This is a genomic window from Coleofasciculus sp. FACHB-1120 (assembly GCF_014698845.1).
Classification (GTDB): Bacteria; Cyanobacteriota; Cyanobacteriia; order Cyanobacteriales; family FACHB-T130; genus FACHB-T130.
Window position 1 is genome coordinate 1 of record NZ_JACJTV010000020.1, and the last position, 57,671, is coordinate 57,671.

Below are 57,671 nucleotides of genomic sequence, written 5' to 3' on the forward strand. Positions count from 1 at the left end.
GGCTCTACGATGCATGATTGCTCAGTCAGTGTAGACACTACTTCTGACTCTGAAGCATATCGCTTCACACCTCAACCCCCTTAAACTTTTTTTTATAAACAGTCTCTAAGCAGTTCGGTCTAGAGATTTAGGAACCATGATCGAGTGTCACAAAATGACAAAGGAGTTGTTGGGCGATGCCTTTGCATTATTGAGGGAATTCCTCAGTCAAGACGAATATTATCTTGACAGTAGCCAAACGTATGGTGATGGTGGAAGCATGGCTCTACAAAATGCTCTTGAGCTATTTTTGCTGCGATCGGAGCTTGGACTTGTATGGATGGCTTATGACGGCAACAAACCCGTTGGCATTTGTGTAGTTTGCTTCGCTATTTCTACTTCGATAGGAGCAGTAGTTGCCAAGCTAGATGACGTATTTGTCGCAACTGGTAGGCAAAATCAGGGAATTGGCTCCATACTGCTTGCTTCCCTCAAGAAGGAATTACGCCAGTTGGGTGTTCGGCGCATTGATACCAGCGTTCATTTTCAAAACAACCAAGCACGTCATTTCTACAGTAAACACAATTTCTGTTCTTTAAGCGAGGAACGCTTGTCGTGTTTACTGTATTCAAAGGGCGTCTGGAGCTTTTTGAATAATCCGCTGCTGATATTCCTGTTCGGTCATCATATCCTGCGTACTTTGTAACCGATCTACAAACACGATGCCATCCAGGTGATCGGATTCGTGTTGAAAAATCCGGGCGACAAAATCCGTGAATTGTTGGCGATGCAATTTACCATCCCGACTGGTGTATTCAACTTCAATCGCCTGATACCTGGGAACCAACCCTCGAATCCCTGGAATACTGAGGCACCCTTCCCAACCCTTGACCACTTCATCGGAGTAGGCAATGATGCGAGGATTTATTATGGCGGTTGGTTCCATCTCAGGGGCGCTAGGATACCGGGGATTAGGACGAGCTGCCACGATGAACAAGCGATAAGATTGAGCTACCTGGGGTGCGGCAATGCCAACACCGCTTGCTTGAGCAACGGTTGTAATTAGGTCATCAATCAGCTTTTGGATCTGTCCAGAGTGAACATTTTCGATAATTTGAGCTGGTTGGCGCAGGATGGGATTCCCCAGTTGAGTAATTGGTAGGATTTCAGTCATAGTTGGGACTGGTTTAAAAGAGCGATCGCTCTTTACAAGACAAGAATGGATAATACTATTCTGCACAAAGCCGTAGAGGTGAGGCGTGGATATTTCTCTTGAACAGCTCTGGACTCAGGTGCTGGAGCGTCTACAGCTACAACTGAGCCGTCCCACCTTTGAAACGTGGATCAAAACTGCCAGCGCCCAAGAGCTGGAAAATAACTGCTTGGTGATTTGCACACCTAACCCGTTTGCCCGGAATTGGTTGCAGAAATATTACATCAAAACAATTGCTGATGTTGTACAAGATATTCTGGGACAGCCGGTAGAAATTCACATTACGGTTGCCAAAGGAAATGAAGTCTCTAACGCTGGCGATCCCGAAATCTCCTGGTCACTACCGATAGAAACCAGTATTCCAGAAATTCTCCCTAACCAGCGCCCCAGACCGACCGAATTAAATCCTAAATACGTTTTTTCACGCTTTGTTGTTGGTTCTAATAATCGGATGGCTCATGCAGCTTCCTTAGCTGTGGCAGAATCTCCAGGACGTGAGTTCAATCCATTGTTTTTGTGTGGGGGTGTTGGGTTAGGAAAAACTCACTTAATGCAAGCCATCGGGCATTATCGTTTAGAAATTCACCCCGACTCTAAAATATTTTATGTTTCTACTGAACAATTTACAAATGACTTAATTGCAGCGATTCGGAAAGACAGTATGCAACGGTTTCGAGAGCATTATCGAGCTGCTGATGTACTGTTAGTGGATGATATTCAATTTCTAGAAGGAAAAGAATATACTCAAGAAGAGTTTTTTCATACTTTTAACACTTTACATGAAGCTGGAAAGCAAGTAGTAATTGCTTCTGACCGCCCTCCTAATCAAATTCCCCGGCTGCAAGAACGCCTTTGTTCCCGCTTTTCTATGGGTTTAATCGCTGATATCCAGCGCCCAGACTTAGAAACACGGATGGCAATTTTGCAAAAAAAGGCAGAATATGAAAATATGCGATTACCGCGAGATGTTATTGAATATATAGCGACTAACTATACTTCAAATATTCGAGAATTGGAAGGTGCTTTAATTCGCGCTGTGGCTTATATTTCAATTTCTGGTTTACAGATGACTGTCGAGAATATTGCCCCAGTTTTGAATCCGCCTGCGGAAAAAGTAGCGGTTTCTCCAGAGGCGGTAATGATAGCGATCGCAGAGACCTTTGATGTTCCCATTGAAGATTTAAAAAGTAATTCTCGCCGCCGAGAAATTAGCTGGGCGCGACAAATGGGTATGTATTTAATGCGGCATCACACGGATCTGAGTTTACCCAGAATTGGTGAGGAATTTGGGGGTAAAGATCACACCACAGTCATGTATAGCTGCGAGAAAATTACTCAATTGAAAGATAGCGATCCCGATGTGGCTAGAATATTACGCCAACTCAGCGATCGCATCAATATGTTGTGCAGAAGCCAAAATAAATCCTAAGACTTCTCTGACAGCCAGCCAGTACCCGTGATTTCAGTTTTCTGAAACTAATTGTAAAGAATAATTAAGCTCTGGAAGGTTGTGGAAAACTCCTGCTTTTCTGTGGAAAAGCTTGTGGTAAAACCGTGAAAAACTTTGTACTTTCAGTGGAAAACAATGACAAGTATAAATACCTTGTGGAAAACTGGCTCTTTTTTCCACAAGGTTTCCACAATTCCTGAAGCTCTAAAACACATATGGGAAATTCATTTGACAGGTTTTTCCACATTTTCCACAGCCCTTACTACGATTCTTTTAAAATTAATTAAAACAGTAGTGGCAAGGGTGCTAGGATCATCCATCTGTGCCAAAAGTACCGCCCTATGAGCGTCGGTTGGCTGAACAACTCCAAGGTTGAACTTCTATGAAACTGGTTTGCACCCAAAACGATCTCAGTACCAACCTTTCTCTGGTCAGCCGAGCAGTGCCATCGCGCCCGACACATCCTGTCCTCGCAAATGTCAAGCTGGAAGCAAACAAAAAAACTCAGCAAGTCAGTTTGACGGCATTCGATCTCAGCCTTGGCATTCAGACCAGCTTTCCAGCACAAGTGGAAGAGGAAGGGCTTCTCACGTTACCCGCTAAACTGCTCAACGATATTGTTTCCCGTCTAGCAGAGGGAGAAATTACTTTAGAGGATAAAGGAGAGGAAGGAACGAGCGAAGGAATTATTGTCATGCTAACTTCTGCCTCTGGGCGTTATAAAGTCCGGGGTATGGGAGCAGAAGAATTTCCAGAACTGCCAGTAATAGAAAATGGCGAAGCGGCTCAATTGCCTGCTGCCGCTTTAATTGATGGTTTGCGGGGTTCCTTATTTGCCACCAGTCCTGACGAAACTAAGCAGGTTCTCACGGGCATTCATTTAACAGTCAAGCCAGAATACTTAGAATTTGCTGCGACAGATGGTCATCGTTTATCGGTTGTCGAAACGACTAACCAAAGTCAAACGGATGAAGAAGTCTCTGAGGCGATGAGTCAGATAGCTCCGTTAGAAGTCACGATTCCGGCACGGGCACTGCGCGAACTAGAACGAATTTTAGGAATGCGCCAGTCGGCGGAAGCGAACCGACAGGTCAGCGAAGCTATCGCTCTCCATCTTGACCAAGGGCAGGTCGTATTTGAGTTGCTCGATCAACGTTTGACTAGCCGCACCCTAGAAGGGCAATATCCCGCCTATCGTCAGTTGATTCCGCAACAATTTGAGCGGCAGGTGACAATCGATCGGCGTCAGTTGCTCAATGCATTAGAACGAATTGCTGTGCTAGCTGACCAAAAAAATAATATTGTTAAATTCACGATAGACAGCACCAACCAGCAGATTGCCTTATCAGTGGAAGCACAGGATGTCGGTAGCGGACGCGAATCTCTACCTGCACAGATATCGGGAAAGGATCTAGAGATTGCCTTCAACATTACCTATCTCAGAGATGGATTGAAGGCGCTGCAATCCTCCGAGATTCAAATGCAGATGAATACAGGAAATAGTCCGGTGATTCTGACACCCCTGGGAGGTCTAAAAATGACTTACTTGGTGATGCCGGTGCAGATTCGCGCTTAACGAATTGTTAAGAGATAGCGACCTCGACCGCGCGGATTTGAAGCGGTGGCGATCGCTCGATAAACGCCTGTTCGGGGTAAAGTCACACTCATCTGAGAATTGGGATTGCTGCGGCTGATGTTATCATTCTCAGCAATCTTCCGACCATTTTGATCGACCAAAATCAGGTAGGTATCAAAATCAGGACTGGCAAGTGCGATTGTCAGAGGCTGACCGGCACGACCTTGAAAGGAATATTCCTGAAACAAACTGCCATCAGAAAGCACCTTGGCACCCCGACCTAGAATACCCGCTTGCCGCATCAGCAAACGATTTTGGGAAGTTTGATAGCGATCGCTCCCAGCAGTTGCCATTGCTCGAAGACGGTAAGCACCCGCTTGTCTTCCCTCAGAGGAATTGGCAATGATTAGATAAGTGCCACTTGCAGGCAATGTCGCCACAAGGCTGGCGTTTCCCCTACCGCCCCTGTCATCGTCTTGGGCAACTTCATTACCATTGGGACCAAGCAGAATTAAGTAGGAGTCAATCTGCTGACTAGCCATATCAATTCTGACTCGCTGACCGGCTCTCCCCTGAAAGGTGTAAAGGTCAAAATAGCTGTTATCTGCTCGTAGAACATTATCACCACTGCTAAGGGTGGCGTTAATCACCGCACCATTCAAAGCAATGGGCTGAGGTGGTTGTCTTCTACCAGGAATGGGTTGTTGCCGTTGAGCAGTTGTCGGGGCGCGTCCTTGGCGTACCGCTGTCAAGAACGGCTGCACCTGGTCTATAGAAATCGCAAATCCAATGCCAATGTTTCCCGCAGCCTGACCGCTGGTAAAAATGGCAGTATTGACGCCAATCAATTCTCCCTGGCTATTGAGAAGAGGGCCACCAGAATTGCCTGGGTTGATGGCTGCATCGGTTTGGATTAAACCGCGCTGTTGGTCAATCCGACTAACAATGCCAACAGTGAAGGTTCCCTGAAATTGACCGAAAGGGTTCCCAATCGCAAACGCCCGCTGACCGACTTGTACGGAGTTTAGAGGAGCGATCGCTACGACGGGCAAGTTGTTCTGTCCGCGAATTTTCAGAACTGCTAAGTCTAGATTATTGTTAGCAAAAGCAATAATATCGGCTGGCAGTTTTCGACCATCTGAGAGAATAACAGTGACAGTTTGGCGACCGTTTGCCACCACATGAGCATTGGTCAACACCAGACCGTCTCGGCTAATGATGCTACCGCTGCCACTGCCGTTCCCAGCCTGGATGGATACTACCCCTGGACTGGCACGTTTATAAACCTGAATATTTGTCTGTTCTTCAGCGTCTTGGGCAACAGCGATATTTGAATGTTGCCAGTTAAAGGGAGTGATGGCGTCGATCGCATTAGCACCAATGGCAGCGGCGGCTGCGATGATGCCGGAAGTGGCAATACGCAGAACTTTGGTACTCATTATGTTAAATTTTTTAAGTTTTTTTGACTGTTCTAGCATATTTAGCAGCGATCGCTCTTAAGCGAAGCCCTTTCTATAGAAGAAGCTGATGCCGCGCTCATGCAGGTCGCCAATTTCATGGATCTTCTACTGTTGTAAAGAGCCAGAATTTGTTGTAGAAGTTCCTCTTTCTACAGTTGCAATATGCCATTGCCCTAACTGGCTAGTTTCAAACGCGACGTAGCGACCATCACCGGAAATAGTCGGATGGCGTACCGAGCCTCGGATGCTACTGGTGAGCAATTCGGAGCGTTGAGTTTGACGGTCATAGACAAAGATATCCGTCTTGCCTCGCTCGCTAGAAACATAAGCAATAAACCGACCATCCGCACTCAAAGCGGGTTGATCCTGTCTGGAGTCGCGACGATTAATATTGGGGAGATCGACGAGACGGCGTTGTTGCAAGTCGTAGAGGAAAATGTCTCGATTATTATTGCGGTCAGAAGCAAAGGCGAGATAGCGACCGTCACTGCTGTAGGCAGGATATTCGTCAGGCGTCTGGCTATTGATACCGCCAGTCAGTATTTGCGGCGGGTTGAAGAGCTGGGTATCAAGACAACCAGTTATCCCCATTGCGAATAAAATCGTTAGCCAGCGCCAGTTAATTAGCCATTTCATATTACTTGCGCCTGCGAAGCGCGACTACACGAACCAAGCCCACCTGCACAGGCTACAAATATTACCTGATTTGCCAAGCTGCGGATCAGGAGCAGCCGGTATTTACTGTTCCCACAATTCATTCCCCACGACTCAGCACTTTTATCCTCAGGGAGGTGCTGGAAAATTCAGCGGTTGTCCAGAGCGGTCGATAACTACAATATCCCACTGACCATTTTCACTAGATTCAAAGGCGATCGTACTGCCATCAGCGCTAATCGTTGGATTTCGCACTTCTGCTTGCACGTTTTCCGCGAGATTCCTTAACTGGCGAGTTTCGCGGTCATAGAGGTAGATTCCCGACCGACCCTGACGACTTGCCGCAAAGACAATGTAACGACCATCAGCGGAAACAGCAGGGTGAGAAGCGATCGCATCTAGGGAGTTTAATCCAGGCAAATCAATTAAACGCCGATCCACCGTGTCGAAAAGATAAACATCCTGGCTGCTGCGCCGGTCAGAAATCAGGACAATATACCGACTGGCGATTTGAGGATTGATGTCAGAAGCTGGGCTATTTAAACTTCGTCCTCCTGAATCAAAGGGAAAACTCACGAGACGACCTGAGCCAGTACAACTACTCAATAAACTGGCTAAGGCAACAAATACAGATAGAAAAAGGTTACGTTTCACGCTCAGGGAGAGGCAGATGGGCTGCCATCGGGGATATCTAACTCAATATTAGGCCCCCGGTCTATCACCTCTATGTCCCACTGACCGCGGCTGGCACTTTCAAAGGCAATATAGCGACCATCTGGGCTAATACTAGGATTTCGCACCCAACTTCGATAGCCCATTGTGAGAATTTGCGAGGATTTGGTACTGCGGTCGTAAAGTTCCACTTCCGGGCGTCCTTGGTCGCTGGCAATGTAGACAATGTAACGACCATTCTGGCTGAGACTGGGATTTTCTGCGATCGCGTCTTGTCGATTCAAACGTGGTACATCTACAAACTGCCGCTGTTGCAAGTCGTACAGCCAAATCTGTCGGCTGCCATTGCGGTTAGAAACAAAAGCAAGCAACCGACCATTACCACTCAAAGCCGGTTGCTCATCTGTATAACGACTGTTGAGGGCAACTGGCCCGCTTGAGCGATTGACTGGGGTACAGGCGACGACTAACCCAGCCATGCTAAACCAGATTCCCCACTTGACCCAGGTATGGATTCCCAGATCGCACGTCAATCTTTTCACGTCAAAGTTGCATTGTTGCTTGCAAAAGTAATCCGACCCCATGAACCAGATGTGTCTGATAAAAAGCGGGGCGAACACGAAGGCATTGCCCTTACCAGACTCATTCTTGGTCAAAATTACTGGAGTTGCCCCCTTCGTCTTCCGGGAAGTCTATGGGTTTGTAGTCTACATAGTCGGTTGGGGTTGCATCTATATCCTCCCGGCTCTCTCGAGTGGGCGATCGCTCCGACGATTCTCCTCTAGGCGGACGACTTCTTCTTGGCTTGGCAGCAGTCTCTGGATCTCGGCTGGGTGGACGAGGCGAGCTGGGACGGTTACTGCGAGACGGTTTTTCCTCCCATGTGTCCGAGACTTCCCAATCGTCAATTTGTTCAGTTGGGCGAGTTTCTGTGGGACGAGGACGACGCTTGCGAGGACGGTCTCCTTGGGTCAGCCTTTCAGAAGTACTAGAAGGACTATTACTCCGGCTGGATGGACGGCGACGCGGTTCATCCTCGTAAGTTTCTACCGTCCGGCTATTGCGAGATTCTTGAGTTCCTCGAATCCGGCGTCTCGGCGGTTCCTCATCCATCGGTTCGAGTTGATCCAACTCGGCTCGATACACGCGGCTTACAGGGCGATCGTCATCCACAATTTGCGTATTCCGCTTTGCTACCTCCGTCGCCACTCCACGCATCCGAATACTTTCAAATGCAAAAAAGATTGCAGAGCCGGTCAATAGAAACTGACCGAATTGCAAAATCGGATCGAGTCGCCACCCCTGAAATAAAAGAATGAAGCCGCACAAGAGACCAACCGCTGCAAAAAAGATATCGTGGTCTCGCGCTAGCTCTGGACGCACGGTACGTAAAAAGTACAGTGCTGCCCCTGCCACTGCCAGAAAAATACCCAGAAGACTGGCTGAGTTAAGCCCGAAGTTTACCATTGCTGTTTTCCCAAGACAAATCTATGTTAACGAGTTAACCGCAGAAATTGGTACGTAAGTTGGGAATTTTAATTCTAAGTATCCTGGGTCAGCAGGAGAACGAGCGGGTAGAAACTGGATTACTGCGATTTGCATCAGCTTTTTTCCCTCTAACATATAAAACCTCAGTTTTTTAGATTGAGTAACTAACTTAATAATTACTCTCTCGATAAACTGAGGTTTCCGGCTGTTCCGAAAATCTAGGAACGTTGGATTTTATCCTTCTGACTAATAAAGATCAGCGCCACTGTGGCTGGGATGACCACAATTACAGCACCCCAGAGCAGACTATAGAGAAAATTCGCTAATGAAGGGGTCATTTTTTTTCGCTCTCTTTGACAACGATTTCTTTTGATCAATTTTAACGATATGTTATGAACTTGAGAAGTCCATTCGTCGCTTCATTTTGTTCCTAGGTCTCTTTATACCCCTGTAGCAGTCTGACTGAATAGGATTCAGCGCCACGCTGCGTTAGAATAATGAGAGATTCGGTTACAAAACTTTAACATTTTTGTGCCTTGCCGCGACAGTTTCATGACAACTACGCCACACGGCTAAAGTTTTGACGCTTAGAAATTTCTTGATTGAGAACTAATGGACGCTGTTTCGCTTGCTAGCTGGATTCTCGGCCCGCTTGTGGGCTTGATGACTTTGTTGTTTATCTTTCGGATTGTCCTTACCTGGTATCCCCAGATAAATTTAAATCGCCTTCCCTTTAACTTGATTGCTTGGCCTACCGAACCCTTTTTAGTGCCGTTGCGGAAAATTGTGCCCCCCATTGGTGGCGTGGACATTACCCCAATCATTTGGGTGGGGATCTTTAGCCTACTGCGCGAGATTCTCTTAGGTCAGCAAGGACTGCTCACAATATTTGCCCATACCCACTAAGGCATTTTGCAGGCTAGGAGGAGCGGGTAGCGGAGAATTACCGATTACCCACTCCTTATTTATTTCTGCGACTGCATTAACTGTTCAACAAAATTGGTATAAACCTCGCCTTGTAAAAACTCTGGTGTCTCCATAATTTTTTGATGGAAGCCAATAGTTGTAGGCAACCCCGTGATAGCGCACTCCCGCAGCGCCCGTTTCATCCGTTTAATTGCGGTAGGGCGATCGCTACCCCAGACAATTAATTTGCCAATCAGGGAGTCGTAGTAAGCGGGAATTTCATAATCCGTGTACACATGGGAATCCATGCGAACCCCAAAGCCACCAGGAGGAAGATAGCCGCTGATCCGCCCTGGATGAGGGCGGAAGTTGTGGTCGGGGTCTTCAGCATTGATTCGGCATTCAATCGCATGACCTCGGAGAACGATTTGATCTTGAGTCAGCGACAATTTCTCACCTTGAGCAATGCGGATTTGCTCGGCAATCAAGTCTAACCCGGTGATCATTTCTGTCACCGGGTGTTCGACTTGAATCCGAGTGTTCATTTCCATGAAGTAAAATTCCCCAGAAGGTGCAAGCAGAAACTCCACCGTCCCGGCACCCGTGTAGTTGATAGACTTAGCAGCCATGACAGCGGCAGTGCCCATTTTTTGGCGCAGTTCTGAACTGAGGACTGGACTAGGAGCTTCTTCCAGTAACTTTTGATGACGCCGTTGGATAGAGCAATCGCGTTCCCCTAGATGAATTACGTTGCCGTAGTTATCGGCTAAGATTTGAAATTCGATGTGGCGAGGACGCTCAATAAATTTTTCTAGATAGACACCTGGATTGCCAAATGCAGCTTCGGCTTCTCCCTGTGCAGCTTGGAAGAGCTTGACGAGTTCGCTTTCTTCCCGTACCAAACGCATTCCTCGACCTCCACCTCCGGCGGTGGCTTTAATCATAACGGGATAGCCGATTTCATCCGCGATTGCCAATGCTTCCCGATCGGACATTAATATTCCATCACTTCCCGGCACCGTAGGCACACCCGCCCGTTGCATCGTTTCTTTAGCAGTAGATTTGTCTCCCATTGCCCGAATCGCTTCCGGCGTCGGACCAATGAAAGAAATCTGGTGAGCCGCGCAAATTTCCGCAAATCGGGCATTTTCTGCTAAAAAACCATAGCCTGGATGAATAGCGATCGCGTTGCGTGTCAAAGCTGCCGCAATAATATTGGGAATATTCAGATAACTTTTGATACTAGGCGGTTCACCAATGCAAACGGCTTCGTCAGCCAGTTGCACATGAAGGGCGTGTCGATCGATCGTCGAGTGAACTGCAACAGTCGCAATCCCCATTTCTTCACAGGTACGGAGAATGCGGAGAGCAATTTCCCCTCGGTTAGCAATTAAAATCTTTGAAAAACGCATCTTCTAGTTTTTAGAGAAATGGGGTAGCGCAAGGAACAATCATTATTATTTCAGGATGTTGCCTTCAGTATCAGTACAATATATAGATCGCATCACCTTGCATCAGAACAGTTATCGATGCTGATTGAAAGTCTTATTTCCTCAAAATAGAACGAAATCGTCCTAAAAGATGCTACGATAGGTATATATGCAAGCGGATGTGGCGGAATTGGTATACGCGCACGTTTGAGGGGCGTGTGGCTTTGCCTTGCGAGTTCGAGTCTCGCCATCCGCATTAATTCTAATTTCAGTTCTCAGTGCTGTAAGCGAATCAGTGCTTAGTACGCACTAACTTCTGGAATTGCACAAAAACTTAACTTACCACTCAATTTTTTTTGCAGGAATTCGGTTTCCGGCAAGAAATTGTTTATGATTTTATATAAGACAATGAAGTTTTGTAAAGAGCTTTGACTTCAACTGTTATACCTACAAACAGCGTTACCCTACCAAGAGCTTGGTATGCTCTCAGTCCACTTTGGCAGGGAGACGAAGAAGTGGTGCAGCAAGGACTGCCTCACACACAGCTAGCGCCAGCATGGCAGATGCTTTTGCTGGGAGATGGCTCCCCGACTCGTCACTTGCAACTTTTGACGGGTGAACCAACGGAAGTAGATGTGATTGATATGTCGCCTGTAGGCATGGATGCTGATTCAGCACCCAATCAAATCCAGGCTGTACCAGGTCCCAGGTTGCGACGACAGGTATGGCTGCGTACCACCTCCGGTCAGCGGCTGGCTTACGCGACTTCCTGGTGGGAAGCCAGCCATGTAGATGAGTATTTACAAAATCGTTCTTTGCCAATTTGGGCAAGTTTGGCTCGCCTGCGTACCGAGTTGTATCGGGATGTACAGGGAATTTACTATGGTCAGTCGGATGCTTTAGCATCTGCCTTTGGACAAACTGGGCCATTCTGGGGGCGTCATTACCTGTTTTGGCATCATGGGCGTCCCCTGACGCTGATCTATGAAGTTTTTTCACCCTATTTAACTAACTACTTGGGTCCAATGCAGCCAGTAAATCCAAAGAAGTAAATAGAAGAGAGATTGAATTATTTTGTAGGATAGGTAGAGCCGGAGTGAAACCCATCAAACCTTTGTCAAGGTTGGGTTGAGTCCCAATCGCCCAAACTCCAAATGGCAGGATTTAATTCAGTTTTCCTACCTTATTGATACTGTCCGGCATAAATGCGCGGAGCAAGTATAAAGTGAAAAAGATTACAGGGGAAAGAAGTCTTGACTTCTTTCCCCTGTAAGTTTTTCAAATTCATTTAACTCCTGACAAAGAGTTAACAGCTAGCTGCTTTTTCCAACATCAGCTTAGAACGCTTAACTTGCTCTGGAACTGGGATGGGATAGTCGCCCGTAAAACAAGCAGAGCAAAAATTGTTGGGATCTTCGCCGGTAGTTTTTAACATTCCCTCGCGGCTGAGATAAGCTAGCGAGTCTACACCTATTTGGTCGGCAATTTCTTCGACTGACTTTGTTGCCGCAATCAACTGATCTTGGCTGTCAGTGTCAATCCCATAAAAGCAGGGATGAGTGACTGGCGGAGAGGAAATTCGCATATGAACCTCGGTGGCACCGGCATCTCGGAGGGCTTTGACAAGTTTGCGGCTAGTTGTTCCTCGGACGATGGAGTCATCAACAATGACCACTCGTTTCCCAGTCAGCACATCTTTAAGAGGATTGAGTTTCATCTTGATGCCAGACTCTCGCATTGCTTGAGTCGGCTGGATAAAAGTGCGACCGACATAGCGATTTTTAATCAATCCCTCGGCGTAAGGAATGCCGGATGCTTGGGAAAATCCAATCGCGGCGGGAATGCCGGAATCGGGTACGCCAATAATGATATCGGTATCCGCTGGAGATTCGTGAGCGAGTTGCCGTCCTAAGCGCAGCCGGTAGCTATAGAGACTTTCGTCATGCATGACGCTATCCGGGCGAGCAAAGTAAATCATTTCAAAGATGCATAGTTTCCGCTTGGGTTGTTCTGCCCAGAAGAAGGAAGCCATACCTTCTTCGGTAATCCAAACTAACTCGCCCGGTTCAACATCCCGCAGGTACTCAGCACCAATAATATCTAAGCCACAAGTTTCTGAGGCGAGAACATATCGCTGAGGGTTCGTGTTTAAAATGCCAATTACTAAGGGACGAATGCCGTTGGAGTCGCGGACACCCATCAAGCCGTCTGGCGTTCCAATTGCCAGACTAAAGGCTCCTTCACATTGCCGAAAGGCTCGAATCGCTCCTTCTAACCAGTCTTTGCCTGCGTTAATTTCTTCTGCGATCGCAAAGGCAATCATCTCAGAATCCGTCGTCGTGACTAAGTTACAGTCGCGTCGCAACAACTCTTCCCGCAGTTTCCCAGTATTGACTAAATTACCATTGTGTGTCAATGCAAGCGTTCCTAAGCGAGTCTCGACAACTGCTGGCTGAGCATTAACAACGCGGCTGGAACCCGTCGTGGAGTAACGGGTATGACCAACTGCCAAGTTCCCTGGTAGCTGATTCAAGATAGATTCGTTAAAGACTTGGGAAACCAAGCCCATCTCTTTGTGTAAATGAACCTGCTTGCCGTCAAAAGCGGCAATACCAGCAGATTCCTGACCCCGGTGCTGTAACGCATACAAACCAAAATAGGTCAGTTTGGCGACATCTTCACCTGGTGCATAAACCCCAAAAACGCCACAGGCTTCCTCTGGCTTATCAGGTCGCTGAACATTCAAGTGGTTAGACTCAGCTGGAGACTCATCACTTGCAAAGGGATGGTTGGGAATCATGTGAGAACTTGGCTCCTACTTATTGAGGCAGAGAAAAACTAACCAGGCTTAGTAATTCTTAATAATCTCATAACAAAGCGTTAATGTCGCTAGCCGAAGACATAGACCCGAAAATTCGGTCTGTCTGGGTCAGCGATTTCTGGAAGTAAAAGGGGGAAGGTTGGCTAAACGGTTAACCGGCGTTGGATAGCATTGTGATAAGCATCGCCCATTTTCTTAATGCTAACGTCAATCAAAGTTTGGCTTTGTGTCGTAAAAACCCGTAACTCACTGTCCGGTTTTCCGACACGACCCACTCTTTCCCAGCAATCTTCCAGTTGCTCCTTTAAATAGGATTCCCAAATTCCTTGGTGTTCTTGCACGACGGAAACTAAAATTCGCGCTCCTCCCTCGCCAAAAAGGATAGAATCCCAGCGTACAGAGGGTTCTGGGGGAAGTTCCCAGTGAATTTCGGCTCCTAAGTTGCTAGCGATGCAAGCTTCTGAGAGAGCGATCGCAACTCCTCCCTCAGCACAATCGTGAGCTGAGCGAATCCAACCTTGACGAATTCCCTCCCGACAAGCAGCTTGTACCCGACGTTCCAAATCAAAATCTACGGTGGGCGGTTTACCGGCGACAATGTCATGAATGACTGACAAATACTCGGAGGCACCTAACGTGACTCCCTCTGAGGAATCCAAACGTTTTCCCAATAAATAAATTAAATCTCCCTCGGCTTGCCAAGCTTGGCTGCAAACTCGCGTGATGTCAGGAATTAACCCCACCATCCCCACCACGGGCGTTGGATAAATTGGCTGGGGATTCCCGTCAGCGTCCAGGGTTTCATTGTAGAGAGACACGTTGCCGCCAGTCACCGGCGTTCCCAATTCCCGACAAGCTTCCGCGATTCCCCGACAAGCATTTGCCAGTTGCCAATAACCCACCGGCTTTTCTGGACTCCCAAAATTTAGGTTATCCGTGACTGCTAAAGGTTCGGCTCCCACACAACTAAGATTACGAGCCGCTTCTGCGACGACTGCCTTGGCTCCTTCATAAGGGTCAAGATAGACGTAACGAGCATTGCAATCGACAGTGGCAGCAACCCCTTTATGGTTGCCCTGGGTAATCGAGTAATTTGGCGAGGGTTCTAGCGGACGCACCCGCACTACTGCGGCATCTGCGCCACCTGGAACAATCACAGTATTGTTTTGCACCTGATGGTCGTACTGACGATAAACCCAACGCTTAGAGGCAATTGTGGGAGTATCTAACAAAGTCAAGAGAATCTCATTCCAGGTGAGAAAACGACTTTGAATTTCGATGCCAGCGCTGGTACAAGCCGGAAGGCGATCGCTTGTCCACTCCCAAGCTAGACGTGCATACTCTGGTGGTTCTGCCAATAATTCCCGGTGATAGATAGGCGTATTATCTGCTAAAGCCGTTGCTGGAATTTCTGCCGCTACGCCGCCTTGAAACAGAATCCGCACAATCGGCTGTTCAATGACGGTGCCTGCTACAACTGCTTGCAGACCCCAGCGATGGAAAATATCAATCAACTCCTGTTCGCGCCCCTTGTAGGCAACAAATAACATCCGTTCCTGAGATTCAGAGAGTAAATATTCATAAGGCACCATCCCCGTTTCGCGCACTGGAATTTTGTCTAAATCCAGTTCAATTCCGACACCACCTTTAGCCGCCATTTCTGACGTGGAACAGGTAATGCCCGCCGCGCCCATATCCTGCGCGGCGGCAACAGCACCTGTTTTAAACGCTTCCAGACAAGCTTCAATTAATGATTTTTCTAGAAAAGGGTCCCCCACTTGTACCGCTGGACGGTCATCCATCGACTCATCACTAAGTTCCGCACTGGCAAAACTCGCCCCGCCCATGCCATCTCGCCCAGTTGTAGAACCTACATACAGCACTGGATTGCCAATCCCTACGGCTCCAGAGGTGACAATTTCCGGAGTTTCCATCAATCCTAGTGCCATTACATTCACTAGGGGATTGCCAGAATAAGCTGGATCAAAATAAACTTCACCGCCCACAGTCGGGACTCCCACACAATTGCCGTAGTGCGAGATTCCCGATACCACACCATTGAACAATCGTCGCGTCTTGGCATCTTCCAGAGAACCAAAGCGGAGGGAGTTTAACAAGGCGATGGGACGCGCACCCATTGTAAAGATATCCCGGAGAATCCCGCCGACTCCCGTCGCAGCCCCTTGAAACGGTTCAACTGCTGAGGGGTGATTGTGAGATTCAATTTTAAATGCGAGTTGCAGTCCGTCGCCCAAGTCTACAACACCAGCATTTTCTCCTGGCCCGACGAGAATGCGATCGCCCTCAGTCGGAAACTGCTTGAGTAATGGTCGCGAGTTCTTGTAGCAGCAATGCTCCGACCACATGACGCCGAACATCCCTAACTCAGCTTTATTCGGATGACGTCCTAGCCGTTGGACAATGTCTTCGTATTCTTCTGGTTTTATACCTTCTGCGGCAATTTCTTCGGGGGTAAACGGAGCGGATGAGATTGTAGACATGGAACCCTTGCACGAACGGCACAGGGTTAATTGTATCGATATTTCCCCGCTACTTATGCGGTAAATGTGCTTGTAACTTTAACGTATATAAAATTGTGTCAATTTTAAGGAGTTTTAAAGCGCATCTAAAAAAATAGAGTAGGCATTGCCCACCCTATTTTTGACTACCGTTATTAACGCTAACTGTTAATCATCACCGGCAAAAATATAACGGTACAGTTCGCTAGGATCGGGTTCTGGACTTTCCTCGGCAAACTTCACCGCATCGTCGATGACAGCTTGGATTTTCCGGTCAATTTCCTTGAGTTCTTCTTGGTCTACCAGATTGTGTTCTACAAGATGAGCAGCCAACTTTTTGATTGGATCGCGGGCGAACCAATATTCCTTCTCATTTTTAGAACGGAGTTCGTCGGGATCAGCTAGAGAATGACCTCGGAAGCGGTAGGTTAGGGCTTCAATCAAGGTTGGTCCTTCACCCGCACGGGCACGCGCGATCGCTTCCTGGGCGACTGCACGAACTGCTAACACGTCCATGCCATCAACTTCAACACCTGCCATGCCAAATGCATGAGCTTTCTTAAAAATCTCTGGTACAGAAGTTGCCCGTTCGTGCGCCATACCAATTGCCCATTTGTTGTTTTCCACCACATACAAAATCGGCAGTTTCCACAGCGCCGCCATGTTCAAGCATTCAAAAAATTGACCGTTATTCGCCGCACCGTCACCAAAAAAACAGGCAGTTACTTGATCGGAACCGGCATCTCCCAAAGCTTCGCGGCGGTATTTACTGGCAAAAGCCGCACCCGTAGCAACAGGAATCCCTTCAGCCACAAATGCATAACCTCCCAGCAGTTTATGCTCAGAGGAGAACATATGCATCGAGCCGCCGCGCCCCTTACTACAGCCGGTTGCCTTACCAAATAACTCAGCCATTACCTCTTTTGCAGGCACCCCAGCACTTAGAGCATGAACATGGTCTCGGTAGGTGCTGGCAACATAATCCTCACCAGGACGCATTGCCTGGATGACGCCAGTTGACACAGCCTCTTGACCGTTATATAGGTGGACAAAACCAAACATTTTGCCCCGGTAATACATCTCGGCGCACTTATCTTCAAAAAACCGCCCCAAGACCATGTCCTCGTAAAGGATCAATCCTTCTTCTTTGGTTATTTGGGTTTGATCGGCGTGAAAGACGGGTAAAATGCGTTCCTGAACCATTGATTTAAGGGATAAACTTGACGTGATTGGTTGAACGGCGGTTTTTATCTACCAAGATAAGCTTCTACTATAGAAGCTAGGGGGTATAATTATCGCACCTATTCTATCGTTTATGTTCGCTCGTACAGATACAGATTAATTTAGTTGCCTGGGGCTGAGGAAGTAGACTGTGAGAATTCCGCTCGATTACTACCGGATTCTGGGCCTGCCGATTCAGGCTACGGCTGAGCAGTTGCAGCAAGCGTATCGCGATCGCGCTCTGCAACTTCCTCGACGCGAGTATTCGGAAATTACGATCGCCGCCCGAAAACAACTGCTAGACGAAGCTTACGCGATTCTGTGCGATCCAGAACAGCGTTCCGCTTACGACGCTACATTTCTGACAAAAACATACGACCTGGATTCAGAATCAGGAACGGCAACTCGTCAGGAGGGGAACGGTACAGCAGACGCCGACCTTGACCCTTATACGCCCAGCATCGAAATTCAAGACGAGCAATTCGTTGGGGCATTGCTGATCTTACAGGAGCTAGGAGAATACGAACTGGTGCTGAAACTGGGGCGTCCCTTCCTCAGTCGTGCCAGCACCAGTATCGAAAAGGGTCGTTTGGGGAACCCTCAGCTAGTGCAACCAGATATTGTGCTGACGCTGGCATTGGCGTGTCTGGAACTAGGTCGAGAGCAATGGCAGCAAGGTCAATATGAAAATGCCGCCACCTCCCTAGAGACGGGTCAAGAATTACTGTTGCGAGAAGGGATTTTTGCCAGCTTGCGGGGTGAAATTCAGGCGGATCTTTACAAGCTTCGCCCGTACCGCATTTTGGAATTACTCGCCAGTAGTGAAGACAAAGTAACCGAACGCCGCAAAGGATTGCAGCATTTGCAAGAAATGTTGCAAGAACGCGGCGGCATCGATGGCACCGGAGACGATCAATCTGGGCTGAACATTGATGACTTTCTCCGCTTCATTCAACAGCTGCGTAGCTACTTGACCTCCACTGAACAGCAGAACCTCTTTGAAGCCGAAGCGCGTCGCCCATCGGCAGTGGCTACCTATTTAGCGGTTTATGCTTTACTAGGTCGGGGGTTTGCCCAACGACAGCCGGGTCTGATTAGACAAGCCAAGCAAATGCTGATGCGCTTAGGCAAACGTCAGGATGTGCATTTAGAACAGGCGGTGTGCGCCCTCCTCCTGGGTCAGACGGAAGAAGCCAGCCGCGCCTTGGAACTCAGCCAGGAGTACGAACCGCTAGCCTTCATTCGGGAACATTCTCAGGGTGCCCCAGACTTGTTACCTGGCTTATGTTTATACGGGGAGCGTTGGTTGCAAGCAGAAGTGTTTCCCCACTTCCGAGATTTAGCATCGGTGCGAGCTTCATTGAAGGATTACTTTGCCGATGACCAGGTGCAGGCTTACTTAGAAGAATTGCCAGTAGAGGAAGATACAACCAATGAGTGGGCAGTATTGCCGACTCAACAAGTATCTTATGCTGCGGCTCCCGTCTCGCGAGGGACAACTGACTCCCCAGGATTTCGCAGACCGGAGAGTGTGGTATCTCGCTCCAGTGCGCGGAACGGCAGTGGAGAGAATGGGGGCAGGATAAGCGATACGGCATCAAGCAACGCGCCTTTGCGTCCCAACGCTGAAGAAAGTTCCTCGCGCGATCGCCTTCAACAATTAGTGGAACAGCAATCTGATGCAGCTCATCGAACGGCGACGATGACCGCTACAATCGATCGCCCGCAAACAGGGGGAGGATCGAATTTACCGGCGGCAGAACGAGTTTCTCGGTCTCCAGAACCAGAAGGCAACGATCCGGGCTTGGCTGGGGATTCTGCCTCGAAGCGTCAGCGCCGTCGAGGGAATTTACCGGAACAAAATGAACAACCACGGGCAACGATCGCTAGTCGGTTGCGGAGACCAGATTCTGTGTCCAAGGCATCCCCCACCGGGGGAGATGTATCAGCTCGTCGTTCAGGCGGTCGTCTTCAACGTTCTGCGACTTCCTTGCGCTCGGCAAAAACCGGGAGGCTTATTTTACTCGGACTTGCCGGAATTCTCGGTTTGGGAATCTTTCTAATGCTAGCGACCGCTGCTTTCAGTTGGCTCCAGAGAAGTTTCTCTGGCCCACTCTTAGAAGGAGAGCAACCGATGGTACAGCTAGCTGTGCCTCCGGTACCCATTCCCGAACCAGGCACTAAATTATTGAGTCCGTCTGGCCCTCTAACCCAGGAAACAGCCCGACAATTGGTTCAGATTTGGCTTGCCAGTAAAGCAGATGCCTTGGGTGAAGAGCATACCGTTGAAAAGTTACAGCAAATCCTTGCCGATCCCGCTTTATCTCGTTGGCAGAAACGTGCTCAAAGCACCAAGGACAGTAACTCGTACTGGAAGTACAGGCACAAAGTCGAGGTAAAATCTGTTGAAACGAGCGATCGCAATCCCGATCGAGCCAAAGTGGATGCACAGGTGAATGAAGCCGCAGACTTCTATAAAGCAGGTAAGCTCAATCAAGCTTCTTCTTATGATGAAAGCCTGCGCGTGCGCTATGAACTGGTACGCAAGGATGGTCAGTGGCTGATCCAAGACATGAAGGTTCTGAGGTAGTCATTGGGAATTAGTCATAAGTCGGCTCGTCATCAGGCGACCGATTGTTAACGCTTGACCCGTGGCTGATGACCAGTGGCTAATAACGAATGACCGAAACCTTATTTCATGCCTATACGCCCATCATCCTGTGGACGGCACTCGGTTTTATACTCTTTAGATTTATCCCCAATTCCTTACCCAGATTGCTGGGTCGCGGTCTTTATTGGGTTGGGGTGCCGCTACAAATTCTGACGCTGGCTCGTCAGGCAAACTTATCGGAAAATGCTGGAGTGGTTCCGCTGCTTGCCATAGGAGCTTTGGCGGTCGGTTTGACCTTTGCATGGCTAAGTTTGCAGGTCTGGAAACGGTTCAGCCGTGAAAATGGAGAAAGTAAAAAGTCTTCTGTCCTGCCTTTCTTAGACCGACCTCACTGTGGGAGTTTCATCCTGTCTGCCATGCTGGGCAATACAGGTTTTGTGGGGTTAGCGATCGCTCCTTCTTTGATAAACGCGCAAGCTGTCGGTCTAGCCGTCTTCTACAGCGTCACGAATAACATTATTGGCACCTATGGAATTGGCGTCTTTATCGCCAGCTACTTTGGGCGACCTGCAAAGCGAAATCATTGGTGGATTCAACTTCGAGATATCTTGACCGTTCCTTCCCTGTGGACATTTAGTTTCGGATACTTCACCCGCTCAGTTGAACTGCCTACTTTTGTGGAATCAGGACTGCAAGCTTCTGTAGAGTTTGTCATTGCTAGCTCCTTTGTGCTGATGGGGATACGGCTTGCTCAGCTGCAAGGATGGAAGAGTTTTCAGGTTGCCTTGCTCCCTGCCCTGGTGAAAGTTGTGGTGATGCCGGGACTGGTGGGCATTGCAGCTACCCTAATCGGTTTATCGGGCGATGCCCGCTTGGCAATGGTTCTCATGGCAGGTGTGCCCACTGCCTTTGCGAGTTTGATCCTGGCAGAGGAGTACGATCTCGACCCAGATTTAGCCGCCAGCAGTATTGTCGTGAGTATCGGACTGCTGCTGTTGATGATTCCGGTTTGGCTGTTTGTATATGGTTAATCTGAAAACGTCAATACAGGAGTTCTCATTTCTGCCTGATTAATCTAGCTTTCTTGCCGATTAGGAAAAGTTGAGCCTCTGAAGAAAGCGTTCCCAAGGCAGGAGAGCTTAAGAATGAGGCCAATCTCTTTTTGCCTCTAATGATTGGGAAGGTCTCTTTTCCTCTAATGATTAGCGCAAGGAGATATTTCAACGATTGCGCCAAAAGACGATTGCCTCAAAAAAGTGAATGAGTTTCGCTCTTTTTGTCAGGATTCCCTGACATTGTAGATTTGCGTGGGAACGCTTCCAACAAGTTGACACATTACGGCGATCCCAATCCGTTCGCGAATGTCAAGATCCCCTGACATTTCGATCCCCAAGTCCCTTATAACTTCGTAGATATACCTATAATCGGCTGAAACACCCCTTGACCTAAGCCGGTATTTTTCTGCAACATGAAATTAACAAAGCGATCCCGCGATCCCAAAGAAATGCTGTAATCAGCAAATTTCTAAAATCCTGGGCGCTCAGTTAGATTCTCAATCCAGCCAAGCAAGCCAGTCAGTCTTCTCGACGGCGCAAAAACAGCCCCTATTAGAGAGTGACACCAGCTCATTCAAGACTGGATCTAACTATTGAGATGTTACGGATTTCAGCAAGGGGATAACATGGCACAACTTTCCGAAGTTAAAGAGATGCGAGATAGCATTTTGTGCTGCTTTGCTATTCAGTCTCTAGAGAAATAACCTAACTGCCGCCCAAACTACCGGAGACTATTTGTTATGGCAAAAGAACGCCCACCATTGGAAGAGATGACATTAAGGCAACTCCGTAAAGTTGCCAGTGAATGCAGCATCTCTCGATACAGCAGAATGCGTAAAGAGCAACTGCTAACAGCAATTAAAGAAGTCCAACGCACCAAGATTTCTCTCGGTTCAACTCGCATAGTGGAGGCGCAAGAAGAAGTGGAAGCAGCAAAATTTGAACTGGGTCAGGAAGATCGCACAGGTGGAACCCTTGCATCCGTAGACGAAGGTCTAGGGGATCTTCCGGGTGGCTACGGTGAAAGCCGGGTTGTCCTGATGCCTCGCGACCCGCAATGGGCATATACCTACTGGGATATCCCCAACGATCATAAAGAAGATTTGCGCCGTCAGGGAGGACAACAACTAGCGCTGCGACTCTACGATGTCACCGACGTAAATCTAGAATATCAAAGCCCTCACAGCATTCAAGAATATCCTTGCGATGAGCTAGCGCGGGAATGGTATTTGCCGATGCCCGTGAGCGATCGCGACTATGCTGTAGACATCGGCTACCGCTGTGCTGATGGTCGCTGGCTTGTCTTAGCTCGTTCCGCTCCCGTCCGCGTTCCTCCCGTCTATCCTTCAGATTGGATTGAAGACCAATTCATCACCGTTTCTTGGGAAGAAGACCTGCGCGGCAAGACTTTCCTCGAACTGGTTCCCCCTGCTAAGAAAATGGCAATGGCTGGCTACGGTAGTAGTGTAACAACAGGTGGCAACCCCATTTACGACGAAATCTTTGGCATGGCTCAGACTGTCGAAGCTCAACGGGTAGCCGGTTCATTGTTTGGTTCCATGCAGCAAGTACCTGGTTCGATGCAGTCAGCGTCCCTTGCCGACCAAGCTCTGAGTTCCTACGTCTTCCCTTCTGGCGTTGGAATGTGGGCAGTTCCTACCACATCTGGTCTTACCATGTCTGGTGCGGGAATGTCCGGTGCTGGCTTCTCAGGTTCCGGCATCCCGATGCGTCCTCGCCAGTTCTGGTTGGTTGCTGATGCTGAACTCATTGTTTACGGTGCTACCGAGCCAGATGCTACAGTCACAATTGGCGGTCGTCCGATCAAGCTGAATTCAGATGGCACCTTCCGCTTCCAGATGTCCTTCCAGGATGGTCTGATTGACTACCCGATTATGGCGGTAGCGGTTGATGGCGAGCAAACCCGCTCAATTCACATGAAGTTTAACCGCGAAACTCCATCGCGCAATACCAACACTAAACAAGAAGCCGTCGAGGAATGGCTCTCTTAAAAAAAGAAGCATGAGGCATGAATGAATTCCTCCTTCTGTCCTCAATCTTCTGTCTTTTGAAGTTTCCCCCGGCATTAGCTGGGGGTTTATTATTTGAAAACTATGAAACCTGAAGACATTACCAAAACCCTTACAGAACTCTTTACTGCCGCAGCGATTGAAGCAACTGCCCCCGGCTTGTGGCAAGTAGAAACGACTCAGATGAGGCTGCTAGTGCTACTTTCCGATGACGGTTCTTGGCTGCGAGTTCTCTTACCGATTGCACCCGCTCAAGAAGCGCAACCGTTTGTAGAACAGCTGCTAGAAGCCAACTTTGATGACACTCAGGAGACTCGTTACGCCCTGAATCAAGGGGTACTATGGGGCGTGTTTCAGCACAACCTTGAGACTTTAAATGTAGAGGATTTTTCAGGAGCGATCGCGCGACTCATTTCTCTGCATCAGACAGGTTTATCTGACTGCTTTAATCAGCTCGTTGAAAGTCGAATTAGTCAAATTATCCTGGCTGCCAAGCAGCAAGGACAATCCCTAGAAGCAACACTTCAAACCCTCGATCGATTCTACGAAGAAGGTCTCATGGGCGATCTGGATCTGCCTCCAGAGGCTCGTGAAGAAGTGCTGGCAGCATGGCGGCGTCAGTTAGAACGCCTTTGGACTGAAATCGAACCGTAGCTTCTTGTCATTCTCTAAGTCTCATGGACATTATTCAAATCCTCAAAGACGACTACCAAAGATTTCCAGAAAATCAAACCTACAGCATCTATGCAGAAGATGTCTTTTTCAAAGATCCGTTGAACAAATTTAATGGTCTTGAGCGTTACAAACTCATGATTGGCTTTATTAAAACCTGGTTTATGAACGTCAAGATGGATTTACATGACATTCGCCAATCAGGAGACACAATTCAACTTGAGTGGACTTTGAGCTGGAATACCCCGTTGCCGTGGAAGCCTCGGATCGCCATCCCCGGCTGGAGTGAGTTACGACTCAACACTGACGGAATGATTGCTTCTCATATCGATTACTGGAAATGTTCGCGTTTCAATGTGTTGAAGCAACATTTGTTACCCTTAAAATAGAGAAAAAATAATAAGTAACGTAAACAATTCTCAGATAGGAAAAAAGCATTCATGCGCGTAATTTTGATGACCGGCAAGGGTGGCGTTGGCAAAACTTCTGTCGCCGCCGCCACTGGCTTGCGTTGTGCCGAACTCGGCTACAAAACCCTCGTTTTAAGTACCGATCCCGCTCACTCTCTCGCCGACAGTTTTGACTTGGAACTGGGGCACGATCCGCGACTGGTTCGCCCAAACTTGTGGGGGGCTGAATTAGACGCTTTGATGGAATTGGAAGGCAATTGGGGCGCAGTTAAGCGTTATATTACTCAAGTTTTGCAGGCAAGAGGCTTAGAAGGCGTACAAGCCGAAGAATTAGCAATTCTACCCGGTATGGATGAAATTTTCGGTTTGGTACGCATGAAGCGTCACTATGATGAAGGCGAGTTTGACGTTTTAATTATTGACTCAGCTCCTACTGGCACGGCTCTAAGATTACTCAGCCTACCGGAAATCGGCGGTTGGTATATGAGACGTTTTTACAAGCCGTTACAGGGCATATCAGTAGCGCTCAGACCTCTAGTTGAACCGATCTTCAGACCGATTGCCGGTTTTTCCTTACCTGATAAAGAGGTAATGGACGCTCCCTTTGAATTCTATGAGCAGATTGAAGCTTTAGAAAAAGTATTGAGTGACAATACTCAAACTTCGGTGCGCCTCGTCACCAATCCCGAAAAAATGGTAATTAAAGAGTCTCTCCGCGCCCATGCTTATTTAAGTTTGTACAATGTTGCTACGGATTTAGTGGTGGCAAATCGGATTATTCCCGACCAAGTGACCGACCCTTTCTTTCAACGTTGGAAAGAAAGCCAGCAGCAATATCGGCAGGAAATTCACGAAAACTTCCATCCCTTACCAGTCAAGGAAGTTCCACTTTACTCAGAAGAAATGTGTGGGTTAGAGGCTTTAGAACGTTTAAAGGAAACGCTCTATAAAGATGAAGATCCCACTCAGGTGTATTACAAGGAAACCACGCTGAGAGTTGTGCAAGACCAAAATCAGTACAGCTTAGAACTTTACTTGCCCGGTATTGCCAAAGATAATATCCAACTAAGTAAAACCGGCGATGAATTAAATATTACAATAGGCAATCACCGCCGCAATTTGGTGTTACCGCAAGCCTTGGCAGCGCTGCAACCGGCTGGAGCAAAGATGGAGGATGATTATCTCAAAATCCGGTTTAGCACCCCGGTTCAGGTGTAGCTAGTTAATTCGGGTAAATATTAAGGCAGAATCTAGATGAGATGTGTAGGGGCGGGTTTGTGCCATGCCCCTAAAGCATAGAATTGGCGACTCACAAATCCAGGCATCTACAGATGGATTTGCCGTTTAACAAATCCATCCGTCCTAAGTGCGGATTAGCGCAAACCCAGCCAGGTAAAGAAATCCTGATGGGTGAAAAATTCCAGCACCAATAAAGCAACAAATCCTATCATTGCGAATCGCCCGTTGATTTGCTCGGCGTAGAGTGTCCAGCCAAAAGCAGGCTCTGGCTGGTTGTAATTTTCTGCGGGTATTTCTGTGGGTGATTGTTCTGGGGAAGAAGTTGTTTCGGGATTCATTGCTTTTACTTCAATCGTGATTCAATATGGGTTAAGACTCAAGGCTTTGGACAGATTCAATTAGCGATCGCACTACCTCAGCCCCAGCAGATGGCTCAAACCCTAAAGGAAACTTACCCCGAACCAACATTCTTAATCCGAGTGGCCCTAGGCTAATCATCCCCTTGATGTCTCGAAAAGAATTTCCCACAACTTGCAAACCAAACCGACGTTCATCAATCCAACCACCTTCTTTCACTAGATCAATTAATACTTTCCGGTGACGGATTGAGCGACTGGCTTGATCGTCCTTGCGGTCGAGAATTTGCTGTTTAATTTTGCCGATTTGATCCATTGGTGCCACATCCATCGGACAAACCGTATTACACATAAAACAGCGGGTGCAGCCCCAGACTCCCTTGGTGCCTTCGTTGTAATTTTCCAAACGGGATTCTATTTCATCGTCGCGAGAATCCGCGACCATTCGATAAGCCTTTGCAAGGGCGTGGGGACCTACAAAATCTGAATTGACCTCACGGGCGTTGCATTCAGAATAGCAGGCACCACACAAGATACAATTGCCTGTTTGATTGAGGCGATCGCGTTCTTCGGGTGTTTGCAAAAACTCTCGTTCCGGTACACGACTTGCGTCCGTACTCACATAGGGTTCAACGACTTCAAGATGATCCCAAAAACTCCGCATATCCACCACCAAATCTTTAATGACCGGCATATTGCCCATTGGTGCGATAGTGATTTCTGGGATGGCATCTAAGGGTCTTTGGAAGGCATCTGAAGGGGTAGCACTCGCTGCTATCTGTTGCAGCCTTTGCACTTCACTGCCAATATTTTCCTTACAAGCCAAAGCGGAACGACCGTTGATTCGCATTCCACAACTGCCGCAAATTGTGTTGCGACAATTCTTGCGAAAAGCTAAACTTCCATCCTGCTCCCACTTAATAAGATTTAGGCAATCCAGAATCGTGTTACCAGGATCGACATCCAACGTGTAAGTCTGTACTACAGGAGAGGAATTTTGCTCCTGCCGGATGACCTTAAAAAGGACTTGCATGCTTCAAAGCTCTTCATTGCTCTTAACTTCTAGTCTAAAGCTGAATTTAGGATCTGTAGATAAATCCAGCTTTGTTTGTCATGACTTGACTAGGGGGTATGGCTGATTTTTAGATACTGAAGGCTTGAAGGATAGAACAGACATCTCTCCTGCTTTCCCCTCCAAAAGATAGATTTTTAGAAGTAGATACTCTACACTTTATACTTTAAACTTTACAAAATCTCTAGTCTCTAGTCTCTAGTCGCTCCTTTAAAGGTCTGCTATCTGGTAGTAAGAACCTCAACTTTTACCAAATTACGCAATTTTGCTGAAATCTAAGAATTTGAGGGCGACCCTTGTAAATATCCTTGTGAAAGTTGAGTGACTTAACGATATATTTTTTTAGTCAGCCAAATATTGGCATAAGACGCTCTTTACTATACTGTAGATTGAAGTGTATTTTGCATATAGCGATGAGTGAAACCGCAACAGCTCCATTGACAGGGAAAGCACTGCTTCAAAAAGTAAAAGAGCTTTCACACTTACCACGGCGAGAAACAGCAAAACGCTGTGGCTATTACACCGTAACAAAGAACAACCAGACTCGCGTCAACTTAACAGACTTTTATGACGCAGTTTTAGGCGCTAAAGGTGTTCCCCTCGATCCAGAAGGAACAAAAGATGGTCGGGGTCGCGAACCAACCTATCGTGTAAGCGTACACAAAAATGGCCAAATTGTTATTGGTGCAACTTACACTGAGGCAATGGGATTAAAGCCTGGTGATGAGTTTGAAATTAAGCTGGGTTACAAGCATATTCACCTAATTCAGGTGGATGGCGGAAGTAAAACTGGAGACGATACCAGTGATGAAAGCGAAAGTGAGGTGGCGACTGCATCATAAGCGGTAATGCTTTCTGATATGGCGTTGCTTCTAACAAATTCATCGAGAAATTTGAAAGAATCAACTGCCTCTCCTTTCAAGGGAGCATCTTAGGGAAAGCAAATACACCTTTTGTAGACTAGACATAAAAGCTGCGGGGGTTCATGCTTACCCCCAGCGGTAAATAAGGCAGTTTTTTCCCAAACTTAAGGTGTTACGCTTGAGCCAATGAAAGCTGTCTTTAACAATGCCTATTTTTGATCGAGCCGATTGGTGGCTGGCATCACTTGCACAAACTCCTGCTGTGTTGAAGGCGATCGCTTTCTTCATTGTCTGGCTAGTTCTTTGGTTGCCAGTTGCGATTCCTTTTGCAGCCGTGCTGAAATGGCGACCCTTTCACCCATTGGCTGTAGAGCAAAAGCTCCCTTTATTAGCTTCGCTCTACTTAATTGCCCCTGCGATTGTATGGGGTGCCGCTTGGGTGGAGGGGGCTTTTTTTTCAGATTATGGGTTGGACTGGAAAGCATCAATATTCATTTCACTAGGACAAGGCTTCGGTTTAGGGGTGCTAAGTCTGCTAGTGGTATTTGGCATTGAAAAAGTGTTGGGCTGGATTGAGTGGCGATCTCAAGAGAATCCCCTCAATGAAGATACACAGAACCCACCGCAAAATCTGTGGTCGGTAGCCGGATCTGTCTTGCTACCAACATTACTATTGGGATTATTGATTAGTGGAATTGAAGAGTTAATTTTTCGGGGATTTCTGCTTACGGAACTCCAGCAAGATTATTCAACTTGGGTGGCGGCGGCAATTTCCAGCTTAATTTTTGCGCTGCTTCATTTAGTTTGGGAACAGCAGGAAACACTGCCTCAGCTGCCGGGATTATGGCTGATGGGAATGGTATTAGTGCTGGCTCGTATCTGTGATGATGGAAATCTCGGCTTGGCATGGGGACTTCATGCTGGATGGATTTGGGCGATCGCAAGTTTGGATACGACGAGAGTGATTCGCTACACCGGCATGGTTCCGGCTTGGGTAACTGGTTTGGGAGAAAAGCCTCTGGCGGGTGCGGCGGGAATTTTTTGTCTACTGGGAACGGGGATTTTAATCTGGCAAATTTATCTTTAAAATGATGCCTCTTTAAAATGAGCATCTTTAAAATGAACGATTTGCTGCCAGAATCGTGACGGGATTCAGCGGGGAAAACCGAGTCAACGATCCGACCGGCACAGAACGCGATAGCTGCACTTGTAACACCTGATAGTCCCATTGCTGACGCGATAACCAACCCAAAGCCTCATTCAGGTGTTCCAGCGTGGCAAGTGCCAGTACCAAGCGCCCTGAAGCAGTTAAATGGGAATTGCAGATATTGAGAATTTCCGTTAAATTGCCGCCGCTACCGCCAATAAAGATGCGGTTGGGTGCCGGGAGATTGCACAAAGCTTCTGGGGCGCTGCCATGAATCGAAATCACATTTTCTACTTGGAAGCGATCGCAGTTCTGCTGAATTAACATCGTGCCAGCAGCCGTTTTCTCAATCGCATACACGCGAGAACTAGGAAATAAACGGGCAATCTCAATCGAAACTGAGCCGGTGCCTGCCCCAATATCCCAAATAATTTGTCCTGGCTGTAGTGCTAGTTCTCCCAGTACGAGAATCCGCACTTCCCGCTTCGTCATCAAGCCAGGGCGATCGCTAAAACTCAAAAAACTCCGATCTGGGACTCCCAGCATCGGCAGCGCATCTATATCCGGTAGGGATGCGGTTTCTTTACTCCTACTCTCTGAGCCAGACGGACGTAGCAAGACAACGACATTCAAAGAAGCAAAATCTTGCTCTTGTAGAGACGCCATTAATTGTTTCCCGACACAGGGAAAAGACCGAACTCGCTCATCGGCACCACCTAAATTTTCACAAACCCAGAACTGATAAGTGCTGGGTAAATCTAAAGCGAGTAACAAACGAGCGATCGCTTCCGGCGTATTCTGGGTATCGGTTAATACAGCAATCTTCTCAATGCCCTGTTGTAGCGTTTGGGTTAACTCATCAAGCGATCGCCCGTGGGCGCTGATGACACGCGCATCCTGCCAAGGAACCTTAATCCGGTTAAAAGCCAGTTGCACCGAACTCAGATGTGGATGAAACGTTAATTCTGCTGAGGGTAGTTGAGCCACCAACAGCCGTCCTAATCCAAAAAAGAGGGGATCTCCGCTTACCAATACGACAATGCCGCCAGAACCCGCAGACAAGCGATCGCGAATTTCCTCCACTGCCTTTGCTAAATCACCCAGAATCAGACATTGGGCGGGGCAATCGGGAAAGTAGGAGAGATGGCGATCGCTCCCGATTAACAGCGTCGCCTGCTCTACAATCTCCCGCACAGCATGACTTAAACCATCTGCACCATCCAAGCCAATTCCAACAACGTGTACAAGTGTCATGAATAGCGGCTGAATGCACCGGGTAGCGGGAAGTCGCCGCTACACAGACTAGGCTTGCCTACAGAGATTGCAAATCTATTTGTCGTGACGCTAAATAGGCAGCGAATCCCTAACATTTCTCTGCCTCCCAAGCCAATAGAAGTAAAGCATTCATAATCGCGGCGGTAATGGGTGAACCGCCCTTGCGCCCCTCGATCCGAATTTGGGGTACAGGCGTCTTTTCTAGTACCGCTTTTGACTCCACTACGGAGATAAATCCAACAGGTGCGCCGATAACCAGAGCCGGTTGAATGGTTGCTGAGGGTAACTCTGCACACAACGCCAGCAGCGCCGTGGGGGCATTACCAATCGCATAAATTGCCTCTGGGAATTCCTGCCAACATTTCAGTAAGCCGGTTTCCGTGCGCGTCTTGCCGGGGAGAGCAACGCTGGCTTGTTCCACAGCGGCAATGAGGGGATTGTCAAAGGTTTGCGCCACCATTCCCGCCACTCCCTGTTTGACCATGCCAACATCTGTAACAATCGGCACACGACGGCGCAAGGCAGCGATCGCGCTTTCAATCGCCCCCTCACTAAATCGAATTAATTGGGCAAATTCAAAATCAGCGGTGCTGTGAATCGCGCGACGTACAATTGCGTACTCGGAGGTGTTAAAGCTGTGTTCGCCAATTTCTCGATCGATGAGAGCAAAACTTTGCTGGAGGATGGGATGAATGGGTAAGCTCATAAATCAGGAGTCGGCTAATAGCGATTTACACGCTATTAGCCGATTGTTTTTAAAAAGTTAAAACGGGCCAATCAGGTTCCCGATCGTACCAGGTCATATCTTCAAATTTTCGCAATTGCGCTTGGTGTGTCCAGATTTCTGGAGAATTTTCCAACCATTTGTCGTTGATTTGGGAAAGTTTTTCACACAAGCGCTCGCGGTTCAAATCCGGTGAAATATCGCCAAAATAGCCCAGCGTTACATGGGCAGTAAAACGATATTGCTGTTCAATTCCCAAAGCTATCAAACTCTGACTTTGATAGATAAACCGGCGAAACTTCAATATTCGCTCGTAAGTGCCTTCGTCCTTGGGGACTAAACAAACCGCGACTGCACGGGGCATTACCATCAATCCCAGTAACTGCCAAAGCATCGGATTACCGCCAGTGAGAGATGGCTGGGACTGCTCGAAAATTTGAGCAATGCGATCGCGCAGTTGTTCTTCAAACTCCGGATTCTCACTCGTGGCGTGCCGATAAGCACTGTCCCAAATCAAATCTGCTAAGGTTACATGAAAACTCTCAGCGGGGACTGGCACAATAAAACCAGGATCTAGCTGCTGTAGGAGTTGCTCTTGGCACGCCTTCAAGCTTTCGTAAAACGTCGCATTCTCGGATTCTTCCCCCGCAGGTGGCGTGATCACCGAATAGCCAGGGAAAGGCACGGCTTGTCTTGTCCCTGACGGGGAGGGCTTAAACTTCGGAGACTCCTGTATATGCTGTACTTGGGACTCGTAGGTTGCGGGTAGTGTTAGCCGTGCTACCCGATTTAAATAAGTGTGATAAGTCTCGTCCAATCTTAATAGCCTCGTACTTTTCAGAGATGCTTTAATGCCAATTTACCTCTACTGGGGTGAGGATGATTTTGCCCTGGAAAAAGCTGTTGACTCCCTGCGCGATCGCATTCTCGACCCCCAATGGGCTAACTTTAACTATGACAAAATTTCTCAAGCGCTACCCGATGCGGTCATCACTGCTTTAAACCAGGCGATGACACCACCCTTTGGCAGCGCCTACCGTTTGGTATGGTTGGTTGATACTACTATATGCCTGCACTGTTCGGAAGAACTACTGGCTGAACTGGAACGTACAATACCGGCGATTCCTGAGTCTTCAGTATTCTTGCTGACGACTCGCTCTAAACCCGATGGGCGTCTCCGATCTACGAAGCTGCTGCAAAACCATGCCGATATTCGAGAATTTTCTCTCATCCCACCCTGGAAAACTGAAGAACTGTTAAAAAAGGTGCGTCAGGTTGCCCAGCAAGTTGGGGTGAAACTAACCCCGGCAGCTGCCGAACTTTTAGCCCAATCTGTGGGAAATGATACCAGACAACTTTGGAACGAACTGGAAAAGTTGCAGGTTTACGCCGGTATCCCGAAGGGTCTCCCCGCCGCCCCCGATCAAGCAGGCGTATCCCAAGAGGACGCGATCGCCCTCGAAGTCGTTGCTGCTCTAGTAACATCTAATACCCAAAATAGCTTGCAGCTCGTATCGGCGATCGGAGCGGGAAATACTGCCCACGCCTGTTCGCTGGTTGCAGACTTGATCGGTCATAACGAACCCGCTTTGCGAATTGTCGCCACCTTAATCGGTCAATTTCGCACCTGGTTGTGGGTGAAACTGATGATAGAGAGCGGTGAGCGAGATGAACGAGCGATCGCTACTGCGGCAGAAATCGGCAACCCTAAACGAATTTACTTTCTCCGCCAAGAAGTCAAGGACTTCTCTGTGCATCAACTCACCTTAACCTTACCCTTACTCCTGGAATTGGAAGTCACCCTCAAGCGAGGAGCTGATCCCATTTCAACGCTACAAATGAAAGTGATAGAACTGTGCCAATTGTATCAATGAAAGCATGAATACGTAGAAGGAATTCTTTCCTCCCTACCTTTACACCTAGAGGTAGGAAGGAAAGCGCTACCCATACCGCCCAATCGTTACAGCTTTAGTAACATCCCGCTTTTTATGCGAAAGTGTGGTAAAATCCACACACTCTTAATATCCGTAGTTAGTTGTGGATTACTACTCGATCCTACTCCGTAGGGAGAAGGCTTCTGTTTTCTGAGGTACCAACACGGGATGTAAATCTATGAATGCCCATCTCTAGCTGGAACTTCTCACCCTTAAAACAGTTCAGAAAAAGTAATCCGTGTGTGTTTTGATTTTCTATTTTTTGGTCGCACTAGATCATGATGACTTTATACAGTTCACGTCGCTCTCTGAATCGAGTCTTATCTCAATGCCTGAGTGTTGGTACTCTCGCTGCTCTAAGTCTGTTGTTAGGTTTTGCACCTGGTCTATCCGAGCGCTCCCATAGCCTTGACTTTAGTTCTCAGGCATACGCTCAAACCTTCAGCACTCAGAAACTAATCAACTTCGCCAGGGCTGTTTTGGCGATGGAACCGGGTCGCCAAGCTGCCTATAACGAGATCAAAAGAATCGTGGGCAGCCCTCCAAATATTGCTTGTAGCCAGCCGAATAGCCTGCGATCGCTTCCAGGAAATGCACAAGCCATTGCCATAAATTACTGCAAACAGTCTCAAAAGATTGTGCAGAGCAACGGTCTGTCCATTGAAGAATTTAACCTAATTACGGTAGAGGCGCAAAAAAATTCGGAAGTAGCAGCACAGATAAAAAATGAAATGATCCGTCTACAAGCTCAGTAAAAAATAAACTTTTACTGACCCTGTTTGAATTGGATTTTTATGTCATCTGTGCTGCTTTAGTAGCATCACCTAACCTGCTGACTAAACATTCCAGTGATGCTAAGGATAACGCAACGCTTTCCCGCCAATTTGGATGCATCGGTAAACTTTACTCTTTTTCTGACCGCCGAGGAGCGCACGCGCAGCCGCTATCGCTTTGAAACTGCTGAGGGACAAGCTTTGTATCTGCGCTTACCCAGAGGAACTGTGTTGCGCGATCGCGATCTCCTCCAATCTGAAACGGGTGATATCGTAGTGAGAATCGTGGCTAAACCGGAACCCGTTCTCACCGCGACTACCCAGAACTCCCTAGATTTGCTGCGGGCGGCTTATCATCTAGGCAATCGCCATGTACCGATAGAAATCGCTGCTACTCAATTGCGGTTATCTCCCGACCCAGTTTTGAAGTCAATGTTGGAACATCTGGGGATGGAGGTACGAGAGGAAATCTCGCCTTTTTATCCAGAAATGGGTGCCTATGGACAGCATCATCACGCTTAGTGAATTGGGTAATCGGTAATGGGGGAGTTTTGAGGTTTGAGGTTTGAGTTTTGAGTTGTAGAGACGCGATAATCGCGTCTGAGTTTTAACGAGAACCGATACAAAACTCAAGGCTTAATCCCTTAAAACTCTTCCCCATTACCTACATACCAATAATGACCAACGAGCAATTACCGATTTCCGATTTTCCAATTAACCTACTGTGTCTTTTGCAACTTGCGAGTCCAGCCTTGCCAGTGGGTGCTTATAGCTATTCCGAAGGGCTGGAAACCCTCGTTGATGCTGGTGTAATTGAGAACTGCCAACATTTGAGACACTGGCTCAAGCAGGAACTAGGTTATGGGGCAATTCGGTTGGAAGCCGGGGTAATGATCCGGGGATATCGAGGGGCAATTGCCGGGGATTTAGAGGCTTTAAATTACTGGAATGTCTGGTTATCTGCGGCTAAAGAAACACAAGAGTTACAAGCGCAAAGTTGGCAGATGGGGCGATCGCTCATTCGATTGCTTTTGGAATTACAGCCGCAGGTTCGGTCAATAGCGGATGGGATTGGGAATCCTTGTAATTATGCGATCGCTTTCGGCATTGCTGCCGCCCATTGGCAAATCGACCCTACATCTGCCCTCCTGGGCTACTTACACAGCTGGGCAACCAATTTGATCGCCGCCGGAGTCAAATTGATTCCCCTCGGACAAACGGCTGGGCAACAGCTACTCTTAGAACTACAACCCATCCTGATCCAGACTGCCAAGGAAATTTTAGGGTTAGAAGATGACGCCCTCAGTAGTTGCGGCTGGGGGTTAGCCTTAGCGAGTATCGCTCACGAAACTCAGTACACGCGCTTATTTCGGAGTTAAAACAAATCGGCACAAAAAAACATCGCTGGTAAAAGCTGGGAATAGCTTATCGTTAATTGTCTTGCTACGATGAGCAATTAGCCATTCGCGATTTGCAAATTTTATGAATGCTTTTCGGGTTGGAGTCGCTGGCCCAGTGGGTTCGGGAAAAACTGCCTTAGTCGAAGCCTTATGTAAGGCGATGCGGCAAAAATATCAAATTGCTGTAGTCACGAATGATATTTATACCCAGGAAGATGCCCAGTTTTTAGTGCGGAGTCACGCATTGGAGAGCGATCGCATCCTGGGTGTCGAAACTGGCGGCTGTCCCCATACCGCCATCCGCGAAGACGCTTCCATGAACATCGCCGCCATTGAACAGATGGAACAGCGATTTCCTGATTTAGACTTAGTGTTTTTAGAAAGTGGTGGCGATAACCTAGCGGCAACGTTTAGCCCAGAACTGGTGGACTTGACAATTTACGTCATTGATGTTGCAGCCGGTGACAAAATTCCGCGCAAAGGTGGGCCTGGAATTACTAAATCTGATCTTTTAGCAATCAATAAAATTGACCTTGCCCCTCAAGTCGGAGCAGATTTAGGGGTCATGGAACGCGATGCACGGCGGATGCGTGGGGAAAAGCCCTTTATCTTTACGAATTTGAAGACTCAGCAAGGATTAACCGCTGTAGTGGACTTTATCCGCCTAAATCTGGGCGAAGTTTCCGAAACAGCCTGCTGAGCTTTCCTAGAGACGATCCAAAAATTTGATTCTTTGTATCATTGATAACAATTCTTTCCCAGAACATCGCTCTAATATCACTGCTTAACTGTATATGTTCTCTACCATTAGGCTGATTCAGCCAGGAGTACGGTAACGGTATGGCAAGGCGATTAGGACGACGTAAATTTCTTCTATACGGTTCTGCTACTCTGGGAACCAGTATTCTTCTCAAAGCTTGTAGCAGCACTCCCCCCTCTTCCACCTCTGAGACTGCCAGCCCAACGGCGGCGTCTCCCTCTCCTAGCGCGACAACCGTTGCGGCTGCCGGTGGAGGCAACACCATCAAAGTGGGGATTCTGCACTCTCGCAGCGGCACGATGGCGATTAGCGAAAACAGCGTCGTAGATGCCGAACTGCTGGCAATTGAGGAGATTAATAAAGCCGGTGGCGTCCTCGGCAAGCAAATTCAAGCAGTTGAAGAAGATGGTCAATCCGACTGGCCCACTTTTGCAGAGAAGGCGAGAAAGCTAATCGATCAGGATAAAGTTGTCACCGTTTTCGGCTGCTGGACTTCCGCCAGCCGCAAAGCAGTGCTGCCAGTCTTTGAAGAGAAAAGTCATATGCTCTGGTATCCCGTACAATACGAGGGTCAAGAGTGTTCCAAAAATATTTTCTACACGGGTGCTGCCCCCAACCAACAAATCGAGCCAGCAGTCGATTGGCTATTGCAGAATAAAGGCAAAAAATTCTTCCTAGTTGGCTCCGATTACGTTTTTCCGCGTACCGCGAATACGATTATTAAAGAGCAGTTAAAGGCAAAAGGCGGCGAAACCGTCGGTGAAGATTATTTACCACTGGGCAATACAGAAGTTACACCCATCATCACTAAAATTAAAGCGGCTCTGCCTGATGGCGGCGTCATTTTTAATACCCTCAATGGCGATAGTAACGTGGCTTTCTTCAAGCAGATGCAAGGTGCAGGCTTGGGACCAGATAAGTATCCTGTAATGTCTGTCAGTATTGCCGAAGAAGAAGTCAAGGCAATTGGCACCGAATATCTCAAAGGTCAATATGCCGCATGGAATTACTTCCAAACGGTGGATACCCCAAGGAATAAGCAATTTGTTGAAGCTTTTAAAGCAAAATACGGTCCAGATCGGGTAACAAATGACCCGATGGAAGCCGCTTATATCGCCGTTTATCTCTGGAAACAAGCTGTCGAGAAAGCAAAAACCGCTGACGATTTAGAGTCAGTGCGAAAGGCTGCGGTAGGTCAGACTTTTGAGGCTCCAGAAGGCACCGTAACGATGGAAAGTAACCATCACATTTCTAAGTTTGTACGACTCGGTGAAGTCGCAGATGACGGTCTCTTTAAGATTGTCTACGAGACGAAAGCAGCAGTGAAGCCAGTTCCTTGGAATCAATTCGTTGCTGCCACTAAGGGTTTGGGATGTGACTGGTCGGATTCTAAAAAAGGTGGTCAGTACAAGATTTAAGAGGTAATAATTAGTCTTTAGTTATTAGCCCTCATTTCTTAGAAAAAATAGGTTGAGCCACTACAGGAAAACCCTGGATTTTCCCTCGTAGAGCGAGGTGGCGTTTGAGGTAACACAACCTAACGAATCTTCGGGAGTTGGGTTTGGTTACCTCAAGCCAATCTATAGGCTTTGAAAGTAAATGACCTATAACCCATGATGAATGACTGAGGAAGCGTGTGATAGCAGGATTGCTGGATGGGATTTTTAATGGAATTAGTATCGGTGCGGTTCTGTTAATTGCGGCGCTGGGGCTAGCTATTGTCTTTGGACTCATGGGCGTCATTAACTTAGCTCACGGTGAGTTGATGATGCTGGGAGCCTACACAACTTTTGTTGTACAAAATGGCTTCAAAATGTTGGGCAAGCCTTGGTCTGAAACCTATATTATTTTTGCCCTGATTTTGGCTTTCCTGGTGACAGCGGCTGTGGGATTAGTTTTAGAGCGAGGGGTAATTCGTTATCTTTACGGACGACCTCTAGAAACACTGCTAGCAACTTGGGGCGTTAGTCTAATTTTGCAGCAGTTTGCTCGCAGTGTTAGCTGGGTGTTAGTGATTGGCATTGCGATATTTTGCTTTTTGTTTTTTGGGGCTTTGTGGGTTCTGTCTCGTCGCCCAGATTTTGAGCGTATTCGTAACTGGGTAATTGCAATAATGCTGCCAATATCTCTAGGTGTTGCGAGTGCTACAGGGGCATTTTTGGGACAAACTTACAAACTGGCTGTCACGAAGCCTTGGTTTGGCGCTCAAAATGTGGACGTAACCGCACCGAACTGGTTACGAGGAGGGCTGCGGCTGGGCACATTACAGATGCCTTATACGCGGCTATTTATTATTGGGCTAACCATTGTTTGTGTTGCTGGAATTTATGTATTTTTGCAACGTTCTCCGTGGGGATTAAGAATTCGCTCAGTCATGCAGAATCGCAGTATGAGCGCTTGTTTAGGAATTCCGACTGCCAAAGTTGATGCCATTACATTTGCTTTGGGTTCTGGATTGGCTGGAATCGCCGGTTGTGCAATTAGTTTGCTGGGTTCTGTAGGTCCCAATACAGGTCAGAACTACATCGTCGATACATTTATGGTGGTTGTTGTCGGTGGTGTCGGTAAGCTGGTGGGCAGTATTGTGGCAGCGATGGGAATTGGCACCATTAACTACTTAATCAGTTCTAAAGTCTTGGTTCCAATGGTGGCACCGATAAAGCCTTTAGTGGATTTATTTGAGTTTTTCGGCACAACCAGTATGGCGAAGGTGATGGTATTCGCCTTAATTATTGCGTTCCTTCAGGTGCGTCCAGGGGGAATTTTCCCACAGAAGGGACGTAGCGTTGATGCTTAAACAAAGACAATCACGCAGAGGCTCAAGGCGATGATTTTGGATGCAGTGCTTGAAGTGAAAGGGATGAAGCAGCAACGCAAACGATTGCTGCTAATGGAAGTGGGGGTGACGATTGCGATCGCTCTCCTCCTTATCTTCGTGATGCCAGCAGTTCTCACAGGCTTTCGTCTCAGCTTACTGGCGCGATTTTTGGCGTTAGCGATCGCTGCCCTCGGCATTGATTTAATTTGGGGCTACACGGGTATGCTCAGTTTGGGGCATGGTGTATTTTTTGCGCTCGGTGGCTATGCCTTGGCAATGCATTTGCAATTAGCTCCTCTCAAGAACGGTTTACCAGAATTTATGAGCCTCTTCGGCATCACAGAATTGCCTTGGTTCTGGCAACCGTTTTATTCGTTTGGATTTGCCGCCGCCGCTGTCGTGATAATTCCCGCTCTATTAGCCGCAATATTGGGTTATTTAGTATTTCGCAACCGGATTCGGGGAGTTTACTTCTCAATTTTGACCCAAGCGGCAACGATTGTATTTTTTAATTTCTTCAATGGGCAGCAAGGTTTCTTTAACGGCACCAATGGCTTAACAAACTTCAAAACATTATTAGGGGCATCTGTCAGCAATAGTCAGACTCAATTTGTTTTCTACACGCTGACAGTCTTGTTTTTGGCAGCTGCTTATGCTTTGTGCCGATGGCTGACGAGCGATCGCTTTGGACGAGTGCTGATTGCGATTCGGGATGATGAAAGCCGGATGCGCTTTTCTGGCTACGATCCCACAGGATTTAAAGTCGTGGTGTTTGCGATTTCCGCTGCTCTGGCTGGAATCGGGGGTGCCTTATTCACCCTCCAGTCGGGTTTAATTTCACCGAAAGCAATGGATATTGCCTTTTCGATTGAAATGGTAATTTGGGTAGCAGTGGGAGGTCGTGCAAGCTTAATCGGAGCTATATTCGGGGCGCTATTAGTCAACTTTGCCAAAAGTCTTTTGAGTGAGAAATTTCCGGGTATCTGGGTATTTTTCCAGGGAGCATTATTCCTAATTGTGGTAACTGTTCTTCCCGATGGTGTAGTCGGTTGGCTGCGCTATCAAGGTTTCCAGCACCTGCTGACACTTCTAGGGCGGAACAAGCAAGTGGCAACCTATCCTAGCCTTGAAGAAGACCCAGAGGTACAGCATGAACGCGAAAATATTAGAAACTGAAAATTTAACGGTTAATTTCGACGGTTTTAAAGCGCTGAACCATCTGAATTTCAGCATGGATGTCGGAGAATTACGGGTCGTAATTGGGCCAAATGGTGCAGGGAAAACAACCTTTTTAGATGTCATTACCGGCAAGGTACAACCGACTGAGGGACGGGTATTATTTAAGGGGAGAAATGTGAAAGCACTCTCCGAACATCAAATCGCTCGATTGGGAATTGGTCGAAAGTTCCAAACTCCTCGCATTTACCTCAACTTGACACCTCGCGACAACCTGGAACTTAGCTGCAATCGCAATAAAAATGTCTTGTCAACTCTGTTTGGGCGTCCCGCTACTGGCGAACGGAGCAAAGTAATGAGTTTGCTCGAAACGATTGGCTTAAGTGCAAAAGCAGATATCCGCGCCGGGTTACTTTCTCACGGGGAGAAGCAACGCTTAGAAATTGGAATGTTAGTTGCTCAGTCGCCCGATTTATTGTTGGTTGATGAACCCGTTGCAGGGCTAACTGATGAAGAAACTGACAATATTGGGGAACTACTTATCGCATTAGCTCACAGTCATTCTATTTTGGTCATTGAACATGACATGGAATTTGTGCGCCAAATTGCTCGTAAAGTAACTGTGTTGCATGAAGGCTCAGTGTTGTGTGAAGGCACGATTGAGGAAGTACAAAATGACCCTCGCGTCATAGAAGTTTATTTAGGAGAGCAGTTAGACCCTCAGGGAGAAGCGCTTCAAGAAATTGAGGACTAAAAAGAAGCGCTAAATTAAGCAATTTTAAAACGATCGCCCTTTATTTAACCAAGCACAATAAAATGCTGCAAATTTCTAATTTAAATGTCTATTACGGTGAAAGCCATATCCTCCGAAATGTAGATTTGAGCGTCCCCTCAGGGAAGATGGTGTGTCTAATTGGACGCAATGGTGTTGGTAAAACAACTTTGCTCAAAACAATTATGGGGCTACTTAAACCCCGTAGCGGTACAATTACTTTTGCTGATGAGACGATCACCGAGAAATCTCCAGATCGACGGGCGCGGCTAGGAATTGGTTATGTTCCTCAAGGACGAGAAATTATCCCGCGCTTGACAGTAAAGGAAAATTTATTGCTGGGGTTGGAGGCGCGACGAGAGGGCAGAAGTGGTAAGGAAGAAATCCCAGAAGAAATCTTTTCCCTCTTTCCCGTCTTAAAAACGATGCTGTCTCGAATGGGCGGAGATTTAAGTGGAGGACAACAACAGCAACTTGCGATCGCTCGCGCTTTGATGGGGAAGCCACAGTTACTCGTACTCGATGAACCCACCGAAGGCATTCAACCCTCGATTATTTTGGAAATTGAGTCAGCAGTACGCCGCATTATTGAATCTACCGGCATTTCGGTTTTATTGGTTGAGCAACACCTACATTTTGTCCGGCAAGCAGATCGCTACTACGCGATGCAAAAAGGCGGTATTGTCGCATCTGGCTCGACTAGCGAACTCAGTCAGGATGTAATTCAACGGTTTCTGGCTGTCTGACGTAGATCGCTAAAAATCTTTGCGAGGAACCCGCAGAACTGTCGTTCTCAAGGTAGGCGCTTTTACGCCTCCGAAAATAGAGCCGCCACTTTACAGTCACAGCCGCTAAACTGTGGAGAGCCTTGTGACAGATTATCTGTCTGGAGGACGAAATACCGCATCGATATTAAATCAGAGATGTTCAAGCGGCTGCAACAGCTTCAGCCCAAGCTGCTAATTTTTACCTTTGGGGCATCTTTGCTACCCGTGATGTTCCTGAGTGTTGTAGCGTGGCGGTTTGTGCAGCAGCCGCTCATCGACTTAGAAAAGACTCGGCTCGACGATCAAGTTTTAGCCTTTCGGGGATACACTGCGGCTACTGAGAAAGGATTGCAAAACTTATCCTCTAGCTATGCAAATTGGACGGATTTATACAATGCAATTGAGAAGCAAGATGAGGCTTGGATCAAAAAGGAAGTCTCCGACCAACTTGTTCTTTCTACCGATGTCGATCATGTGAAAGTGGTGAATCGGAGTGGAGAGATTTTGGGAGAGCGAGGTGACGCTTTGCGAATTCCGAATGTAGCTAAGCGGTTAACGGCTGCGATCGCTACCAACAAACCAGAGACGATGTTGATTGATAGCGGCTCACCTCAAATTTTGCTCTTTTCAACAGCGCCTGTTTACAAAAGCGATGGTAAGGGGAAGTCACCCGGAACTTTAATTTTAGGGCAGAATTTAGATGAAACTTGGTTGCGTAATTTTCTAAATTTTTCTCAACCTACTACTAAGCTGCAAGTCATTTCTCTAGATGGCAAACCGATTATTTCTAGCAACGCCAAATCCAGTATTGAGCCTTGGGAACAAGCGAATTTAAAGCCGCGAGTGTTAGGCAAAATTCAAAAAGGTAAAACAGTTTATCGGATTGAACCGGAATCTGGTTTGAATACGATATACGCACCGATTACTTCCCGCAATCAGCCGATTGCCATTGCCAAAATTCAAATTGTCTCAGAGTATTTTAATCAAGCTTCCATCAATTTAAACCGTGTGATTTGGCTAGGGCTGGGATTGGCTACCTTGTTATCAATTGCGATCGCGCACCTGCTCGCCAAACAAATCGGCAACCCGATTATCCAGCTCTCCGAACGCAGCAAAACCTTAGCCGCAGGCGATTTGAGTACGCCTATTCCTGGTATCGGCGCGGGTGGTGAAATTGGTCAACTCGCTCATGCTTATCAAGAAATGGCTCAGGCGCTCAAAGCCCTCATCGGCAACCTAGAGCAACGAGTTACAGAACGCACTGAGGAATTAGAACAGGCGCGTCAGACTCTTGAAGAACGAGTACAACAGCGTACTGAAGAGCTTTCGCAAAAAAATCAACAATTACAGCAAGCGCACGATCAACTACAGCAACTAAATGCCGACTTAACCACCAATGCTCAACAGCTCAGTCAAGCACTACGTAATTTGGGAAGGGCGCAGGCGCAACTCATTCAAACTGAAAAAATGTCCAGTTTGGGTCAACTTGTTGCTGGTATTGCCCACGAAATTAATAATCCGATTAATTTTATACATGCTAACCTTTCCCATATCAATGACTACACCAAAAATCTACTTAATCTCGTCCAACGCTATCAAAAAAAATATTTTGATTCTGAAATAGAACAATATATTGAAGAGATCGATCTCGATTTTTTAACCAGCGATCTACCGAAAATTATCTCTTCCATGAGAGTTGGCAGCGATCGCATTCGTCAAATTATTCTATTACTGCGAAACTTTTCCCGACTCGACGAAGCCGAAAAGAAGCGAGTCAATATTCATGAAGGAATTGATAGCAGCTTGCTAATTGTGCAGCATCGCTTGCAATCAGGCGGAAGCTGGAATACAGACGGAAATCCAGAGATTCATGTCGTTAAGCAGTACGGCGTTCTGCCACCCGTTGAATGCTATCCGGCACAGCTTAACCAGGTATTTATGAATATTCTAAGTAATGCAATTGATGCGCTGCAAACTCTCCAACAAACTGAAAAACGGATTTATATTAAAACTGAATTCAGTGCAGCCAAACAAGTTACCATCAAAATCAAAGATAACGGTTCCGGAATTCCTACAGCAATTAAATCAAAAATATTTGACCCTTTTTTTACAACTAAGCCCGTCGGGCAAGGCATGGGTTTAGGGCTGACTGTTTGTTACCAAATCCTAGAACACCATCAAGGCAGTATTGATATTATTTCTGAACCAGGACAGGGAACAGAAGTTATCATTGAATTACCTCAACAAGTTAAACAAACAAATTGGTAATTCTTGACAATTGCTAATTTCTGAGTGAAAGGTGAAAGGCGAAAAGCAAGCTAGCAATTTTTAATCCATCGAAATTTTAGCAGCTATAAGCAATACTTACCTTTTGGTAAATTAATATTTGATTTACAATTTACGATTGATTTTCATTTCTAGGATCTCCAAAAAGATAGTAACCTGTAACTTTTTGAAAAGCCTCGGAAGTTTTGTCGCCAGGACAACCATCCACACTTAAATAAATGCCTGGAAATTGATTTAAAAACTGTTGCAGTTCCTTGCCATTATCAATCTTAGAATCCGGTGAATAATATACCAAAGGTTGCTTTTTACCAGGTTGAATCTCTACTTCTTTTTCTTCACTCTCACTGGTTTCTGAGTTATCCCAAGTAATTGTTCCTCTATCGGTCATTCGGCGCAGAAGCACGGCGGCACCATATTGCTGCGATACGGCTGTATTTGACCAGGTGCCATCATCGACGTACTTTCCCTTAGTATAGTGGTTTGAAGCACTCCACAAATAAGGCGAAAAAACATCAGAATGGTAGAGGCGATAACCCCAACCGTTGTAGCCTTCTAACTTAAAAAGAATGTTGGGAAGGCTCCAATCTTTCCATTGGTCAAATTTATCAAAAGTTAAAGCATCAATGGCACTTTCTTCCCATGTAAAGGGTGGATTGCCACTAGAGGGGCGATTTTTTGGTTGGCGGATAGTTCTTTTTGTCAGTGGATCTCCATTGTGAAGATGGGTACTGAAATTTAAGGAAGATTCCATACTGTGGATGATAGCTATCACATACCAAGGAATCGACAGCTTCTTCTCTACCACATCATATCTCGCTCGATTTGTATCAATGATAGCCAAAATATCATCTATCTGCTCAAGTTTATTTTTAGCGATTTTGCAGCTATCAAAGAGTCGTTGGTATTCATCTTTTAAGCTTGCAAAGCTGAGAACAGCCATGAGAGTCTCCAGTATAAAAACTTGAAAATATCCGTTTCAATTGAGTTTAATGGTATTTTTGTTTAAGGTGATTTTCGGGAGTAAAAAATTAACAATTTATGCACCCAATCTAATGAAAGACCTCGATCCGGCAGCAACAAATCCTTCATCCTCTGGGTGGCATGGCATTCTTAACTTGGGGTTTTCTAAAACCCAAGGCACAACCCAGGTGATTGGCGATCGCGTAAAAGCACCGCTGAAGGTACAGCGCCCATTCTATCCAGAAGGATCGGAGATTTGTCATAGTGTAATTTTGCATACAGCGGGGGGTGTTGTGGGGGGCGATCGCTTATCGCTCAATTTCCACCTCCAACCCAACGCCCAAGCCTTAATCACTACCGCTGCCGCCGGTAAGGTTTATCGCAGCAATGGATTGCCAGCGAATCAAACGATTGAAATCGAGGTGAACGCGGGTGCTACTTTGGAGTGGCTACCCCAGGAAACAATTATTTTTGACGGCGCGATTTATCGGCAAGACTTGCGGGTAGAATTAGCTCCAGAAGCAAGTTGGCTGGGCTGGGAAATTACACGCTTTGGGCGCAGTGCCAGAGGGGAAAGATTCTTACACGGAGAGTGGCGATCGCATACCGAAATCTGGCAGCAAGGACGCCCTCTGTGGATTGACAGGCAATGGCTACCTGGCGGGACAGAAATCCTCGACAGTCCTCACGGTTTAGCTGGGCAATCCGTTGTAGCGAGTTTAGTCTGGATTGGGCAAGCGGTGTCACCGGAGATTGTGGAAAAAGTACGAAATCTAGGGAATCATTCACCCTTTTTTAAGAAGGGAATAGGGGGGAATCTTCACCAAGCAGGCATTACTCGTCTTCCTTCTGGGCTATTGTGTCGCTATCGCGGTTCTTCTACTTCCCAGGTGCGAAACTGGTTTATAGATATTTGGAATTTGCTGCGATTGCACTTTTTAGAACGCCCTGCTTGTCCACCGAGAGTGTGGCAAATTTGAACAAACCGCAAAGAACACGGAGAACACGAAGGAGTTTAAGAGGTTATCAATGCAACTGACGCCACAGGAAAAAGATAAGCTATTAATTTTTACGGCGGCACTGTTAGCGGAACGCCGTAAGGAAAGAGGTTTAAAGCTGAATTACCCAGAAGCGATCGCTTATATTTCCGCTGGCATTTTGGAAGGCGCTAGAGATGGACGTACTGTTGCCGATTTAATGAGTTATGGGACAACGCTACTGTCACGGGAAGAAGTGATGGAAGGTGTGCCAGAGATGGTGCATGAAGTCCAGGTAGAAGCGACATTTCCCGATGGGACAAAATTGGTTACAGTTCACAACCCAATTCGTTAGAGAATCCCGTAGATTGAAGGATTGTTTATGAAGGTTGCATTTATCGTTTACACCGGAATGACCGCCTTAGATTTTATCGGAGTTTACGATCCAGTTACTCGTCTCAAGACAATGGATTTTATGCCCAATTTGGAATGGCATATTTGCGCCCCTTCTCAAGAAGTAAGCGATAACGCTGGACTTCGTTTTACTCCGAACAAAGTAGGCGAATCTCTTCAATCCTATGACATGATTATCATGCCGGGTGGAATTGGCACCAGAAAATTAGTTAACGACCTTGAGTTAATAACATGGCTGAAAACCTCAGCGCCTTGCAAGTTCAAAGTTTCTGTGTGTACAGGTTCTTTACTACTCGGTGCAGCGGGATTTTTAGAAGGAAAGACAGCAACAACCCATCCCAATGCTTTCCACGACCTTCAAAAGTATTGTAAGTCGGTCGTAGACAAAAGAGTGGTTGATGAAGGTGACGTAATTACCGCCAGAGGCGTTACTTCGGCAATTGATTTGGGTTTATATCTTTGTGAAAAGTTCGCCGGATACGAGATTAAAGAGAAAATCCGTAAACAAATGGATTATCAAACATAATCTTAGAAAAATTAGGTAAGTGTGAGCAATTTACGGAGCCAATTATATTCAGCATTTTACGACACCGAGCCGGTTCCTATGGTTGAATTTATACAATAGTTAGCTGTTTTTATAAAAAACTCAAAGAGGAAGTTGAAATGATTCCTGGAGAAATGCTTGTACAAGCAGGGGAAATAGAACTGAATGCCGGTCGCCCTAGTATAAAACTGCAAGTAGCAAATACAGGCGATCGCCCGATTCAAGTTGGTTCTCATTTTCACTTCTATGAGGTGAACGAATCTTTAGATTTCGATAGAGAACAAGCAAAGGGAATGCGCCTGAACATTCCAGCAGGTACAGCCGTGCGCTTTGAACCTGGAGATGAAAAAGAAGTGGAATTAGTACCATTTGTTGGTAGCCGTCAAGTATATGGCTTCAATGGCAAAATAAATGGTTCGCTATAGCAATTAATGAGGATAATTAAATGACTTTACCTATACAGGAAATTGTACTAGCGCCTGGAGAAGGCAGGCATCTTACTATTGGTAACAGCGAAGCTACATTTAAAGCGGTTGGTGCCGATACTCACGGGAACTTAGGGCTGTTTGAGTTTAGCCTAGAACCGGATGGAACCGGGGCGCAACCACACATCCATCGCCAGATGGAGGAGATGTTTTATGTCCTGGAAGGGGAAGTGGAAATCCTTGTCGGGGATAGAACAGTAAAAGGACAACCAGGGGCATTTGTGCTTGTCCCTCGCGGTACACCTCACGGGTTTACCAATCACAGCACAAAGCCTACAAAGCTACTGATTATGTTTTGTCCGGGCGGGGAACGCGAAAAGTATTTCGAGGGACTGGCTGAACTGATGAAGGACGGGCAAAAACCAGATCGGGAAGCTTTGCTTGAGTTAATGCGGAGATTCGACCAAGAACCAGTAGAAATTTAGAAAAGAATGGCGATGGAATGGTATAACGAACCGCCAACTTGGAATGTCCAAGGCAATACAATTATCATTACATCCGCTGGGAAAACTGATTTTTGGCGAGAAACTCACTACGGCTTTATTCGAGATAACGGTCACTTTTTTTATCAGCCAGCGAACAAAGACTTCATGGTTGAGGTGAAAGTTAGTGGTGAGTATCGAGATTTGTACGATCAAGCCGGATTGATGCTGCGTTTAGATGAGGCAAATTGGTTAAAATGTGGGATTGAATTTGTCGAGGGTGTACAACAAGTTAGCGCTGTGATAACGAGAGATTACTCAGATTGGTCTGTTGTCCCGTTACCAGATAACCCGGCTTCACTTTGGATGCGCGTACATCGACGCGGCACCGCTATAGAGGTGCAATACTCTCTGGATGGCACTCAGTACACAATGCTACGCCTTGGTTATCTCACCCCGGTTGAGACAGTAAATGTGGGGGTGATGTGCGCTTCTCCAGAGGGAAATGGCTTCTCAATGAAATTTGAGGGATTCAAAATTAATCGCTTATAACCCAAAAAACGCTAAGAATCAGCAAGAACTCTGCGTACCTTTGCGTTAATCTCTGCGTTCTTTGCGTTAAAAATATACCACTCTAGAGGAGTCAAGGATGAGTTACAGAATGGATCGCCGCGCTTATGCCGAAACCTATGGTCCTACAGTAGGCGATCGCGTTCGTCTTGCTGACACCGAATTATTCATCGAAGTCGAACAAGACTTCACGACCTACGGCGATGAAGTGAAATTCGGTGGCGGCAAAGTCATCCGGGATGGCATGGGACAATCGCCCATTTCTAATGCCGATGGTGCCGTCGATCTGGTAATTACCAACGCCTTAATCCTCGACTGGTGGGGGATTGTCAAAGCCGATATTGGCATTAAAAATGGCAATATTTTCAAAATTGGTAAGGCTGGAAACCCCTACATTCAAGACAATGTAGAGATTATTATTGGCCCTGGAACCGAGGTCGTGGCTGGGGAAGGAATGATTCTCACTGCTGGCGGAATTGACAGCCACATTCACTTTATTTGTCCGCAGCAGATTGAAGTCGCGATCGCATCCGGCATCACCACCATGATTGGCGGCGGTACTGGCCCCGCTACAGGTACAAATGCGACCACCTGCACTCCCGGTCCGTGGAATATGTACCGAATGCTGCAAGCCGCTGACGCCTTCCCGGTAAATCTAGGATTCATGGGGAAAGGCAATAGCAGCCAACCCCAAGGACTTATCGAACAAGTCTTAGCCGGGGCGATGGGTTTAAAACTGCACGAAGACTGGGGCACCACACCCGCGACGATTGATACTTGCTTAAGCGTTGCGGATAACTATGATGTGCAGGTAGCCATTCATACCGATACTTTGAACGAAGCTGGTTTTGTAGAAACCACCATCGCCGCATTTAAGAATCGCGTTATTCACACTTACCACACCGAGGGAGCCGGTGGCGGTCACGCGCCGGACATCATCAAGGTATGCGGCGAAGCGAACGTCCTGCCCTCTTCCACCAACCCGACGCGCCCTTATACCGTCAATACTCTAGATGAACACCTAGATATGCTGATGGTGTGCCATCACCTCGACCCCAGCATTCCCGAAGATGTCGCCTTTGCCGAGTCGCGGATTCGCCGAGAAACCATTGCCGCTGAAGATATTCTGCACGATTTGGGCGCATTCAGCATGATTTCCTCTGATTCTCAAGCGATGGGGCGGGTAGGCGAGGTAATCATTCGCACCTGGCAAACGGCACACAAAATGAAAGTGCAGCGGGGAAACCTCTCGCCATTGTTACCAGGAGCGGGGCGAGAAAGAGCAGATAATTTCCGGGCGAAGCGCTATGTTGCAAAATATACAATCAATCCAGCGATTACCCACGGCATTTCGCAGTATGTTGGTTCCGTAGAAGTGGGGAAACTGGCGGATTTATGCCTCTGGCGTCCGGCATTTTTTGGCGTCAAGCCAGAGATAGTCATTAAAGGAGGCGCGATCGCTTACGCTCAAATGGGCGATGCCAACGCCAGTATCCCCACACCGCAACCCGTGCATATGCGCCCGATGTTCGGGAGTTTTGGAGGCGCGATCGCTGCCACTTCTCTAACTTTTATTTCTCAAGCGGCACTCGAAAAAGATATTCCCGCGCAGCTTAAGCTACAAAAGCCAGCGGTTGCCGTCAGTGGTACGCGGCAGCTAAGTAAGCGAGACATGAAATTAAACGATGCCCTGCCTCACATGGAAGTAAATCCGGAAACCTACGAAGTGCGGGCCGATGGGGAATTGCTGACTTGCGAACCTGCAACCATTCTTCCCTTAGCACAACGCTACTTCTTATTTTGATTAAATCGGTAGTGTAGCAATCCTAAATGATTCGTAAAAGCAAAATCGCCGACTTCTCTAAAAAGTCGGCGAGCTTAACTATTAAGACTCACAACCCAAATAGGATTGCAAGAGAGACCCAATTAATCCAGTAGAGACCCAATTAACTGAGGATTGCAATAGACACCCTGATGAATCCCGTCTCTATTTATTTGTCTTTCAAAACTAACACCCCTTCAGCATTCACCTCATATTGTGCCCCCACGTATCCAGTGCGGTCATACAAAATTTGGTGAATGTGTTGGTCTAGTTTTGCTTCATCTGAAAATTGGGGTCGATAATATTCTTTGATTTGCTCCTCGACACCCATCACCTCAAGACGGTCATGAAGTGCTGTGGGTTCTCCTGCTATATAAGCATTTCGCGCTGCATCATCGCTCAAAAAGCTCATCAGGATTGACAACGGAATGCCTCCAACCGTCATCCTGCCACTGCTCAGTAGTACCGCACCCACCAAGATAGATAGAAGTATCGAAAAATAGATGCCCGTGATAACTTTTATCGGAACTTTGGGCGAAGGGCGGCGATCAGGGCGTTGTTGTTTGCGAATGGTTCGACTAGATTCAGGTGCTAAGCGACCCATACTTTCCAACTTTGAATCTGCCCTTCAATTGATCTCTTAAAGAGGGGTTTTTGGTCAATCCACCCTGAGACAGAAAAATTTAATAAGTATGGAAACAATACAGCAAACCTAGAGCGCAGACTGCTATGCAGCAGAGAGTTTCCAGCGATCGTCTGCACGTCCATCCTGTAGATCAAGCTGTCCGCATTGCTAGCCTCTATATTCCGATCGAGAGTGAGATCGCCCAAAAAACCTGACGTATCCATTCCTTAGCACGAGGAAATTGGCTTCCTTACTTCCTATCTTTCTCGTTTTGCTTAATTTATAGATACAAATAAACTCGATATCTGCGACTTTTTATTTCCAGCAATCAACAGCCAGATAGATGAGATGACAGAAAAGTATGACCGTCATGCTTAAGGTTTATAATTAATTTTCTGTTGCAAAGGTCATTATTGCTAGTACAAACGCTGGATAGAAGCCAAAGAAACAAAAATTTGGTATAGATTCCCAAGAATCCTTCTAGGGAATGAGGCAAAATGATACCTTAGGCGTAAAGAATGTTACGTGATGCACGATTAATTTACAAAAATTAATTTCAATAAACTTGAGTTGTTAACCTATCGTTTCCATGAAGAATCATTCGAGTCTCAATCAACCTTCTAAAACTGACCGCATTCTCGTTGTGGATGATTCTCCCGATAACTTGTTTTTGGTTCAAACCATTTTAGAAGAAGAGGGATATGACATTACTTTGGCGGAAAATGGTCGTTCTGCCCTAAACGAGATTGAACAATCTCCGCCAGACTTGGTTTTATTGGATGTAATGATGCCAGGGATGGATGGATATGAAGTCACTAGGCGAGTCCGCGATAATAGTAAGTTACCATTTATCCCAATTTTGCTGATCACCGCCCACGATCACGCCAGCGTCGTAGAGGGCTTAGATACCGGAGCGGATGATTTTATTCGCAAGCCAGTACAAGTTGATGAATTGCTGGCGCGGGTGCGATCGCTGCTGCGGCTGAAGCATAGTGTGGACGAACGCGATCAAATTGCCCGTCAGCGAGAAGATTTCGTCTCCTGGCTCACCCACGACTTGCGGACGCCAATCGTCGCCGCAGAGCGGATGCTAGCTCTATTTAAACAAGGAGCCTTAGGAGAACTCTCACCAGGAATGCAAGAAGCGATCGCGACGATGGATCGCAGCAATCGCAACTTGCTAGCGATGGTAAATACTTTGTTAGAAGTCTATCGCTATGAAGCCGGTCGCAAAACCCTGAGCTTCTCGCCGATTGATCTGCGGAAACTACTTCAGGAAGTAATTCAAGAACTTTCTCCCTTAGCAGAGGAAAAGAATCTCACACTGAAGCTGGATCTAGGGGACAGCGCCGACAATCATCCGCTTGATTTCAAAATAGTAGGCGATCGCATGGAAATCCATCGGGTTTTAACAAACTTAATCGGAAATGCTATCAAATTTACAGATAATGGTTCAGTCACCGTCCATGCGTCGCTAGGCTCTCATACAAGTAACTCCGCTAATTCTGCCATTGTTATTGACGTTAACGACACCGGCCCAGGCATCACCCTAGAAGACCAGAAAGTTTTATTTGAGCGGTTTCGCCAAGGAAATCATAAGCGTTCTGGCAGTGGTTTAGGGCTGCATCTATCACGTAGAATTGTGGAAGCTCATCAAGGTGCAATTGAGGTTAAGTCTGAGTTGGGTAAAGGCAGTTTATTTAGAGTCTCTTTGCCTGCTCAAGTATGAAATATTACTGTTGGATTTTAGATTTTGGATTTTAAAGAGCATAAAATCCAAAATTTAAAATCCAACTCTGGAGAAAAAATGCTAGTTCCACCGAAAATTAATAATATCGTATCTCAGCAAAAAACGTTTTTTGCAACCGGGAAAACTAAAGATATTTCGTTTAGAATTCAACATTTAAAGCTTTTAAAAAGAGCATTACTAGAGAATGAAGCCGCTATTTTTAAGGCTCTGCAAACTGACCTAAATAAACCAATATTTGAAGCTGCCTTATCGGAAATAGGAGTTTGCTTAGAGGAAATTAATTATGCGTTAAAAAATATTAATATCTGGACAAAGCCTAAAAAAATAAAGTCTCCGATTACTCAGTTCTTATCCTCAGCGCAGCTTTATTCTGAGCCTTTGGGTGTAGTTCTCATAGTGGGAGTCTGGAATTATCCCTTGCAGCTACTAATTTTGCCGCTAGTGGGTGCGATCGCAGCCGGTAACTGTGCGATTTTAAAACCTTCAGAAATGGCTGCAAATACATCGCATCTGTTAGCGGAGATTATCCCTAAATACTTTAATCCAGAAGTAGTGGCTGTTGTAGAAGGCGGTATCGAAACCAGCCAGGAGTTACTCGAAGAAAAGTTTGACTATATCTTTTTTACAGGCGGCAGCAAAGTCGGAAAAATCGTTATGGCAGCGGCAGCCAAACATCTGACGCCCGTCACCCTAGAATTGGGCGGTAAAAGTCCTTGTATTGTAGATTCCGATACTCATCTGGAATACACCGCCAGAAGAATTGTTTGGGGTAAATTCATGAATGCAGGTCAAACTTGTATTGCCCCAGATTATCTTTTGGTAGATAAAAGAATTAAAAGAGACTTGTTAGCACAAATCAAAAATTGTATTCACAATTTCTATGGAGATGAACCGGAAAAAAGCCCTGATTATGGCAGGATTATTAATCAAAAACACTTTGACCGTCTTTGCAAATTTCTAGATGACGGTGTTGTGATTGGTGGAGAGACTAATCCATCCGAACGATACATTGCTCCTACTGTCATCGATCGAGTGGGCTGGGAAGATCCAGTCATGCAAGAAGAAATCTTTGGCCCAATTCTACCAGTCCTGGAATATACAGAGTTGAACGAAGCGATCGCTCTCGTCAACGCCAAACCGAAACCCTTAGCCCTTTACTTCTTCTCAAAAGACAAACAAAAGCAACAAACTGTCTTGCAACAAACCTCTTCAGGGGGTGTTTGCATCAACGACACCGTCATGCAAGCTGGCGTTCTAGATTTACCCTTCGGCGGCGTCGGAGAGAGCGGCATCGGTCGTTATCACGGTAAGGCAAGTTTTGAGACATTCTCCCATCAAAAAAGCGTACTCAACAAATCTTTTCTCGTTGATGTGAAGTTGAGATACGCTCCCTATAAGGACAAGGTCAAGATCCTGAAGTGGCTGATGAAATAATTAGTCAAGAGGAAAAAGTTTTAAATTTCAGAAACGCGATTTATCGCATCTAAGTTTGAAATTAAAGATTTCTCTTTTAATTCAAAACTCAAAATTTAAAACTCTTTTTCCCCACTCCCTTAATAGCTATATCGTTCTTCTGTCCACGGTTCTCCCCGCCGGTGGTAGCCATTGCGCTCCCAAAAACCCGATTCCTCTTGCCGAAGAAATTCTAAGCCGTTAATCCATTTGGCGCTTTTCCAAGCATAGAGGTGAGGGACAATTAACCGCATCGGCCCGCCATGTTCCGCCGGTAGCGGTTCCCCAAATAGAGTGTGAGCAAAAAAGTTTTCTTCTCGAAGAAAGTCTTCTAAAGGAATATTCGTGGTGTAATCACCGTAACAGTGTTCCATAACATGAACAGCTTTCGGGTCAACTTCCACTAGCTTCATAAAGTCTGTCACCTTAACGCCAGTCCACTGCACGTCGAGTTTAGACCAGCGGGTAACGCAGTGGAAATCAGCTGTAAAGTCATGTTGGGGCAGAGCCATAAAATCTGCCAAGCTGAAAGTCTTTTCGGTTGCCAAACCCCAGACGCGAAATTGCCAGTTGTTAGTATCGATCTGGGGGGTGTTGCCGTAGGTCAGCACCGGGAAGCCTTTCGTCAGATATTGACCGGGAGGGACGCGATCGCTCTGCTCCGATTCTGGTTTTTTGAAAAATTTTCCTAGCATGAGTCTAGTAGAGATGGCGTTTTGTGTACTCTAATTCTTAATATGCACTTATATCCAAAAAAATAGCGCCCAAAGGCGCTCGGAAATTCTAGGAGGCTGAGACGAAAAGCAACCTCTAGGATAATTATTCTTCTTCGGCTTCTTCTTCCTGCGTTGGATACACAAACTTAGAACGCCCAGTCAGAATCGATTTGCCTAAAGACAGAGCTTTCTGAGCTTGAATTGTCGCCTTGTGCTTCCAGGTGGCTTTGCGCTTATCGCGCTTGGATTTTGATGTTTTCTTCTTAGGAACCGCCATGATCGTAACTCCAGCAATCGTTTACAGCCTTCCTATTCTAAGAGATCCCTTGCCCAGTTCAATCTAGTCGGGCGAATTTCTCGACTGTCTCACCCTTGTTCGTTCCCAATCGGGCAGTGAGCGGATAGGTTTGCGCGGTGGTTCACGCGGTGGTTCACGCCCCTGTTATTACCCCTGTCCAGCAGTTCCCGTTCCAGCGGGTGGCGTAGTGGGATTTGGAATGTTCTCTGTAGGATTTGGAATGTTCTCTGTAGGATTCGGAATCGTTTCTGTGGGATTTACATTACCGCCAGGAAACGCTGGTGACGAGGGAATCGTTGGCGAGCCGGGAGCCGTTGGTGCAGTTGGTGCAGTTGGCGCAGTTGGTGCAGTTGGCGCAGCGGTTCCGGGTGCCTGGTTCTCAGGAGTCCCTGTAGGTGCTGCGGGAGCGGCTGTTCCGGGTGCCTGGTTCTGAGGGGTTCCCGTAGGCGCACCAGGCGTGACATCCCTAATGTTACCGGGCACTGCGGTTGGTGGGGGTGGGGGAGTTGTAGCCGGTGCTGCTGGTGCTGGTGCGGGAACGGGCTGATCGGAAGGCGTCGCGTCATCGACAAAGCCGAGTAAAGACTTAGTATTGGGAAAGTAGGTTGCCCAACGAGGAGCGTCGGGGCGGCTTCTCCAGGCTCCGCGAGTTACTTTTAAAGAAAGAATTGGTGCGATCGCTCCCTGATTTTGCCCCAGAATCATCACTGCAACATCGGTCACTAAAATGTCGCGATCAAAGCTACGCTGCGCCGCCGCCCTAGCCACCACCTCGGCTCTGCGGACAAAACCTTCGTAGGCTTCTCCTGGCTGACGAACCAGCGCAACTTCAGAGCGAGCAGTGTAAGCTTGGGCAATCTGCGGTACCAAAGCAGCTGTTGCCAGCCAAGTTGCTCCCGCACAACCGAGCAACGTCACTAAACTAATGGGTGCAATTCGCTTAGCTGCAAAAGACTTGATCAAATTAGCAGTCCTTTGACTCCACCCTCTCCCTGGTAACTCGATTGCTGATAAAACGTTCAAACGATCAGAAGCTAACTTGTGCATAGTTGCCACCCGCTTTTCGCCCCGCCCTAGAATCACCGATTTTCGCCTTCCTACTTTGAAGATAATGCTCAACCAAAACGTAGTTCATCTACATCATGGATGAGAATTACCTCCCACTGTAGAGGGATTTTGCCATAGATAACGACAAAATTGAATTCAGGATAGTTCCGAGTAAATAAATTCTTTACTTGTCGTTGATACTTGGCTATGCGTTCTTTTTTAGTTTTCAGCTCAACCCTAGCGGCGATCGCTAGCATTTGCGGAGTCTTGAGTCCTTCCTCTAGGGCAATTCAGCTAGCAGATGGAACTGTTTCCTTTGAAAAACCGCCTCGCTTAATAGATGCTACGGCTACCTTTGACAGAATTAATGTCTGGGGAGCTACCTATTATTTCACCGTTAGCCTGCCAGAAAATGCCGGTGAGCCGCTTGGGCGAGTGACAATCGCTCAGAGCGAGGGATTAGATAAAATTCGATTTAAACTTGACGACAGCGAGGCATTTGAAGGGAAGCCTAGAAAAAAAGGTGAGAAGCTAACCCTAGGATCTGTAACCAGAGACAGCAAAACCGGCACCGTCTCGGTGACGTTCGATCCGCCAGTCCCTCCGGGTAAAACGATTACGATTGGTCTTGAGCCGGTACGGAACCCCTTTAGTAGCGGCGTCTATCTGTTCCGGATCAACGCTTTCCCCGCCGGAGAGAAAGCTTACGGTTTAGATTTGGGTGTGGGACGCCTGCACTTCTACTCGCCCTTTTAATCGCTTTAGGATTTACGCAGAGATCCGCCTTGCATCCCCTGACAAACTGGGGGACTTTTCTAGTTCTCCCAATTTATTGCGGAGTTGGAGGATCTCGGTTTCAAACTTTCAGTGCATAAGTCTTAAGCTTATTTTTCTCTTAAACATCATTGGTAAATTTTCCGGATAGGCTCTTATAGAGAACGGAACCGCTGGGATTACTTGCATAAAATAGGTAAATTTGCAAGCGGTTGATGCTCTGGTTGCAGATTTTTGTTGCAATCTATCCCAAATACTTTCTTTCAATATCACGATGGCTCAAACTTTTTTTATCAATCCAGCGACCGGAAATGATAATGCGGCTGGCAGCCAGTCAGCGCCGTTCAAGACGATTACCAAAGCGCTCCAGCAAGCACAAACTGACACGACAATTCAACTGGCAGCCGGGAACTACAATGCAGCCAGCGGTGAAGTCTTTCCCCTCAAGGTGCCGACTGGGGTCAAGATTGTGGGGAATGAAGCCAATAAAGGCAGTGGCATTTTGATTGAAGGAAGCGGAAGCTACAGCAGTCCCAACTCTTCTGGTGGTCAAAATGTGACGGTCAATTTAGCCAATAATGCTCAACTCCGGGGCGTAACTGCGACCAATCTGGCTACACGCGGAACTGCCGTCTGGATAGAATCGAATGGCTCCACGGTTGCCAATTGCACCTTTACGAATAGTAAGCGCGAGGGAATCTTTGTGACGGGTGATGGCAACCCAGTCGTTACCACTAATGTATTTACTAAAAATCTGGGCAATGGCATCTCGCTAGCAGGAAATGCCAAAGGCGAGATTCGAGGCAATACTTGCCAGAATACGGGTTATGGCATGAGCATTGCGGATAGTGCTTCTCCATTGGTGGTAGATAACCAAATTTCTGGGAACCGATCGGGTATTGTTATCTCTGGAAATGCGCGTCCCAAACTGCGGAATAATCTGAGCGAACGAAACTCTGATGATGGTGTGACGGTGATTGGCAATGCTTTACCGGATCTGGGCAGTGCCACCGACGCCGGAAAAAATATTCTGCGATATAACACTAAATTTGATTTACAAAATAGCAGCTCAAACCAGCTAATTGTGGCGGGAAATCAAATGAATCCCGACAAAGTAAAGGGAAGCGTAAACTTGCTCGACAATCAGCTTCCTCCTACTGACACGGCGGGTGGCGGCGGTGGTACTGGTGGCGGTGGTACTGGTGGCGGTGGTAGCGGCGGCGGTTCTACAGTCGTTGAGCTAACTGATATTAAAGGTCATTGGGCTGAGACTTTTATTCAGGAAT

At 47.0% G+C, this 57,671-nt stretch carries 56 protein-coding genes and 1 tRNA gene (1 of these 57 running past the window's edge); 36 read left to right on the forward strand and 21 right to left on the reverse strand.

The features are described 5' to 3' along the window. Positions 1-154 precede the first annotated feature (154 nt). Entirely contained in the window at positions 155-685 is a 531-nt protein-coding gene (locus H6H02_RS17435) for a GNAT family N-acetyltransferase (protein ID WP_190820029.1), read from the forward strand. On the opposite strand, the gene def is transcribed toward H6H02_RS17435, so the two are convergent. Further along, positions 608-1,153 (reverse strand): peptide deformylase, encoded by a 546-nt coding sequence (gene def, locus H6H02_RS17440; protein ID WP_190820032.1) that lies wholly within the window; start codon positions 1,151-1,153, stop codon positions 608-610. The genes H6H02_RS17435 and def overlap by 78 nt on opposite strands. 85 nt (positions 1,154-1,238) lie before the next feature. Between def and dnaA the strand changes: the two genes are divergently transcribed. Together dnaA and dnaN are read left to right on the forward strand one after the other, a co-directional pair. Next, positions 1,239-2,621, forward strand: a complete 1,383-nt coding sequence (dnaA, locus tag H6H02_RS17445) for a chromosomal replication initiator protein DnaA (protein WP_190820034.1) — start codon at positions 1,239-1,241, stop codon at positions 2,619-2,621. A 403-nt stretch (positions 2,622-3,024) separates the two neighbouring features. After that, complete coding sequence (gene dnaN / locus H6H02_RS17450; RefSeq protein WP_190820036.1) at positions 3,025-4,218, forward strand: DNA polymerase III subunit beta; 1,194 nt, start codon at positions 3,025-3,027, stop codon at positions 4,216-4,218. Here dnaN and H6H02_RS17455 read toward each other — a convergent pair. The 6 genes from H6H02_RS17455 to H6H02_RS17480 form a co-directional block, all read right to left on the reverse strand. Then, positions 4,215-5,657, reverse strand: coding sequence for a trypsin-like peptidase domain-containing protein (locus H6H02_RS17455; RefSeq protein WP_190820038.1), 1,443 nt, complete (start codon positions 5,655-5,657; stop codon positions 4,215-4,217). The genes dnaN and H6H02_RS17455 overlap by 4 nt on opposite strands. A gap of 126 nt (positions 5,658-5,783) precedes the next feature. Beyond that, a complete protein-coding gene (locus H6H02_RS17460; RefSeq protein WP_190820178.1) occupies positions 5,784-6,269 on the reverse strand; it encodes a PD40 domain-containing protein in 486 nt (161 codons plus the stop codon). Between the two features lie 192 nt (positions 6,270-6,461). Further along, positions 6,462-6,986 carry a PD40 domain-containing protein gene (locus tag H6H02_RS17465; protein ID WP_190820040.1) on the reverse strand — a complete coding sequence of 175 codons (525 nt, stop codon included), beginning with the start codon at positions 6,984-6,986 and terminating at the stop codon, positions 6,462-6,464. A gap of 2 nt (positions 6,987-6,988) precedes the next feature. Continuing rightward, on the reverse strand, positions 6,989-7,483 hold the full coding sequence (locus tag H6H02_RS17470; protein WP_206757296.1) for a PD40 domain-containing protein: 495 nt from the start codon (positions 7,481-7,483) through the stop codon (positions 6,989-6,991). A 163-nt stretch (positions 7,484-7,646) separates the two neighbouring features. Next, entirely contained in the window at positions 7,647-8,471 is an 825-nt protein-coding gene (locus H6H02_RS17475) for a Ycf66 family protein (RefSeq protein WP_190820042.1), read from the reverse strand. Positions 8,472-8,710: 239 nt separating this feature from the next. Beyond that, a complete protein-coding gene (locus tag H6H02_RS17480; RefSeq protein WP_190410189.1) occupies positions 8,711-8,830 on the reverse strand; it encodes a photosystem II reaction center X protein in 120 nt (39 codons plus the stop codon). Between the two features lie 274 nt (positions 8,831-9,104). Between H6H02_RS17480 and H6H02_RS17485 the strand changes: the two genes are divergently transcribed. Beyond that, positions 9,105-9,398 carry a YggT family protein gene (locus H6H02_RS17485; RefSeq protein WP_190820044.1) on the forward strand — a complete coding sequence of 98 codons (294 nt, stop codon included), beginning with the start codon at positions 9,105-9,107 and terminating at the stop codon, positions 9,396-9,398. Positions 9,399-9,457: 59 nt separating this feature from the next. On the opposite strand, the gene accC is transcribed toward H6H02_RS17485, so the two are convergent. Further along, entirely contained in the window at positions 9,458-10,810 is a 1,353-nt protein-coding gene (gene accC, locus H6H02_RS17490; RefSeq protein WP_190820047.1) for an acetyl-CoA carboxylase biotin carboxylase subunit, read from the reverse strand. Between the two features lie 193 nt (positions 10,811-11,003). On the opposite strand from accC, the gene H6H02_RS17495 reads away from it, so the two are divergent. Both H6H02_RS17495 and H6H02_RS17500 read left to right on the forward strand, forming a co-directional pair. Beyond that, positions 11,004-11,084, forward strand: a tRNA-Leu gene (locus tag H6H02_RS17495). Between the two features lie 172 nt (positions 11,085-11,256). After that, positions 11,257-11,880: a chorismate lyase gene (locus H6H02_RS17500; protein WP_190820049.1), complete on the forward strand. Its 624-nt coding sequence runs from the start codon at positions 11,257-11,259 to the stop codon at positions 11,878-11,880. 254 nt (positions 11,881-12,134) lie between these two features. Here the strand turns inward: H6H02_RS17500 and purF are convergent, their stop codons facing one another. The 3 genes from purF to pdhA form a co-directional block, all read right to left on the reverse strand. Further along, the gene (gene purF / locus H6H02_RS17505) at positions 12,135-13,628 is read right to left on the reverse strand and encodes an amidophosphoribosyltransferase (RefSeq protein WP_190820051.1); all 1,494 of its coding nucleotides are present in this window, start codon (positions 13,626-13,628) and stop codon (positions 12,135-12,137) included. Between the two features lie 164 nt (positions 13,629-13,792). Beyond that, entirely contained in the window at positions 13,793-16,150 is a 2,358-nt protein-coding gene (gene purL / locus H6H02_RS17510; protein ID WP_190820053.1) for a phosphoribosylformylglycinamidine synthase subunit PurL, read from the reverse strand. 186 nt (positions 16,151-16,336) lie between these two features. Further along, on the reverse strand, positions 16,337-17,371 hold the full coding sequence (gene pdhA / locus H6H02_RS17515; RefSeq protein ID WP_190820055.1) for a pyruvate dehydrogenase (acetyl-transferring) E1 component subunit alpha: 1,035 nt from the start codon (positions 17,369-17,371) through the stop codon (positions 16,337-16,339). 169 nt (positions 17,372-17,540) lie between these two features. On the opposite strand from pdhA, the gene H6H02_RS17520 reads away from it, so the two are divergent. From H6H02_RS17520 to H6H02_RS17545, 6 genes are all read left to right on the forward strand, one after another. Continuing rightward, complete coding sequence (locus tag H6H02_RS17520; RefSeq protein ID WP_190820057.1) at positions 17,541-19,979, forward strand: IMS domain-containing protein; 2,439 nt, start codon at positions 17,541-17,543, stop codon at positions 19,977-19,979. A gap of 89 nt (positions 19,980-20,068) precedes the next feature. Beyond that, positions 20,069-21,031, forward strand: a complete 963-nt coding sequence (locus H6H02_RS17525) for an AEC family transporter (protein ID WP_190820059.1) — start codon at positions 20,069-20,071, stop codon at positions 21,029-21,031. A gap of 764 nt (positions 21,032-21,795) precedes the next feature. Then, complete coding sequence (locus H6H02_RS17530) at positions 21,796-23,067, forward strand: DUF4912 domain-containing protein (RefSeq protein ID WP_190820061.1); 1,272 nt, start codon at positions 21,796-21,798, stop codon at positions 23,065-23,067. Positions 23,068-23,169: 102 nt separating this feature from the next. After that, entirely contained in the window at positions 23,170-23,739 is a 570-nt protein-coding gene (locus tag H6H02_RS17535; RefSeq protein WP_190820063.1) for a hypothetical protein, read from the forward strand. 23 nt (positions 23,740-23,762) lie between these two features. Continuing rightward, positions 23,763-24,146, forward strand: a complete 384-nt coding sequence (locus H6H02_RS17540; RefSeq protein WP_190820065.1) for a DUF2358 domain-containing protein — start codon at positions 23,763-23,765, stop codon at positions 24,144-24,146. Positions 24,147-24,197: 51 nt separating this feature from the next. Further along, positions 24,198-25,385 (forward strand): TRC40/GET3/ArsA family transport-energizing ATPase, encoded by a 1,188-nt coding sequence (locus tag H6H02_RS17545; protein ID WP_190820067.1) that lies wholly within the window; start codon positions 24,198-24,200, stop codon positions 25,383-25,385. Positions 25,386-25,540: 155 nt separating this feature from the next. Here the strand turns inward: H6H02_RS17545 and H6H02_RS17550 are convergent, their stop codons facing one another. Both H6H02_RS17550 and H6H02_RS17555 read right to left on the reverse strand, forming a co-directional pair. Then, complete coding sequence (locus H6H02_RS17550) at positions 25,541-25,744, reverse strand: chlorophyll a/b-binding protein (RefSeq protein ID WP_190820069.1); 204 nt, start codon at positions 25,742-25,744, stop codon at positions 25,541-25,543. Between the two features lie 31 nt (positions 25,745-25,775). Then, positions 25,776-26,795 (reverse strand): succinate dehydrogenase/fumarate reductase iron-sulfur subunit, encoded by a 1,020-nt coding sequence (locus tag H6H02_RS17555; RefSeq protein ID WP_190820071.1) that lies wholly within the window; start codon positions 26,793-26,795, stop codon positions 25,776-25,778. Between the two features lie 452 nt (positions 26,796-27,247). Between H6H02_RS17555 and H6H02_RS17560 the strand changes: the two genes are divergently transcribed. Continuing rightward, entirely contained in the window at positions 27,248-27,676 is a 429-nt protein-coding gene (locus H6H02_RS17560; RefSeq protein ID WP_199329307.1) for an AbrB family transcriptional regulator, read from the forward strand. 226 nt (positions 27,677-27,902) lie between these two features. Further along, positions 27,903-28,784 carry a type II CAAX endopeptidase family protein gene (locus tag H6H02_RS17565; protein WP_190820073.1) on the forward strand — a complete coding sequence of 294 codons (882 nt, stop codon included), beginning with the start codon at positions 27,903-27,905 and terminating at the stop codon, positions 28,782-28,784. 27 nt (positions 28,785-28,811) lie between these two features. On the opposite strand, the gene cbiE is transcribed toward H6H02_RS17565, so the two are convergent. The 3 genes from cbiE to H6H02_RS17580 form a co-directional block, all read right to left on the reverse strand. After that, positions 28,812-30,098 (reverse strand): precorrin-6y C5,15-methyltransferase (decarboxylating) subunit CbiE, encoded by a 1,287-nt coding sequence (gene cbiE, locus H6H02_RS17570; protein WP_190820075.1) that lies wholly within the window; start codon positions 30,096-30,098, stop codon positions 28,812-28,814. Positions 30,099-30,207: 109 nt separating this feature from the next. Then, entirely contained in the window at positions 30,208-30,825 is a 618-nt protein-coding gene (locus H6H02_RS17575; RefSeq protein ID WP_190820077.1) for a cobalt-precorrin-8X methylmutase, read from the reverse strand. Between the two features lie 49 nt (positions 30,826-30,874). Further along, complete coding sequence (locus H6H02_RS17580) at positions 30,875-31,660, reverse strand: DUF1868 domain-containing protein (protein ID WP_190820080.1); 786 nt, start codon at positions 31,658-31,660, stop codon at positions 30,875-30,877. A 34-nt stretch (positions 31,661-31,694) separates the two neighbouring features. On the opposite strand from H6H02_RS17580, the gene holA reads away from it, so the two are divergent. The 11 genes from holA (at position 31,695) to H6H02_RS17635 (ending at position 43,511) form a co-directional block, all read left to right on the forward strand. Then, positions 31,695-32,717 carry a DNA polymerase III subunit delta gene (gene holA, locus H6H02_RS17585; protein WP_190820082.1) on the forward strand — a complete coding sequence of 341 codons (1,023 nt, stop codon included), beginning with the start codon at positions 31,695-31,697 and terminating at the stop codon, positions 32,715-32,717. Between the two features lie 338 nt (positions 32,718-33,055). Further along, positions 33,056-33,532 (forward strand): DUF4168 domain-containing protein, encoded by a 477-nt coding sequence (locus H6H02_RS17590; RefSeq protein WP_190820084.1) that lies wholly within the window; start codon positions 33,056-33,058, stop codon positions 33,530-33,532. Positions 33,533-33,628: 96 nt separating this feature from the next. Then, positions 33,629-34,072 (forward strand): urease accessory protein UreE, encoded by a 444-nt coding sequence (gene ureE, locus H6H02_RS17595; protein ID WP_190820086.1) that lies wholly within the window; start codon positions 33,629-33,631, stop codon positions 34,070-34,072. Positions 34,073-34,227: 155 nt separating this feature from the next. Continuing rightward, positions 34,228-34,929, forward strand: coding sequence for an urease accessory protein UreF (locus H6H02_RS17600; RefSeq protein ID WP_190820088.1), 702 nt, complete (start codon positions 34,228-34,230; stop codon positions 34,927-34,929). A 103-nt stretch (positions 34,930-35,032) separates the two neighbouring features. Beyond that, the gene (gene ureG / locus H6H02_RS17605) at positions 35,033-35,650 is read left to right on the forward strand and encodes an urease accessory protein UreG (RefSeq protein ID WP_190820090.1); all 618 of its coding nucleotides are present in this window, start codon (positions 35,033-35,035) and stop codon (positions 35,648-35,650) included. A 140-nt stretch (positions 35,651-35,790) separates the two neighbouring features. Then, positions 35,791-37,128, forward strand: a complete 1,338-nt coding sequence (gene urtA / locus H6H02_RS17610) for an urea ABC transporter substrate-binding protein (RefSeq protein ID WP_190820091.1) — start codon at positions 35,791-35,793, stop codon at positions 37,126-37,128. Between the two features lie 218 nt (positions 37,129-37,346). Further along, complete coding sequence (gene urtB / locus H6H02_RS17615; RefSeq protein WP_190820093.1) at positions 37,347-38,507, forward strand: urea ABC transporter permease subunit UrtB; 1,161 nt, start codon at positions 37,347-37,349, stop codon at positions 38,505-38,507. 30 nt (positions 38,508-38,537) lie between these two features. Then, complete coding sequence (gene urtC / locus H6H02_RS17620) at positions 38,538-39,704, forward strand: urea ABC transporter permease subunit UrtC (RefSeq protein WP_199329308.1); 1,167 nt, start codon at positions 38,538-38,540, stop codon at positions 39,702-39,704. After that, positions 39,679-40,458 (forward strand): urea ABC transporter ATP-binding protein UrtD, encoded by a 780-nt coding sequence (gene urtD, locus H6H02_RS17625; RefSeq protein WP_190820095.1) that lies wholly within the window; start codon positions 39,679-39,681, stop codon positions 40,456-40,458. The genes urtC and urtD overlap by 26 nt, the downstream gene beginning before the upstream one ends. Positions 40,459-40,520: 62 nt before the next feature. Next, entirely contained in the window at positions 40,521-41,222 is a 702-nt protein-coding gene (gene urtE / locus H6H02_RS17630) for an urea ABC transporter ATP-binding subunit UrtE (protein ID WP_190820097.1), read from the forward strand. Between the two features lie 177 nt (positions 41,223-41,399). Continuing rightward, entirely contained in the window at positions 41,400-43,511 is a 2,112-nt protein-coding gene (locus H6H02_RS17635; protein WP_190820099.1) for an ATP-binding protein, read from the forward strand. Positions 43,512-43,641: 130 nt separating this feature from the next. Here H6H02_RS17635 and H6H02_RS17640 read toward each other — a convergent pair whose 3' ends face one another. After that, the gene (locus H6H02_RS17640) at positions 43,642-44,469 is read right to left on the reverse strand and encodes a hypothetical protein (protein WP_190820101.1); all 828 of its coding nucleotides are present in this window, start codon (positions 44,467-44,469) and stop codon (positions 43,642-43,644) included. 112 nt (positions 44,470-44,581) lie between these two features. On the opposite strand from H6H02_RS17640, the gene H6H02_RS17645 reads away from it, so the two are divergent. From H6H02_RS17645 to ureC, 7 genes are all read left to right on the forward strand, one after another. Next, complete coding sequence (locus H6H02_RS17645) at positions 44,582-45,469, forward strand: urease accessory protein UreD (protein WP_190820184.1); 888 nt, start codon at positions 44,582-44,584, stop codon at positions 45,467-45,469. 49 nt (positions 45,470-45,518) lie between these two features. After that, on the forward strand, positions 45,519-45,821 hold the full coding sequence (gene ureA / locus H6H02_RS17650) for an urease subunit gamma (RefSeq protein ID WP_190410222.1): 303 nt from the start codon (positions 45,519-45,521) through the stop codon (positions 45,819-45,821). Positions 45,822-45,848: 27 nt separating this feature from the next. Next, positions 45,849-46,406 carry a DJ-1/PfpI family protein gene (locus tag H6H02_RS17655; protein ID WP_190820103.1) on the forward strand — a complete coding sequence of 186 codons (558 nt, stop codon included), beginning with the start codon at positions 45,849-45,851 and terminating at the stop codon, positions 46,404-46,406. A gap of 137 nt (positions 46,407-46,543) precedes the next feature. Further along, positions 46,544-46,849 (forward strand): urease subunit beta, encoded by a 306-nt coding sequence (locus H6H02_RS17660; protein ID WP_190410224.1) that lies wholly within the window; start codon positions 46,544-46,546, stop codon positions 46,847-46,849. Between the two features lie 20 nt (positions 46,850-46,869). Next, entirely contained in the window at positions 46,870-47,334 is a 465-nt protein-coding gene (locus H6H02_RS17665) for a cupin domain-containing protein (RefSeq protein ID WP_190820105.1), read from the forward strand. 12 nt (positions 47,335-47,346) lie between these two features. Continuing rightward, a complete protein-coding gene (locus H6H02_RS17670) occupies positions 47,347-47,883 on the forward strand; it encodes a DUF1349 domain-containing protein (RefSeq protein WP_190820108.1) in 537 nt (178 codons plus the stop codon). 97 nt (positions 47,884-47,980) lie between these two features. Next, a complete protein-coding gene (gene ureC, locus H6H02_RS17675; RefSeq protein ID WP_190820110.1) occupies positions 47,981-49,705 on the forward strand; it encodes an urease subunit alpha in 1,725 nt (574 codons plus the stop codon). Positions 49,706-49,892: 187 nt separating this feature from the next. On the opposite strand, the gene H6H02_RS17680 is transcribed toward ureC, so the two are convergent. Further along, on the reverse strand, positions 49,893-50,327 hold the full coding sequence (locus H6H02_RS17680; RefSeq protein WP_190820112.1) for a hypothetical protein: 435 nt from the start codon (positions 50,325-50,327) through the stop codon (positions 49,893-49,895). 610 nt (positions 50,328-50,937) lie between these two features. On the opposite strand from H6H02_RS17680, the gene H6H02_RS17685 reads away from it, so the two are divergent. Both H6H02_RS17685 and H6H02_RS17690 read left to right on the forward strand, forming a co-directional pair. Then, the gene (locus H6H02_RS17685) at positions 50,938-52,077 is read left to right on the forward strand and encodes a hybrid sensor histidine kinase/response regulator (RefSeq protein ID WP_190820114.1); all 1,140 of its coding nucleotides are present in this window, start codon (positions 50,938-50,940) and stop codon (positions 52,075-52,077) included. Positions 52,078-52,155: 78 nt separating this feature from the next. Continuing rightward, positions 52,156-53,532 carry an aldehyde dehydrogenase gene (locus H6H02_RS17690; RefSeq protein ID WP_190820116.1) on the forward strand — a complete coding sequence of 459 codons (1,377 nt, stop codon included), beginning with the start codon at positions 52,156-52,158 and terminating at the stop codon, positions 53,530-53,532. 119 nt (positions 53,533-53,651) lie between these two features. Here H6H02_RS17690 and H6H02_RS17695 read toward each other — a convergent pair whose 3' ends face one another. From H6H02_RS17695 to H6H02_RS17705, 3 genes are all read right to left on the reverse strand, one after another. Further along, positions 53,652-54,245, reverse strand: coding sequence for a sulfite oxidase-like oxidoreductase (locus tag H6H02_RS17695; RefSeq protein ID WP_190820118.1), 594 nt, complete (start codon positions 54,243-54,245; stop codon positions 53,652-53,654). A 124-nt stretch (positions 54,246-54,369) separates the two neighbouring features. Further along, positions 54,370-54,543: a 50S ribosomal protein L32 gene (gene rpmF, locus H6H02_RS17700; protein ID WP_190410231.1), complete on the reverse strand. Its 174-nt coding sequence runs from the start codon at positions 54,541-54,543 to the stop codon at positions 54,370-54,372. A 168-nt stretch (positions 54,544-54,711) separates the two neighbouring features. Beyond that, positions 54,712-55,527 (reverse strand): hypothetical protein, encoded by an 816-nt coding sequence (locus H6H02_RS17705; RefSeq protein ID WP_190820120.1) that lies wholly within the window; start codon positions 55,525-55,527, stop codon positions 54,712-54,714. A 291-nt stretch (positions 55,528-55,818) separates the two neighbouring features. Between H6H02_RS17705 and H6H02_RS17710 the strand changes: the two genes are divergently transcribed. Together H6H02_RS17710 and H6H02_RS17715 are read left to right on the forward strand one after the other, a co-directional pair. Then, a complete protein-coding gene (locus H6H02_RS17710) occupies positions 55,819-56,367 on the forward strand; it encodes a DUF2808 domain-containing protein (protein WP_190820122.1) in 549 nt (182 codons plus the stop codon). A 292-nt stretch (positions 56,368-56,659) separates the two neighbouring features. Next, a protein-coding gene (locus H6H02_RS17715) for a DUF1565 domain-containing protein (protein ID WP_190820124.1) crosses the window boundary here: on the forward strand, positions 56,660-57,671 show its 5' portion. 527 nt of this gene lie beyond the right edge of the window; the window shows 1,012 of its 1,539 coding nt (coding positions 1-1,012); its start codon is at positions 56,660-56,662; its stop codon lies off the right edge, out of view.

Bases quoted from the DNA above. Each gene is read 5' to 3' on its own strand.
- H6H02_RS17435 (WP_190820029.1), top strand. From the start codon at position 155: ATGACAAAGGAGTTGTTGGGCGATGCCTTTGCATTATTGAGGGAATTC.
- H6H02_RS17690 (WP_190820116.1), top strand. From the start codon at position 52,156: ATGCTAGTTCCACCGAAAATTAATAATATCGTATCTCAGCAAAAAACG.
- H6H02_RS17485 (WP_190820044.1), top strand. From the start codon at position 9,105: ATGGACGCTGTTTCGCTTGCTAGCTGGATTCTCGGCCCGCTTGTGGGC.
- H6H02_RS17655 (WP_190820103.1), top strand. From the start codon at position 45,849: ATGAAGGTTGCATTTATCGTTTACACCGGAATGACCGCCTTAGATTTT.
- H6H02_RS17470 (WP_206757296.1), bottom strand. From the start codon at position 7,483: ATGGCTGGGTTAGTCGTCGCCTGTACCCCAGTCAATCGCTCAAGCGGG.
- H6H02_RS17545 (WP_190820067.1), top strand. From the start codon at position 24,198: ATGCGCGTAATTTTGATGACCGGCAAGGGTGGCGTTGGCAAAACTTCT.
- H6H02_RS17685 (WP_190820114.1), top strand. From the start codon at position 50,938: ATGAAGAATCATTCGAGTCTCAATCAACCTTCTAAAACTGACCGCATT.
- urtD (WP_190820095.1), top strand. From the start codon at position 39,679: ATGAACGCGAAAATATTAGAAACTGAAAATTTAACGGTTAATTTCGAC.
- H6H02_RS17590 (WP_190820084.1), top strand. From the start codon at position 33,056: ATGATGACTTTATACAGTTCACGTCGCTCTCTGAATCGAGTCTTATCT.
- H6H02_RS17565 (WP_190820073.1), top strand. From the start codon at position 27,903: ATGCCTATTTTTGATCGAGCCGATTGGTGGCTGGCATCACTTGCACAA.
- H6H02_RS17645 (WP_190820184.1), top strand. From the start codon at position 44,582: ATGAAAGACCTCGATCCGGCAGCAACAAATCCTTCATCCTCTGGGTGG.
- H6H02_RS17535 (WP_190820063.1), top strand. From the start codon at position 23,170: ATGAAACCTGAAGACATTACCAAAACCCTTACAGAACTCTTTACTGCC.
- purL (WP_190820053.1), bottom strand. From the start codon at position 16,150: ATGTCTACAATCTCATCCGCTCCGTTTACCCCCGAAGAAATTGCCGCA.
- H6H02_RS17555 (WP_190820071.1), bottom strand. From the start codon at position 26,795: ATGCAAGTCCTTTTTAAGGTCATCCGGCAGGAGCAAAATTCCTCTCCT.
- H6H02_RS17680 (WP_190820112.1), bottom strand. From the start codon at position 50,327: ATGGGTCGCTTAGCACCTGAATCTAGTCGAACCATTCGCAAACAACAA.
- H6H02_RS17665 (WP_190820105.1), top strand. From the start codon at position 46,870: ATGACTTTACCTATACAGGAAATTGTACTAGCGCCTGGAGAAGGCAGG.
- holA (WP_190820082.1), top strand. From the start codon at position 31,695: ATGCCAATTTACCTCTACTGGGGTGAGGATGATTTTGCCCTGGAAAAA.
- ureC (WP_190820110.1), top strand. From the start codon at position 47,981: ATGAGTTACAGAATGGATCGCCGCGCTTATGCCGAAACCTATGGTCCT.
- H6H02_RS17460 (WP_190820178.1), bottom strand. From the start codon at position 6,269: ATGGGGATAACTGGTTGTCTTGATACCCAGCTCTTCAACCCGCCGCAA.
- ureE (WP_190820086.1), top strand. From the start codon at position 33,629: ATGCTAAGGATAACGCAACGCTTTCCCGCCAATTTGGATGCATCGGTA.
- urtC (WP_199329308.1), top strand. From the start codon at position 38,538: ATGATTTTGGATGCAGTGCTTGAAGTGAAAGGGATGAAGCAGCAACGC.
- urtA (WP_190820091.1), top strand. From the start codon at position 35,791: ATGGCAAGGCGATTAGGACGACGTAAATTTCTTCTATACGGTTCTGCT.
- H6H02_RS17575 (WP_190820077.1), bottom strand. From the start codon at position 30,825: ATGAGCTTACCCATTCATCCCATCCTCCAGCAAAGTTTTGCTCTCATC.
- H6H02_RS17710 (WP_190820122.1), top strand. From the start codon at position 55,819: ATGCGTTCTTTTTTAGTTTTCAGCTCAACCCTAGCGGCGATCGCTAGC.
- purF (WP_190820051.1), bottom strand. From the start codon at position 13,628: ATGATTCCCAACCATCCCTTTGCAAGTGATGAGTCTCCAGCTGAGTCT.
- accC (WP_190820047.1), bottom strand. From the start codon at position 10,810: ATGCGTTTTTCAAAGATTTTAATTGCTAACCGAGGGGAAATTGCTCTC.
- H6H02_RS17475 (WP_190820042.1), bottom strand. From the start codon at position 8,471: ATGGTAAACTTCGGGCTTAACTCAGCCAGTCTTCTGGGTATTTTTCTG.
- H6H02_RS17600 (WP_190820088.1), top strand. From the start codon at position 34,228: ATGACCAACGAGCAATTACCGATTTCCGATTTTCCAATTAACCTACTG.
- cbiE (WP_190820075.1), bottom strand. From the start codon at position 30,098: ATGACACTTGTACACGTTGTTGGAATTGGCTTGGATGGTGCAGATGGT.
- pdhA (WP_190820055.1), bottom strand. From the start codon at position 17,371: ATGGTTCAGGAACGCATTTTACCCGTCTTTCACGCCGATCAAACCCAA.
- ureA (WP_190410222.1), top strand. From the start codon at position 45,519: ATGCAACTGACGCCACAGGAAAAAGATAAGCTATTAATTTTTACGGCG.
- H6H02_RS17670 (WP_190820108.1), top strand. From the start codon at position 47,347: ATGGAATGGTATAACGAACCGCCAACTTGGAATGTCCAAGGCAATACA.
- H6H02_RS17660 (WP_190410224.1), top strand. From the start codon at position 46,544: ATGATTCCTGGAGAAATGCTTGTACAAGCAGGGGAAATAGAACTGAAT.
- H6H02_RS17695 (WP_190820118.1), bottom strand. From the start codon at position 54,245: ATGCTAGGAAAATTTTTCAAAAAACCAGAATCGGAGCAGAGCGATCGC.
- H6H02_RS17525 (WP_190820059.1), top strand. From the start codon at position 20,069: ATGACCGAAACCTTATTTCATGCCTATACGCCCATCATCCTGTGGACG.
- H6H02_RS17540 (WP_190820065.1), top strand. From the start codon at position 23,763: ATGGACATTATTCAAATCCTCAAAGACGACTACCAAAGATTTCCAGAA.
- rpmF (WP_190410231.1), bottom strand. From the start codon at position 54,543: ATGGCGGTTCCTAAGAAGAAAACATCAAAATCCAAGCGCGATAAGCGC.
- dnaN (WP_190820036.1), top strand. From the start codon at position 3,025: ATGAAACTGGTTTGCACCCAAAACGATCTCAGTACCAACCTTTCTCTG.
- def (WP_190820032.1), bottom strand. From the start codon at position 1,153: ATGACTGAAATCCTACCAATTACTCAACTGGGGAATCCCATCCTGCGC.
- H6H02_RS17640 (WP_190820101.1), bottom strand. From the start codon at position 44,469: ATGGCTGTTCTCAGCTTTGCAAGCTTAAAAGATGAATACCAACGACTC.
- H6H02_RS17560 (WP_199329307.1), top strand. From the start codon at position 27,248: ATGAGTGAAACCGCAACAGCTCCATTGACAGGGAAAGCACTGCTTCAA.
- ureG (WP_190820090.1), top strand. From the start codon at position 35,033: ATGAATGCTTTTCGGGTTGGAGTCGCTGGCCCAGTGGGTTCGGGAAAA.
- H6H02_RS17550 (WP_190820069.1), bottom strand. From the start codon at position 25,744: ATGAATCCCGAAACAACTTCTTCCCCAGAACAATCACCCACAGAAATA.
- H6H02_RS17635 (WP_190820099.1), top strand. From the start codon at position 41,400: ATGTTCAAGCGGCTGCAACAGCTTCAGCCCAAGCTGCTAATTTTTACC.
- H6H02_RS17455 (WP_190820038.1), bottom strand. From the start codon at position 5,657: ATGAGTACCAAAGTTCTGCGTATTGCCACTTCCGGCATCATCGCAGCC.
- H6H02_RS17480 (WP_190410189.1), bottom strand. From the start codon at position 8,830: ATGACCCCTTCATTAGCGAATTTTCTCTATAGTCTGCTCTGGGGTGCT.
- H6H02_RS17530 (WP_190820061.1), top strand. From the start codon at position 21,796: ATGGCAAAAGAACGCCCACCATTGGAAGAGATGACATTAAGGCAACTC.
- urtE (WP_190820097.1), top strand. From the start codon at position 40,521: ATGCTGCAAATTTCTAATTTAAATGTCTATTACGGTGAAAGCCATATC.